The sequence below is a fragment of the Pseudomonas sp. 20P_3.2_Bac5 genome, assembly GCF_025466035.1.
Classification (GTDB): Bacteria; Pseudomonadota; Gammaproteobacteria; order Pseudomonadales; family Pseudomonadaceae; genus Aquipseudomonas.
The window spans coordinates 1-57,671 of sequence record NZ_JANLOA010000064.1; the positions used below are offsets into that span (position 1 = coordinate 1).

General features: G+C 63.8%; 42 protein-coding genes and 5 pseudogenes (1 of these 47 running past the window's edge). 23 read left to right on the forward strand and 24 right to left on the reverse strand.

Annotated elements, in window-relative coordinates:
* Positions 1 to 146: 146 nt before the first annotated feature.
* The 3 genes from NTD88_RS10850 to NTD88_RS10860 all read left to right on the forward strand — a co-directional run bounded on the left by NTD88_RS10850 (position 147) and on the right by NTD88_RS10860 (position 5,047).
* The gene (locus tag NTD88_RS10850; RefSeq protein ID WP_262155183.1) at positions 147 to 764 is read left to right on the forward strand and encodes a TetR/AcrR family transcriptional regulator; all 618 of its coding nucleotides are present in this window, start codon (positions 147 to 149) and stop codon (positions 762 to 764) included.
* Positions 765 to 845: 81 nt separating this feature from the next.
* Positions 846 to 1,964: an efflux RND transporter periplasmic adaptor subunit gene (locus NTD88_RS10855; RefSeq protein ID WP_262155182.1), complete on the forward strand. Its 1,119-nt coding sequence runs from the start codon at positions 846 to 848 to the stop codon at positions 1,962 to 1,964.
* Positions 1,961 to 5,047: an efflux RND transporter permease subunit gene (locus tag NTD88_RS10860; protein ID WP_262155181.1), complete on the forward strand. Its 3,087-nt coding sequence runs from the start codon at positions 1,961 to 1,963 to the stop codon at positions 5,045 to 5,047. Before NTD88_RS10855 ends, NTD88_RS10860 begins: the two co-directional genes overlap by 4 nt.
* Before the next feature lie 365 nt (positions 5,048 to 5,412).
* Here the strand turns inward: NTD88_RS10860 and NTD88_RS10865 are convergent, their stop codons facing one another.
* Positions 5,413 to 5,814 (reverse strand): hypothetical protein, encoded by a 402-nt coding sequence (locus NTD88_RS10865; RefSeq protein ID WP_262155180.1) that lies wholly within the window; start codon positions 5,812 to 5,814, stop codon positions 5,413 to 5,415.
* A gap of 182 nt (positions 5,815 to 5,996) precedes the next feature.
* Between NTD88_RS10865 and NTD88_RS10870 the strand changes: the two genes are divergently transcribed.
* On the forward strand, positions 5,997 to 6,902 hold the full coding sequence (locus NTD88_RS10870; RefSeq protein ID WP_095155292.1) for a LysR family transcriptional regulator: 906 nt from the start codon (positions 5,997 to 5,999) through the stop codon (positions 6,900 to 6,902).
* A 1-nt stretch (position 6,903) separates the two neighbouring features.
* Here NTD88_RS10870 and NTD88_RS10875 read toward each other — a convergent pair whose 3' ends face one another.
* Positions 6,904 to 7,212, reverse strand: coding sequence for a hypothetical protein (locus NTD88_RS10875; protein ID WP_095155291.1), 309 nt, complete (start codon positions 7,210 to 7,212; stop codon positions 6,904 to 6,906).
* 206 nt (positions 7,213 to 7,418) lie between these two features.
* Between NTD88_RS10875 and NTD88_RS10880 the strand changes: the two genes are divergently transcribed.
* Positions 7,419 to 8,399: a D-2-hydroxyacid dehydrogenase family protein gene (locus NTD88_RS10880; RefSeq protein ID WP_262155179.1), complete on the forward strand. Its 981-nt coding sequence runs from the start codon at positions 7,419 to 7,421 to the stop codon at positions 8,397 to 8,399.
* Here the strand turns inward: NTD88_RS10880 and NTD88_RS10885 are convergent.
* The 3 genes and pseudogenes from NTD88_RS10885 to NTD88_RS10895 form a co-directional block, all read right to left on the reverse strand.
* Complete coding sequence (locus tag NTD88_RS10885; RefSeq protein WP_262155178.1) at positions 8,387 to 9,280, reverse strand: LysR family transcriptional regulator; 894 nt, start codon at positions 9,278 to 9,280, stop codon at positions 8,387 to 8,389. The two genes, NTD88_RS10880 and NTD88_RS10885, sit on opposite strands and share 13 nt — an antisense overlap.
* A 74-nt stretch (positions 9,281 to 9,354) precedes the next feature.
* Positions 9,355 to 9,660, reverse strand: a pseudogene (locus tag NTD88_RS10890) (alpha/beta hydrolase); the annotation flags it as partial.
* A 124-nt stretch (positions 9,661 to 9,784) separates the two neighbouring features.
* Positions 9,785 to 10,978: a GAF domain-containing sensor histidine kinase gene (locus NTD88_RS10895; RefSeq protein WP_262155177.1), complete on the reverse strand. Its 1,194-nt coding sequence runs from the start codon at positions 10,976 to 10,978 to the stop codon at positions 9,785 to 9,787.
* 197 nt (positions 10,979 to 11,175) lie between these two features.
* Here NTD88_RS10895 and NTD88_RS10900 point away from each other — a divergent pair, with 197 nt between their 5' ends.
* On the forward strand, positions 11,176 to 12,270 hold the full coding sequence (locus NTD88_RS10900; RefSeq protein WP_262155176.1) for an NAD(P)-dependent alcohol dehydrogenase: 1,095 nt from the start codon (positions 11,176 to 11,178) through the stop codon (positions 12,268 to 12,270).
* Positions 12,271 to 12,321: 51 nt separating this feature from the next.
* On the opposite strand, the gene NTD88_RS10905 is transcribed toward NTD88_RS10900, so the two are convergent.
* The 4 genes from NTD88_RS10905 to NTD88_RS10920 form a co-directional block, all read right to left on the reverse strand.
* A complete protein-coding gene (locus NTD88_RS10905; RefSeq protein WP_262155175.1) occupies positions 12,322 to 14,766 on the reverse strand; it encodes a TonB-dependent siderophore receptor in 2,445 nt (814 codons plus the stop codon).
* Positions 14,767 to 14,865: 99 nt separating this feature from the next.
* Entirely contained in the window at positions 14,866 to 15,819 is a 954-nt protein-coding gene (locus tag NTD88_RS10910) for a FecR family protein (RefSeq protein ID WP_262155174.1), read from the reverse strand.
* A 3-nt stretch (positions 15,820 to 15,822) separates the two neighbouring features.
* Entirely contained in the window at positions 15,823 to 16,335 is a 513-nt protein-coding gene (locus NTD88_RS10915; protein WP_095155282.1) for an RNA polymerase sigma factor, read from the reverse strand.
* A gap of 166 nt (positions 16,336 to 16,501) precedes the next feature.
* Positions 16,502 to 16,663, reverse strand: coding sequence for a DUF2986 domain-containing protein (locus NTD88_RS10920; RefSeq protein ID WP_095155281.1), 162 nt, complete (start codon positions 16,661 to 16,663; stop codon positions 16,502 to 16,504).
* A 149-nt stretch (positions 16,664 to 16,812) separates the two neighbouring features.
* Between NTD88_RS10920 and NTD88_RS10925 the strand changes: the two genes are divergently transcribed.
* The 3 genes from NTD88_RS10925 to guaD all read left to right on the forward strand — a co-directional run bounded on the left by NTD88_RS10925 (position 16,813) and on the right by guaD (position 20,298).
* Positions 16,813 to 17,313, forward strand: coding sequence for a hypothetical protein (locus tag NTD88_RS10925; protein ID WP_262155173.1), 501 nt, complete (start codon positions 16,813 to 16,815; stop codon positions 17,311 to 17,313).
* 320 nt (positions 17,314 to 17,633) lie between these two features.
* Positions 17,634 to 18,917, forward strand: a complete 1,284-nt coding sequence (locus NTD88_RS10930) for an MFS transporter (RefSeq protein ID WP_262155172.1) — start codon at positions 17,634 to 17,636, stop codon at positions 18,915 to 18,917.
* 34 nt (positions 18,918 to 18,951) lie between these two features.
* The gene (guaD, locus tag NTD88_RS10935) at positions 18,952 to 20,298 is read left to right on the forward strand and encodes a guanine deaminase (protein WP_262155171.1); all 1,347 of its coding nucleotides are present in this window, start codon (positions 18,952 to 18,954) and stop codon (positions 20,296 to 20,298) included.
* A gap of 71 nt (positions 20,299 to 20,369) precedes the next feature.
* Here the strand turns inward: guaD and NTD88_RS10940 are convergent, their stop codons facing one another.
* The 9 genes from NTD88_RS10940 to NTD88_RS10980 form a co-directional block, all read right to left on the reverse strand.
* A complete protein-coding gene (locus NTD88_RS10940) occupies positions 20,370 to 22,883 on the reverse strand; it encodes a TonB-dependent siderophore receptor (RefSeq protein ID WP_262155170.1) in 2,514 nt (837 codons plus the stop codon).
* A 75-nt stretch (positions 22,884 to 22,958) separates the two neighbouring features.
* Positions 22,959 to 23,900 (reverse strand): FecR domain-containing protein, encoded by a 942-nt coding sequence (locus NTD88_RS10945; protein ID WP_262155169.1) that lies wholly within the window; start codon positions 23,898 to 23,900, stop codon positions 22,959 to 22,961.
* A complete protein-coding gene (locus NTD88_RS10950; RefSeq protein WP_095155275.1) occupies positions 23,900 to 24,403 on the reverse strand; it encodes a sigma-70 family RNA polymerase sigma factor in 504 nt (167 codons plus the stop codon). The genes NTD88_RS10945 and NTD88_RS10950 overlap by 1 nt, the downstream gene beginning before the upstream one ends.
* A gap of 113 nt (positions 24,404 to 24,516) precedes the next feature.
* Complete coding sequence (locus tag NTD88_RS10955) at positions 24,517 to 25,338, reverse strand: hypothetical protein (RefSeq protein WP_262155168.1); 822 nt, start codon at positions 25,336 to 25,338, stop codon at positions 24,517 to 24,519.
* Positions 25,339 to 25,418: 80 nt separating this feature from the next.
* Positions 25,419 to 26,255 (reverse strand): SDR family oxidoreductase, encoded by an 837-nt coding sequence (locus tag NTD88_RS10960; protein WP_262155167.1) that lies wholly within the window; start codon positions 26,253 to 26,255, stop codon positions 25,419 to 25,421.
* A 7-nt stretch (positions 26,256 to 26,262) separates the two neighbouring features.
* Positions 26,263 to 26,745: a cupin domain-containing protein gene (locus NTD88_RS10965; protein WP_262155166.1), complete on the reverse strand. Its 483-nt coding sequence runs from the start codon at positions 26,743 to 26,745 to the stop codon at positions 26,263 to 26,265.
* Positions 26,746 to 26,897: 152 nt separating this feature from the next.
* Positions 26,898 to 27,578, reverse strand: a complete 681-nt coding sequence (locus NTD88_RS10970; RefSeq protein WP_262155165.1) for a phytanoyl-CoA dioxygenase family protein — start codon at positions 27,576 to 27,578, stop codon at positions 26,898 to 26,900.
* 149 nt (positions 27,579 to 27,727) lie between these two features.
* Complete coding sequence (locus tag NTD88_RS10975) at positions 27,728 to 28,447, reverse strand: Crp/Fnr family transcriptional regulator (protein WP_262155164.1); 720 nt, start codon at positions 28,445 to 28,447, stop codon at positions 27,728 to 27,730.
* Positions 28,448 to 28,503: 56 nt separating this feature from the next.
* Positions 28,504 to 37,131, reverse strand: a complete 8,628-nt coding sequence (locus NTD88_RS10980) for a glycoside hydrolase family 94 protein (protein WP_262155185.1) — start codon at positions 37,129 to 37,131, stop codon at positions 28,504 to 28,506.
* Between the two features lie 174 nt (positions 37,132 to 37,305).
* Between NTD88_RS10980 and NTD88_RS10985 the strand changes: the two genes are divergently transcribed.
* The 7 genes and pseudogenes from NTD88_RS10985 to NTD88_RS29210 all read left to right on the forward strand — a co-directional run.
* Positions 37,306 to 38,127, forward strand: a complete 822-nt coding sequence (locus NTD88_RS10985) for a sensor histidine kinase (RefSeq protein ID WP_262155163.1) — start codon at positions 37,306 to 37,308, stop codon at positions 38,125 to 38,127.
* Between the two features lie 69 nt (positions 38,128 to 38,196).
* Complete coding sequence (locus tag NTD88_RS10990) at positions 38,197 to 38,430, forward strand: hypothetical protein (RefSeq protein ID WP_095155270.1); 234 nt, start codon at positions 38,197 to 38,199, stop codon at positions 38,428 to 38,430.
* A 297-nt stretch (positions 38,431 to 38,727) separates the two neighbouring features.
* Positions 38,728 to 40,404 carry a SulP family inorganic anion transporter gene (locus NTD88_RS10995; RefSeq protein ID WP_262155184.1) on the forward strand — a complete coding sequence of 559 codons (1,677 nt, stop codon included), beginning with the start codon at positions 38,728 to 38,730 and terminating at the stop codon, positions 40,402 to 40,404.
* Between the two features lie 234 nt (positions 40,405 to 40,638).
* Positions 40,639 to 41,490 carry a hypothetical protein gene (locus tag NTD88_RS11000; RefSeq protein WP_262155162.1) on the forward strand — a complete coding sequence of 284 codons (852 nt, stop codon included), beginning with the start codon at positions 40,639 to 40,641 and terminating at the stop codon, positions 41,488 to 41,490.
* Entirely contained in the window at positions 41,474 to 42,517 is a 1,044-nt protein-coding gene (locus NTD88_RS11005; protein ID WP_262155161.1) for a sensor domain-containing diguanylate cyclase, read from the forward strand. The genes NTD88_RS11000 and NTD88_RS11005 overlap by 17 nt, the downstream gene beginning before the upstream one ends.
* 29 nt (positions 42,518 to 42,546) lie before the next feature.
* Positions 42,547 to 43,254 (forward strand): annotated as a pseudogene (locus NTD88_RS29205) (PAS domain S-box protein); the annotation flags it as partial.
* 198 nt (positions 43,255 to 43,452) lie between these two features.
* Positions 43,453 to 43,812: pseudogene (locus NTD88_RS29210) on the forward strand (methyl-accepting chemotaxis protein); the annotation flags it as partial.
* A 113-nt stretch (positions 43,813 to 43,925) separates the two neighbouring features.
* On the opposite strand, the pseudogene NTD88_RS11015 reads toward NTD88_RS29210, so the two are convergent.
* Both NTD88_RS11015 and NTD88_RS11020 read right to left on the reverse strand, forming a co-directional pair.
* Positions 43,926 to 44,195: pseudogene (locus NTD88_RS11015) on the reverse strand (TonB-dependent siderophore receptor); the annotation flags it as partial.
* A gap of 16 nt (positions 44,196 to 44,211) precedes the next feature.
* A pseudogene (locus tag NTD88_RS11020) lies at positions 44,212 to 44,550 on the reverse strand (TonB-dependent receptor plug domain-containing protein); the annotation flags it as partial.
* A gap of 206 nt (positions 44,551 to 44,756) precedes the next feature.
* Between NTD88_RS11020 and NTD88_RS11025 the strand changes: the two are divergent.
* From NTD88_RS11025 to NTD88_RS11035, 3 genes are all read left to right on the forward strand, one after another.
* The gene (locus NTD88_RS11025; RefSeq protein ID WP_262155159.1) at positions 44,757 to 45,602 is read left to right on the forward strand and encodes an SDR family NAD(P)-dependent oxidoreductase; all 846 of its coding nucleotides are present in this window, start codon (positions 44,757 to 44,759) and stop codon (positions 45,600 to 45,602) included.
* A gap of 80 nt (positions 45,603 to 45,682) precedes the next feature.
* Positions 45,683 to 47,887, forward strand: a complete 2,205-nt coding sequence (locus NTD88_RS11030) for an OsmC domain/YcaO domain-containing protein (RefSeq protein WP_262155158.1) — start codon at positions 45,683 to 45,685, stop codon at positions 47,885 to 47,887.
* A 176-nt stretch (positions 47,888 to 48,063) separates the two neighbouring features.
* On the forward strand, positions 48,064 to 48,873 hold the full coding sequence (locus tag NTD88_RS11035; protein WP_262155157.1) for a substrate-binding periplasmic protein: 810 nt from the start codon (positions 48,064 to 48,066) through the stop codon (positions 48,871 to 48,873).
* On the opposite strand, the gene NTD88_RS11040 is transcribed toward NTD88_RS11035, so the two are convergent.
* On the reverse strand, positions 48,874 to 49,305 hold the full coding sequence (locus tag NTD88_RS11040) for a hypothetical protein (RefSeq protein WP_262155156.1): 432 nt from the start codon (positions 49,303 to 49,305) through the stop codon (positions 48,874 to 48,876).
* A gap of 191 nt (positions 49,306 to 49,496) precedes the next feature.
* On the opposite strand from NTD88_RS11040, the gene yfcF reads away from it, so the two are divergent.
* Both yfcF and NTD88_RS11050 read left to right on the forward strand, forming a co-directional pair.
* Positions 49,497 to 50,129, forward strand: a complete 633-nt coding sequence (gene yfcF, locus NTD88_RS11045) for a glutathione transferase (protein ID WP_262155155.1) — start codon at positions 49,497 to 49,499, stop codon at positions 50,127 to 50,129.
* Positions 50,130 to 50,209: 80 nt separating this feature from the next.
* Entirely contained in the window at positions 50,210 to 50,707 is a 498-nt protein-coding gene (locus tag NTD88_RS11050; RefSeq protein ID WP_095155260.1) for an AAA family ATPase, read from the forward strand.
* Between the two features lie 121 nt (positions 50,708 to 50,828).
* On the opposite strand, the gene NTD88_RS11055 is transcribed toward NTD88_RS11050, so the two are convergent.
* Genes NTD88_RS11055 through NTD88_RS11065 form a run of 3 tightly spaced genes read right to left on the reverse strand, consistent with a single transcriptional unit; the run spans position 50,829 to position 54,216 of the window.
* Entirely contained in the window at positions 50,829 to 51,848 is a 1,020-nt protein-coding gene (locus NTD88_RS11055) for an AraC family transcriptional regulator (RefSeq protein ID WP_262155154.1), read from the reverse strand.
* Entirely contained in the window at positions 51,845 to 52,765 is a 921-nt protein-coding gene (locus NTD88_RS11060; RefSeq protein ID WP_262155153.1) for a GGDEF domain-containing protein, read from the reverse strand. Before NTD88_RS11060 ends, NTD88_RS11055 begins: the two co-directional genes overlap by 4 nt.
* A gap of 53 nt (positions 52,766 to 52,818) precedes the next feature.
* Positions 52,819 to 54,216: a purple acid phosphatase family protein gene (locus NTD88_RS11065; RefSeq protein ID WP_262155152.1), complete on the reverse strand. Its 1,398-nt coding sequence runs from the start codon at positions 54,214 to 54,216 to the stop codon at positions 52,819 to 52,821.
* 383 nt (positions 54,217 to 54,599) lie between these two features.
* Between NTD88_RS11065 and NTD88_RS11070 the strand changes: the two genes are divergently transcribed.
* Positions 54,600 to 57,086, forward strand: coding sequence for a TonB-dependent receptor (locus NTD88_RS11070; protein WP_262155151.1), 2,487 nt, complete (start codon positions 54,600 to 54,602; stop codon positions 57,084 to 57,086).
* A gap of 61 nt (positions 57,087 to 57,147) precedes the next feature.
* On the forward strand, positions 57,148 to 57,671 hold the beginning of the coding sequence (locus tag NTD88_RS11075; protein ID WP_262155150.1) for a phytase. It continues 1,378 nt past the right edge of the window; 524 of the gene's 1,902 nt are visible here — the first part of the coding sequence; its start codon is at positions 57,148 to 57,150; its stop codon lies off the right edge, out of view.

A 57,671-nucleotide genomic window follows, 5' to 3' on the forward strand; every position in this document is an offset into this window, starting at 1 on the left:
GAGAGCGGTCGTTCGCGGTTGACCGATATCGACCCAAAGCTGCCCCTGGCGAAGGGCAGCTAGCAGCCATTAGCGAGCATTCTCGTGACTTGAAATGATTTTGGTCACACGTTGTCCCTAATGCCGACTGGCAGTAAGCTGCCAACATGAATAAATCACCGACCCCCGCTACTCCCGCTCGCGGCCCTGCCGATCATGAAGTGCGTGACCAGATCGTGGCCGCCGCTACCGAGCATTTCAGCCTGTACGGCTACGAGAAAACCACCGTCTCGGACTTGGCCAAGGCCATTGGTTTTTCCAAGGCCTATATCTATAAATTCTTTGAGTCCAAGCAGGCTATCGGCGAAATGATCTGCGCCAACTGCCTGAGCCAGATCGAGGCTGAGGTCAGGGCGGCTGTTGCTGCGGTCGATCAACCGCCAGAGCAGCTGCGTCGTCTGTTCAAGGCCATTGTTATCGCCAGCCTTCGCTTGTTCTCCGATGATCGCAAGCTTTACGAAATTGCCTCTTCAGCAGCCACCGAGCGCTGGCAGGCGACGCTGGCGTATGAAGAGCGTATCCGTGAGTTGATCAAAGCCATCCTGCAAGCCGGGCGACAAAACGGTGACTTCGAGCGCAAAACGCCGCTGGATGAAACCGTGATGGCGATCTACCTGGTTATGCGCCCGTTCCTCAATCCGCTGCTCTTGCAGCACGGCTTCGACTATATCGATGACGCGCCGACGCACCTCAGCGGGTTGGTGTTACGCAGCCTTTCGCCTTAACAAAATCACTTTTGTGACCATTGACTAAATTGGTCACTAGACTCAAAGTGTGAGCCCTGATCCTTTTGTGATGGGCTTCTTATGCTCCTGCGCTGCTTCGTTTTACCTGCCTTTATCTGCGTAACTCCCTTTGCGCTGGTTGCCTGCGGCGAACCCACGCCAGCCGATCCCCGCACCGCTGCGCCGCTGGTACGGGTTGTCACCGTTCAGCCGGGGCTGGTGGTGGGGCGTGCGTTTACAGGAACGGTGGCGGCGCGCGTCGAAAGTGACTTGGGGTTTCGCGTAGCGGGCAAGGTGCTTGAGCGCTTGGTGGACACCGGTCAAACCGTCAAGCGCGGGCAACCCCTGATGCGCCTCGATCCTGTCGATCTAAAACTGGCCGCCAATGCACAACGCCAAGCAGTGGCGGCGGTGCGAGCGCGGGCGCTGCAAACGGCAGACGATGAAGCGCGCTATCGCCGGCTGCGGGGAACCGGGGCGGTATCTGCATCGACCTACGACCAGTACAAGGCCGACGCCGACTCAGCCAAGGCCCAGCTCAGCGCCGCTCAGGCGCAAGCGGAAGTCGCGATAAATGCCACCACTTATGCCGAGTTGCTGGCGGATGCCGATGGCGTGGTGATGGACACGCTAGTGGAGCCGGGTCAGGTGGTTAACGCCGGGCAAGTGGTGGTGCGAGTGGCGCATGCCGGGCCGCGTGAAGCGGTTATCCAACTGCCAGAAACCCTGCGGCCGGCACTCGGGTCTGCGGCCCAGGCCACGCTGTTTGGTACACAGGGCGCTGGCGCGGCCACTCAGTTGCGGCAGCTCTCGGATGTGGCCGACCGGCAAACCCGCACGTTCGAAGCGCGCTATGTGCTGGAAGGGGAGCTGGCGAAGGCGCCCCTGGGCAGCACCATCACCTTGCGGATCGCGGACCCGCTTTCGCGGGTGCCAGAGGGCAGTCAGTACGTCCCCATAGGTGCCCTGTACGACGCGGGCAACGGGCCGGGGGTTTGGGTGGTAAGCGGCGAACCCGCCCGTGTGCGGTGGCAAGCGGTGGTGGTGCAGCACCTGGATGAAAGCGGTGCGAGCGTGAGTGGCCCGCTGAAAGCGGGCGAGGTTGTCGTCGCGCTGGGTGCGCACCTGCTGCGTGAGGGCCAGGAGGTTCGTGTCCCCGCTCAACGTGATGTTGCAGCCGTTGCGGGAGCTCGCCCATGAGCGACGGCCGTTTCAACCTGTCGGCGCTGGCGGTTCGCGAACATTCGGTCACGCTGTTTATGGTCTTGCTGATTTCGCTGGCCGGGCTAATTGCCTTCTTCAAATTGGGGCGTGCCGAAGACCCGGCGTTCACCGTCAAGGTGATGACCATTGTCACCGCCTGGCCTGGTGCAACCCCTCAAGAAATGCAGGACCAGGTCGCGGAGAAAATCGAGAAGCGCCTACAAGAGTTGCGCTGGTACGACCGCAGCGAAACCTACACGCGGCCTGGTCTGGCCTTCACGACGTTATCGCTGCTCGACACCACGCCGCCTTCGCAAGTGCTGGAGGAGTTTTACCAGGCGCGCAAAAAAGTGGCCGATGAAGCGAAGGAACTGCCGGCCGGTGTGATCGGGCCGATGGTCAACGACGAGTATTCGGATGTCACCTTTGCCTTGTTCGCGCTCAAAGCCAAAGGTGAGCCGCAGCGCGCACTGGTGCGCGATGCAGAGACCTTACGACAACGCCTGCTGCATGTGCCCGGGGTAAAAAAGGTCAACATCGTAGGCGAACAACCCGAGCGCATTTATGTGGAGTTTTCCCATGAACGCCTGGCTACCCTGGGCATCGGCCCGCAAGAGGTGTTCGCTGCGCTCAACGGGCAAAACGCGCTGACGCCGGCAGGCTCGGTGGAGACCAGAGGCTCACAGGTGTTTCTTCGCCTGGATGGCGCGTTCGACCAGTTAGAAAAGATCCGAGAAACCCCCATCGTGGCGCAGGGGCGCACGCTAAAACTGTCGGATGTCGCCACGGTCAGCCGTGGCTATGAAGACCCGGCGACTTTCTTGATCCGCAACGGTGGCGAACCGGCGCTGTTGCTGGGCATCGTTATGCGCGATGGCTGGAACGGGCTGGACCTGGGGAGGGCCTTGGACGGCGAGGTCGGTGCAATCAATGCCGAACTGCCCCTGGGCATGAGCCTGACCAAAGTGACCGATCAGGCGGTCAACATCAGTTCGGCGGTAGACGAGTTCATGGTCAAGTTCTTCGTCGCGCTACTGGTGGTCATGCTGGTGAGTTTTCTCAGCATGGGTTGGCGAGTCGGCGTGGTGGTTGCAGCCGCGGTGCCGCTGACCTTGGCGATTGTGTTTGTGGTGATGGCCGCGAGCGGGAAAAACTTCGACCGTATCACCTTGGGTTCGCTGATCCTGGCGCTGGGCCTGTTGGTGGATGACGCGATTATCGCCATCGAGATGATGGTGGTGAAAATGGAAGAGGGCTACAGCCGTATCGCCGCGTCGGCCTACGCCTGGAGCCATACGGCCGCGCCGATGCTGTCGGGTACGCTGGTCACGGCGGTCGGTTTTATGCCCAATGGTTTTGCCCGCTCCACGGCCGGCGAATACACCAGCAATATGTTCTGGATTGTTGGCATTGCCCTGATCGCTTCCTGGTTGGTTGCCGTAGTATTTACGCCGTATTTCGGCGTCAAGTTGCTGCCCGACATCAAGCAAGTGCAAGGTGGCCACAACACGCTTTACGACACCCCGCGCTACAACCGTTTCCGCCAGTTACTGACGCGTGTCATCGCGCACAAATGGCTGGTGGCCGGCGCCGTGATTGGCCTGTTTGTAGCGGCCATCGTGGGGATGGGGTTGGTGAAGAAACAGTTCTTCCCCATCTCGGATCGCCCTGAGGTATTGGTGGAAGTGCAGATGCCATATGGAACCTCGATTGCACAAACCAGTGCCGCGGCAGGACAGGTGGAAGCGTGGCTGGCAAAACAGGACGAGGCCAGGATTGTTACCACTTACATTGGCCAAGGGGCCCCGCGTTTTTACATGGCAATGAGCCCGGAACTGCCGGACCCCTCGTTCGCCAAGATAGTGGTTCGCACCGGCAACGAGACTGAGAGAGAGACACTCAAGCACCGGCTCCGTCAGGCCATATCCGAGGGGTTGGCGGGTGAGGCGCGTGTGCGGGTGACCCAATTGGTGTTCGGCCCATACTCGCCCTTTCCGGTGGCCTATCGCGTGAGCGGTCCAGACCCGGACACCCTGCGCCGCATTGCTGGCCAGGTGCAGCAAGTGCTGGATACCAGCCCACTGATGCGCACGGTCAACACCGACTGGGGCTCGCGTACGCCAACACTGCATTTCACCTTGCAGCAGGATCGGTTGCAGGCTGTGGGCTTGAGCTCCAGTGCCGTCGCACAACAACTGCAGTTCCTCTTGAGTGGCGTCCCCATCACGGCCGTGCGCGAGGACATTCGTACGGTGCAGGTCATGGCCCGCGCCGCCGGAGCTATCCGCTTTGATCCTGCCAGGATTATGGATTTCACCCTGGCGGGCGCCAACGGCGAGCGTATTCCGCTGTCGCAGGTGGGCGAGGTAGAAGTGCGCATGGAGGAGCCGGTGTTACGCAGGCGCGACCGTGTGCCAACCATCACCGTTCGCGGTGACATCGCTGAAGGTCTGCAGCCGCCGGATGTATCCGGGGCCATCACTCAGCAACTGCAACCCCTCGTAAAACAGCTACCGAGTGGCTATCGCATTCAGGAGGCGGGCGCCATTGAGGAGTCCGGCAAAGCGATGGTGGCGATGCTGCCGCTGTTTCCGATCATGCTCGCGCTCACCCTGGTGATCCTGATTCTGCAGGTGCGCTCAATCTCGTCGATGGTCATGGTTTTTCTCACCAGCCCACTCGGCTTGATTGGTGTGGTGCCCACGTTGCTGTTGTTCCAGCAGCCGTTTGGCATTAACGCACTGGTCGGGCTGATCGCGTTGTCGGGCATCTTGATGCGCAACACGCTGATCTTGATCGGACAAATCCACCATAACCAGCAGGCAGGTTTGGCGCCGTTCCAGGCGGTGGTCGAAGCCACTGTTCAGCGAGCGCGCCCGGTGATCCTGACTGCGCTCGCGGCGGTCCTGGCGTTTATTCCGCTGACTCATTCGGTGTTCTGGGGAACGCTCGCGTACACCCTGATTGGCGGCACCCTCGCAGGCACCGTGTTGACGCTGGTGTTTCTGCCAGCCATGTACGCCATCTGGTTCAGGATCAAACCCGATAGCCCCCGAGCCTTGAGCGCACAGCCCGCTTGAATGCCCAGCCCATCGAGAGAAACCGCAATGTTGAGTGTGATTGCAGTAAGTGGAGTTCAAAGATACCCCCGAAGCGCTGGCGGCAGCGTTATCGCCAGTACCAGGTGTACGTCGAAAAAGCACTCTGGCAATGCGCTCGCTGTGAGGACCCGGTGAGAGTGGCAAGACAGTTTCTGGTACTGGCGGTGGGAAGTGTGGACCCCGGTACCGCGGCTCATATCGACGAGACGCGTATCACGGCGGCGGTAGCGCTGATGTGCCTGGCGTATGAGTGAGCTGTTGTCGTTAGGCCGAAGCAGTTGTGGTCAGCGCTCGATTTTGCGCCACGACTTTCTTGTGGGTTTGTTAGGTACAGCCAGGTCGTATCAATCCTTTTCACCCGCCACATAAGACCGAGCCAACTCCAACGCCTCCACCTCCGTTGCAGCTACCACCTGCAGCACACCAAAAGCCTTGCTGAGCCCAGCCAATTGCGCCTGGGCGTCTTCACGCTTCTGCGCATCCGGCTCAACGCTGACCAGCACCCTGCACAGCGCCGCCAATTCATTGCGGTTTTGCTTGAGCCACAGCCCCCTGACCTTGCGGTCCTCATGGCTTTCCTGGTGTGAGCCTTCCGGGTAGATCACGGCGAATGGCGCGCCGGCGGCAAGCAGTTTGCCCATGTCCTCCAGCCATTGGGCTGCGTAGCCGGGCACGGCTGCTTGCGCAAGGAAGCGAATGACGGGATAGGTGTCGGCGGCATGCACTGACAAGGTGAGGTCGGACACGATCAGCTCCAGAACGGAAGGGTGCGGCATGGGTGAGGAGTCATCCTCATCTCGCGCCAATGAGCCGTAAATGCTTTCTCGTGCACTTCATCCGTGCGCACGCCGCACTGGTATTTGCATGCCGTTTGGTGCATTGGTATTGGCCTGACATTCCGTTTAACGCAACTGAGATGAGGCCCGCGATGGAGCACCCTGACCTGAACCTGCTGCTCGCGCTGGACATCCTGCTGGAGGAGGGCAGCGTGGTCGGCGCGGCCCGGCGCATGAACCTGAGCCCGCCGGCGATGAGCCGCACCCTCGGTCGTATCCGCGAGACCCTGGGCGATCCGGTGTTCGTGCAGGCGGGGCGCAAGCTGGTGCCGACGCCGCGGGCGCTGGCGTTGCGCGAGCAGGTGCGCGCGGCGGTCGAACAGGCCACGCAGGTGTTCAAGCCCACCGCCGATGTCGACCTGAAAACGCTGGAGCGGCGTTTCAATGTGCGTGCCAATGATGTCTTCGTCGGCCTTCATTCGGGCCGGCTGCTGGAGGCGATAGCGGCCGAGATGCCGCGCGCCATGCTGCGCTTCTCACCCGAGGAAGATGACGTGGACGACGAGGCACTGCGCAGTGGCCGCATCGATCTGTTTATCAGTGGGTCGCGCAAGCTCGGCCCGGAAATCCGCGTGCAGTCGTTGTTCACCACGACCTTCGTTGGCATCGCCCGCGAGAACCATCCGATTTTCGATGACGACATCACGGCTGAACGGCTCACGCGCTGGGATCATATCGGCGTCTCCCGGCGCGGCAAGACGGTTGGCCCGATCGATACTGCGCTGGAGGCTCAAGGGTTGCGGCGGCATGTGGCGCTGGTGGTGTCCACGCCGTTTACTGCCTTTTTCGCCTTGCAGGATTCCGACTTGCTGCTGCCATTGTCCGACCATCTGGCCCGCAGCGCGCTGGCGGCTGGCTTGCGTATCCGCCTGTTTGACCTGCCGATGCCGCTGGAAACCGTGTTGTTCACCCAGGCGTGGCACCCGCGCTTTCAGAACGACCCCGCGCACCAGTGGCTGCGGCGCAAGATTCGCGCGCTGTGCGAGGCCAGCGCTTGACTCAATCGGTGCTCTGCACGCACTCACCGTCCTCGACCAGCTCGAAATATTCGCCATTGCCGGTGCGCTCGGTCACACGCCCGGCGAACACTCGTCCGTCCGGCAGGGTCAGGCGAGCGCGGCTGGGGCCCTTGAGCACATCGAGGTACAGCGCTTTGGGCAACAGCACGGCGAGCGGGCGATCCTTGGTGCGGCGGCTCAGCACCAGATCGGCACCCAGGCGCTGGGCTTCCCGGCCAAGGCCGCCGGGCTCGCCGTAGGTCAGCGTGAGGTCAACCGGCCCGCGATACAGCACATCCGCGAAGCTCATGAGCGTTTCTCCGCCAGCACAGGCCCCGGCGTCAGACGCAGTTTCAGCAGCCGTTGGGTCATGTCGCGATCTCCTTTACTTCACCGTCGACGGTGTTGGCTAAATCAGTACCAAGGATTGTGCCATTGAGTCTAGCCATCACCTCTCGTTAACTTCCTGCATTCAGCTATCGTCTAACCCCACACAACCGGCAGGCTCCCATCACCATGCGCATTGTCATCCCCGACGACTACCAGAACGTGATCCGCACGCTCGACTGCTACAGCCTGCTGGCCGGGCATGAGGTCACGGTCTTTCATGAGCGACAACCGGCCTCGCTGGACGAACTGGCCGCACGCTTCGCCGAGGCGGACGCGCTGGTGCTCACCCGCGAGCGCACCCGTATCGATGCCGCGTTGCTGGACCGGCTGCCGAAACTGCGCTTGATCAGCCAGACCGGCAAGGTTGCCGGTCATCTCGACCTGGACGCCTGCACCGCGCGTGGCATCGTCGTGACCGAAGGGCGCGGCTCGCCGGTGGCGCCGGCGGAGCTGGCGTGGGCGCTGATCCTCAATGCGCGGCGTCAGCTTGTGCCGGCCATCGAGGGGTTCAGGCGCGGTCAATGGCAGGTCAATCTGGGCCAGGCGGTGGCGGGGCAGGTTCTCGGCATCTGGGGTTACGGCAAGATCGGCCAGCGGCTGGCGCGCTATGCCCAGGCGTTCGACCTGCCGGTGCTGGTGTGGGGCAGTGAGAGCAGCCGCGCCGCTGCCGAAGCCGATGGACATCGTGCTGCGGCGTCGCGCGAGGCGTTCTTCGCCGAGTCGGACATCATCAGCCTCAACCTGCGCCTGTCCGAGCGTACGCGCCATATTGTGACCCTCGACGACCTGTCGAAGATGAAGGCCGACGCCTTGCTGGTGAACATCAGCCGCGCCGAACTGATCGCCCCCGGCGCCTTGCTGCAGGCGCTCGATGCCGGGCGGCCGGGCTTTGCCGTCGTGGATGTGTATGAGGAAGAACCGGTGCTCGACCCGAGCCATCCACTGCTGCGCCACCCGCGTGCGCTGTGCACGCCGCACCTGGGTTACGTGGAGAAAAATGGTTACGCGCTGTACTTCGGTGACGCCTTCGACAATGTGCGGGCGTTCTTCGAGGGTCAGCCGAAGAACGTCGCGAACCCGCAGGCCCTGGCGATTCAGCGGCTGTAACGCAGTGCATCCACCACCACCCGGAACGCCGAGGAATGCTCGCGGCGGTTCGGGTAATAGAGGTGGTAGCCGGCGAACGGCTGGCACCAGTCATCGAGCACCCGTATCAGCGATCCATCGGCCACTTCCTTCGTCACCATGTCCTCCGGCAGGAAACCCAGCCCGCACCCGGCTATCGCGCCGCGCAGGATCGGCAGGCTGCTGTTGAACGTCCATTGGCCTTCGACGCGGACTTTCAGCTCGCGGCCGTCTTGCTCGAAGTCCCATTGCAACAGGCTGCCGTGAGTGGGCAGGCGCAGATTGATGCAGTTGTGGCCGGCAAGATCGCCCGGCACCAACGGTACCGGGCGGTTTTCGAAGTACTTCGGCGAGCCCACCACCGCCATGCGCAGCGACGGGCCGATCGGCACGGCAATCATGTCCCTGGCGACCTGTTCGCCCAGCCGGACCCCGGCGTCATAGCGCTGCGCGACGATGTCGGTGAGGGCATAGTCGACGGTGATTTCGACATGGATGTCCGGGTAGTCGGGAAGCACCTTGAGCAGCGCGGGCCAGAGGATGTTGTTCGCCGCATGTTCGGACGCTGAAATGCGCACGGTGCCGGCCGGGGTGTCGCGGTACTCGCTGACGACCGCCAGTTCCTGATCGATCTCCGCGAACAACGGTGCCATGGACAGGTACAGGCGCTGGCCGGCTTCGGTGGTCGAGACGCTGCGGGTGGTGCGGGTCAGCAGCCGCACCCCGAGCCGCGCTTCGAGGGCGCGAAGGGTGTGGCTCAGGGCCGACTGCGAAACCCCGAGCTGCGCCGCCGCGCGGGTGAAGCTGCCCTCGCGGGTAATCACCACGAAGGCTTGCAGGTCGTTGAGGTTGGGACGGTACATGGGTGAAAACCTCTCATGAGACGCCCGAGATTATCCGATGCAGCCCGGTCCCGCATGGCGAAGCTGAAGTGCGCTCAACGCGGATCAGACAGGGTTTTAGCGTAGAACGCCGTCAACTTGCCCATCGCCGCGTCCACATAGCGCGGCACCCAGTAGGTTTCGATATGGGTCGCGCCGTCGATCATGAACAGTTCCTTGTCCTGGGTGCCGGTCGCTTTGGCGAATGCGTCCCTGGTCATGTACAGGCTGTCCGCCTTGCTGCCGGCAATCATCAGCAAGGGCTGGTCGATCAGTTCGATCTGGTCGGTGGCATCGAAGCGCATCAGGTCGAGCAGGCTGCTGGTGGTGTACTTAAAGGTCGAGTTGGGGTGGGCGTGGGTCTAAGCGAGGAGGGGGATGGGGACTAGATGGATAAATCGGCAAGCACTTATGAAGATGATTCATTAGTGGGGTAACGCTCGGCGCCAAACAGGCGGCGGTCGTGGTTGACCGCCCTGTTTCAGGTCAGGTCCATTGCAGCTTCGCGGGGAATCTCGCGACGAAACAGGTGCCCGCTTCGGGCGTGGAGACAACGTTCAGGGTGCCGTTGTGGGCCGTCACAATCTGCGAGGCGATATACAGCCCCAAGCCCAGGCCTTCACCGTGTTGCCCTGCCTCCGAGCGGGTAAAGGGTTCAAACAGCAACGGCATCAGTTGCGCGGGGATGGGGGGGCCCTGGTTGGTCACGGAGATGACGATTTCATCGTTCAGCGCGTGGGCCTGGACGGTGACCGGCGTGGTGGTCGAGCCGTGAGTCACGGCATTGCCCAACAGGTTCGAGAGCACCTGGCTGATCCGCACCGGGTCGCAATAGACGCCGCTCGGCAGGTCCAGCGCAGGCAGGAAGGTGACGTTCGGGTGTGAGCTTTGATGCTCAGCCAGGGTCAGGCCAAGCGTGTGGCCGAGGTCATCGACCAGTTGCCGCTTGATCGGAATCCCGCCGCCCATCCGGCCGCGCGCCAGGTCCAGCACGTTTTCGATCAGCACGCCCATGCGCAGGGCGCTGTTGCGGATCGCCGACACCAGTTTGAGTGATCGTTTATCGGTGGTCTTGGTTTCCAGCAGGTCGGCGCTCATCCGGACGGCACTGAGCGGGGTGCGCAAGTCGTGACCGAGCACCGCGACGAACTGCTCTCGCAGCCGGCCTTGTTCATGGGCGCTCGCCAATGCGGCCTGAGTGGTGTGAAGGGTGTCGTGAGTGTCGAGGCTCATCGCGATCAATTGGGCGAAGAGGGTCAGCGTCTGGGCTATTGACGGTTCATCAAGGTGGGCGGGTACCGAGTCGATGGCGCACAGGGTGCCGAAGAAGTCGCCATTGGCCTTGACGATGGGAATCGAGATGTAGCTCTCGAGTCCGTAGGTTTTGGGGGTGTGGTGCAGGGAAAAAACCGGGTGCTGGCTGGCATGGCCAAAGATCACCGGCTTTCGGTGCTGGCGGATTTCGTGGCAGATGGTTGATTCAAGCACCAGTTCGTCACCTGGCTTCAAGCCGAACTCGATGGAATCATCGACGGCGCAGGTCACCCAGTTCTTTTCGGTCACCCGGGCCACGGCGGCGAAGCGCATCCCGGTGTAGTGCTTGACCATGCTCAGGATGACCGGCACCGCTTCGATAGCTTGAACGGCATTGATGTCTTGCGAAAACTCTGGGCTGGTCATGTTCGGGTCGTTCGAGTGAGTGCTTCGAGAGAGTAATCGTTAATCGGCAGGCGGGCCAATAACCGGCGCTCGGAAGTTCAAACGGCTGTTCTGAACGCGATCAATAGCCAACAACATTCCCCCTGATGTTTGCCAGACGGCGCTGGCTGGGCTTTGCTTGATGGCTCAGCACATTTCAGCAGTCAGGAGGATGAGAGATGGCCACGATGAGAGCAGCCGTTTTCGTAGCGCCCGGGCGAATCGAACTGGCGGATAAGCCGATCCCGGACGTTGGCCCCACCGATGCGCTGATTCGCATCACCACGACGACCATCTGCGGCACCGATGTGCATATTCTCAAGGGCGAGTACCCGATCGCCCGGGGTCTGACCGTCGGTCATGAGCCGGTGGGGGTGATCGAGAAACTCGGCAGCGCGGTCAAGGGCTACAAGGAAGGCCAGCGGGTGATCGCCGGGGCGATCTGCCCCAACTTCAATTCCTACGCCGCTCAGGACGGGGTTGCCTCGCAGGACGGCAGTTACCTACTGGACCGCGGCGCTTGCGAATGCCACGGCTACAAGGCCACGGCCGGCTGGCGCTTCGGCAACCTGATCGACGGCACCCAGGCCGAATACGTGCTGGTGCCGGATGCCGAGGGCAATCTGGCGCCGATTCCCGATGGCCTGACCGATGAACAGGTGTTGATGTGCCCCGACATCATGTCGACCGGCTTCAAGGGTGCGGAGAACGCCAATATCCGCATCGGCGACACCGTGGTCATCTTCGCGCAGGGGCCGATCGGCCTGTGCGCAACCGCCGGGGCGCGGCTGTTGGGCGCGTCGACCATCATCGCGGTCGATGGCAACGACCATCGCCTGGGCATTTCCCGGACCATGGGCGCCGACATCACGCTGAACTTCAACCAGTGCGATGTGGTGGAGGAGGTGATGAAGCTGACCCGTGGGCGCGGCGCCGATTCTTCCATCGAATGCCTGGGGCTGCCGTCGACGTTCGAGCAGGCCATGAAGGTGCTCAAGCCGGGCGGCACGCTTTCCAGCCTGGGCGTGTACTCCAGCGATGTGAAGATTCCGCTCGGGGCCTTTGCCGCTGGCCTGGGCGACCATCGGATCAATACGGCCCTGTGCCCGGGCGGCAAGGAGCGCATGCGCCGGCTGATGAGCGTGATCGCGTCGAACCGGGCGGATTTCGGCTCACTGGTGACCCACGATTACCCGCTGGGCGACATCGTCGCGGCCTATGACCTGTTCGCCCATCAGCGCGACGGCGTGCTCAAGATCGCGATCAGGCCGTAGCGAGGGAGCGGGGCGCCCGGCGGCGGGCGTCCCGTGTGTTGACGCCGCGCCTCAGAAGGTCGGCGTGTAGGTCAGGGTGAACATCACGTTGCGCGGGTCGCCGAAGTAGTTGTTGCCGGCCAGCGTCCCGTACGACGGAATCACGTAGTCCTTGTCGAACAGGTTGTTCAGGTTGGCCGCCACGCTGACCTGATCGCTGACCTTGTAGGCCACCCGCGCGCTCCAGATGGAGAAGCCGCTGGCTTCATAGGCGCGGTCGAAGCCGATGGTGCGGCTCTGGCTGTTGACGCCGCCGCCGATGCTGACGCGCTCCAGCTCACCCGGCAACTGGTAGTCGGCCCACACCCGCAGCATGTGCTTGGGGGTGAAGGTGCTGAACGTCTTGCCCTTGAGTTCCGGGTCGTCCATGAAGCGGGTGGTGTTGTAGGTGTAGCCGCTGGACAGTTGCAGGCCCGGCAGCACCTCGCCGTTCACTTCCAGTTCGATCCCCTGGCTGCGCACCTTGCCGCTGGCCATCGAGCAGTACCAGCCATCGCACTCGAAACCACTGTCCAGGTCGGCGACCGCACGGTTTTCATGCAGGTAGCGGAACACCGCCAGCGAGGTGTTCAGGCGGCCGTCCATCAACTCGCCCTTGATACCGATTTCATAGTTGGTGCCGGTGATCGGTTTCAGCGGCGCCTGATTGAGGCCACGCTCGCTCTGCGGAATGAACACGTCGGCGTAGCTGGCATAGGCCGACCACTGCTCGTTCAGGGCGTACACCAGGCCGGCGAACGGGGTGACCTTGCCGGTGCTCTGGGCGGTGGAATGCACCGGGTCGCCGTTGACCTCGCGCTGGAAATAGTTGTCCGCGTCGTAGCTCATTTCATACCAGCTCGCCCGGCTACCCAGCACCAGGGTCAGCGGCTCCAGCAGGTTGATCCGGTAGCTGGCGTAGATGCCTTTCTGGCGCACGTCGTATTCGCTGGTGGTCAGGTTGGCGCGGTCGGCGATGCCGTTGTAGGTCTGGTACGGGCGGTCATGGTCGACGTTGGTGATGTCCACGCCGGGGGTGAAGGCGCGGGCGTAGCCATCGTCGGTGGTGTATTTCGAATAGTTGGCCCCCAGCACCAGGCTCTGCTTGAAGCCCAGCCCCTCGAACTGGCCATCGACGTACATGTCCAGGCCCAGATTGTGGTTGCTGAAATCGGTGCCGTAGTCGGCATAGATCGGCAGCGGGGCCGCACCCACCGCGCCGGTGATGAACTGGTAAACCGCCTCGTTGGACTCGAACATGCCCAGGGCCGAGGCCTTGAAGCGCCAGGACTCGTTGAACCGATGCTCAAGATCGAGGTACACGGCGGTCTGCTCGCTGCTGGCGCGGTTCCAGTTGGCGCCGATGTACGTCGAACGGCCGACGTCCAGTCGGCTGCCATCGCGGTTGCGCGGCAGGCCGATCATGTACGGCTGGTAGTGGGTCTTCTTGTTGCTCGCGCCGACGCCCAGCGTGGTGTCGCTGCTGAGGTCGAAATCCAGGGCGGCGTAGACGGTCTGTTCCCAGTTCCACAGCGAGTCGGTGAAGGAGTTGCCCTTCTGGTAGTCGACCACCGCGCGGCCGCGGACCGTCCCTTCATCGTTGAGCGCGCTGCCGGCGTCGACCTGCATGCCGTAGCGGTCCCAGCTCCCGGCCTTGGTGGTCAGGGTCACGGTTGGCTCGGCCTGCGGGCGCTTGCGCACCATGTTGATCGCGCCGCCCGGATTGTTGGCGCCCTGCAGCAGGCTGGCGGCACCGCGCATGACTTCCATGCGGTCGTAGATCGACATGTTCTCGCTGATGTAGCTGCCCAGCGAATAGACGTTACGCGGCACCGGCACGCCGTCGTACTGGATGCTCTCGATGTCGAAGCCGCGGGAGAAAATGAACAGGCCGGAGCCGGGCGACTTGATTGCGCTCACGCCGGTGGTGTTTTCCAGCGCCTGCTTGAGGTTGACGATGTTCTGGTCGTCCATGCGCTTGCGCGTCAGCACGCTGACCGACTGCGGGATGTCCTTCAACTTCTGCGCGCTCTTGCCCAGGGTGACCGCGCCAGTGGTGTAGGAACCGCTGCCTTCGGTGGTGGTGCCCAGTTGCTCGGAATTGATGCGGGTCACGCCCAGTTCCATGGCCGAGCCCTCTTGCGTGGCTTCGGTGATCAGCAGGGTGTCACCGCTCAGCGCCGCGCTCAGGCCGCTGCCGGCGAGCAGGCGTTGCACGCCCTGGGCGACGCTGTAATGGCCGTTCAGGCCCGGGCTGTTGCGCCCGGCCAGCAATTCGCTGTTGACGATCAGGCGCAGGCCGCTCTGGTCGCTGAAGCGCGTCAGCGCCTGGCCGAGCGGGCCGGCCGGAATCGCAAAGGCGCGGGTCGCGCTTTGTGCGGCATCGGCCGCCAGTGTCTGGGTGCTCACGGCAAACGCCAGGCCGCAGGCCGTACTCATCGCCAGGCCGAGCGCGGCACGTTTGAAGGATTGTTGCATGTCTCTCCCCGCTGAAATCAGCTAATTAAAAATCACTCTCAAATGGGAAAGACGCTGAACATTTCAAACCTGACAGTGCCGGGTGAAAAATTTTTCGGGTTATCGCGTTTTGCGCTGCTCGTCCGCCTCCACCACCGTCAGCCACGGCAATTTGCGGATGCGGATCGGCAGCGACTGTTGCAGCAAGGCCAGTTGCGCGTCGAGGTCACGGGTTTCGAACAGGCCGGTGACCGGCAACTGGCGCAGCGCCGGATCGCGGATCCACAGCAGCCCTTTGTGATACCGCGACAGTTCGTCGAGCACCTCGCCCAACGGCTCGCCGTCGAAGATCAGCCGGTCGCGACGCCAGGCGGTCAGGCTGTCAGCATCCACCTCGAGCGGTTTCGACGTGCCATGGGCGTCATAGGTGAGGGCCTGGCCGGCCTGCACCACCGTTTGCGCGCCGGCGTTCGGGCGGGTAACGCCCACGCTGTGTTCGGTGACCACCAGGCGCACCCGCGAACCGTCACGGCGTACGTCGAAGCCGGTGCCGAGGGCGCGCAGCGTGCCGTCCGCGGCCTGTACTTCGAAGGGGCGCGAGGCGTCGGCCGCAACCTGCACGAACAGCTCGCCGGCGTACAGGCGCAGCGTGCGGCGGTTGCCTTCGATCTGGATGTCGACACGGGTTTGCGGGGCCAGGTGCAGCTGCGAGCCATCGCTCAACTGCAACTCGCGGCGCTCGCCCGCGCCGGTGCGCTGGTCGGCCAGCCAGCCGTCTTCGCGCACCTGCCATGCAGCGCCGCTGGCCAGGCCGAGCGCCAGCACCAGGCCCAGGACGGGACCGGCGCGGCGCCGAGGCGCCGGGCGTTGCAGCGCACTGCCCAGGCGTTCCCACAGCCGTTCGGCGGCAAGTGACGCGGCCTGATGCTGCTCGGAGCGTTCGCACCAGCGCTGGTAGTTTGCCCAATCGCCGTCGTCGGCCGTGCCGCTGTGCAGGTCCACCAGCCATTGCAGCGCTTCATCGGTCAGGCCGGGCAGGGGACAGTCGAGGTCTTTCGCGCGGATCGCGGCCATCGCTCAGTCCTCCAGCAGCTCAAGACTGCGGACGCAATGCCGCAACGCACGCATGATGTATTTGCTGACCATGCTCGGGGAAACCTCCAGGCGTTCGGCAATCGCCTGGTGGCTCAGGCCCTCGATGCGGTTGAGCAGCAGCGCGGTGCGGCAATTCTCCGGCAGTTCGCTCAGGGCCAGGTGCAGGCACTGCAATTGCTGGCGCAACTCGAACAGCCGTTCGGGGCCGGGACGCGGGTCGAGCAACTCGTCCTGCACCTCCGAGAGTTCAACGGGCGAGCCCTGGCGTTTACGCCCGCGGGCCAGGTCGATGATCAGGTTGCCGAGCACCCGGATCAGGAAGAAGCGCGGGTTCAGAATGCCGTCGGTTTGCTGTTGCTGGCCGAGGCCGGCGTAGCGCACGAAGGTGTCCTGGGTGAGGTCGGCCGCCAACTCGCGATCGCCCAGACGGCGATAGGCGATGTTCTGCAAGTCTCGGTGATAAAGGCGAAACAACCGGTCCAGATCGTCAGCCAAGGCGAACCTCACGTGTTCAGAAGCCGGCAGGGCCCGGCGGGAAAGCGCGAAGAATATAGTGATTAAGAATCGTTCGCAAATCTACCTGCGCCGGGAACTGCCGCCCCCGCCGTTCGGCGCAATACGGGGTTCGGGAGGGTCTGCAAGAGACTGGCGGGGCGGGTGCTCAGCTTTCGGGAGGAGGCGTGTCGTCCTGCGGGGATTGCGCGGCCAGTTTCAGTCGGTCAGCCTTGCTGATGTATTGAGGTTTGCTCTTGGGCGCCAGTTTGGCGCTGGCTTTTTTTGCATGCGCTTTTAAAAGCTGTTTGATCTTTTTACGACGGTTCATGTTTTTTCCACTTCATTCCTGGCAAGGCATGCCCGCCATGCTACCTGACAAGGACTGCGCCGTGGTTTTGGCAAACACACAGCGGCCCGAAGAGAGAAAAGAGATGGATGTATTCACGGTTTTTTCAGTTCCGCAATTAAGGAGTAGGTATGCCGAATGATCTCAGCCAGTCAGAGGCCGCCCAATGGTTTGCCTTGTTCGAGTTGGGAAATATTCCGCACGACAGCACGTTCTCCGTTGTGCTGAGCAACGAGCCTATCGAGTACTGGTTCTACAAGCGCAACAGTTTGCGGCCTGAAAGTGTGAAGCTCGAGCTGACCGTTCCTTCCTGGGGACACTGGCGTGTGCAACTTGAGCGTAATGACAACCTCTATCTGGCCCAGTGGCGCTCGAACGACGATATGCGCATTGATTCAGCCCAATTGCGTTATCGAAAACTCATAAAGTGGCCGCGCCTGGCGAGCATCATGGATTTTCCGCAGTGGGTCGAACGGCTGGAACAGAGCCTGGATGTGCGCTTTTTGCGCCACGCCAATATCGGTGCCCGCGGTGTTGAATCCTCGACGTTGGCGAATAACCCACACCTGCGCCATTGGTTGGCCCCTTGCGCCGAAACGTTTGGCTGGAACTGGAAAAAGCAGCCGCTTTGAACGTTGGAGTACCGTGCTCTGTTGCATGCGGAAGTTGCTTGAATTGTCGTGTGGCGAGATAGAAATTCATTTCCGTAGTGTGACCAGGTTCACAGTTGACCCCGCTGTTTGCACACTCGACTTCTTTGCCCATAGTGTTTCGAGAATAGCGTCCAGACTCAGAAATAATCACGTCGTGGCCGGCCATCTTTTTCCCTTACCTGAGTCCTAGCGTCCCGCCTGGATATGACTATGCTCAAGGTTCTTCGGCAACAGGGGCATCTGAAACAGGCGCCCGTCCACCGCGTGGCATATCGAGCTACATAAGAAGGGGAACGGAGATGGCAGAAATAACAGGAAGCTCAGCCTCTGAGACGCATGGCACAACAACGCTTGGCGGGGCGCGGGCATGGTGGGTGTGGTGTATCGCCGTTGCGTTCGTTATCTACTTGTTCAGCGTACAAACGGGTTATTCAATCGTTAACCCGGAGATCCAGCAAAGTCTGACACTTACCGTTACCCAGATCACCGCCATTGCCGCGACCTATACATGGGTGTTCGCCATTTGCCAGTTTTTCGGCGGGGCGTTGCTCGATCGTCTGGGCGCGCACAAGGTTTTACCGGTGTCGGTCGCGCTGGTGACCGTGGGTGTTTTCATCTTTGCCAACGCATCGTCCTATTCAATGCTGCTGTTGTCGCAGTTCGTCATGGCATTAGGTGCCTGCACGGGTTTTGTCGGGGCTGGCTACATTGGTGGGCAGTGGTTCGGCATGGCGAAGTTCGGCCTTATGTTCGGCCTGGTGCAATTCTGCGCGTCGCTGTCTTCGGCGTTTTCAGTCAATGCCCTGGAGTACGCATTAAGTGCCATGCAATGGCGCGCGTTATTCAACTATATCGGGGCGGGGGGCATTGTACTGACGGTGCTGGCCTTCATTTATTTGCGCAACCCTCAGCCCGTGCACAGTGAGGCTTCCGGTGGCGCCGGAAAGTTCGTGGGCTCGGTTGTAGCGGCGCTGTTGGACGTCGCGAGAATCCCTCACGTGTGGGTCAGCGCGCTTATCTGTTCGGCCCTGTTTGGCAGTTTGCTGGCGGCCGGCGTGGTGTGGGCGCCCAAACTGATGGTGACCCTGGGCGCCAGTCCGGCGACGGCTGCGTTCAGTTCATCGTTGCTGTGGCTGGGCCTGGCTGTCGGCTGCCTGATATTGCCGGCCATGTCCGACAAAATGAAAAAGCGTAAACCGCTCATTATTGGCGGCACCCTGGTGCAACTGCTGTGCGCACTGGCGCTGCTGTACGTGCCCGGTATCCCCGTGCCAATCGCGATGGGCTTGAACTTCATTTTCGGCGTCGCAAACGCGGCGCACATGATTACCTTCAGCTCGGCCAGCGATGTGGTGCCGCCGCAACTGATCGGCACCTCGGCAGCCTTCGTCAATGGCCTGGCCTTCATTGCGGGCGGTTTCATGATTTCCTCACCCGGCTCGCGGGTGGTGTCCGGCGAAGCCTCGGGGCTGCTGCCGCAGACCACGGCGTTGGCCCAGTATGCGGGCGAGCCGATCCTCATTGCGCTCGGTATCGCCCTGGTACTGTCGTTCGTTCTTCGCGAATCCTATCCCAAGGCCTGAGACATCGGGGCACCACTACATGGAGGGCACACGCATGGCTACCGTTTCAGCATTGCGAGGTGACGTTGTCACGTTCAAGGCAGACCCGTTTCTGAACTCGCCTGAAGACTGCATGGTGTACATACCCGACGCCGTGGTCGTGATCGAAGCCGGCAAGATCACTGACCTGGGGCCGGCCAGCGAGGTGCTCGCCCGGCTGCCGCAGGGCGTTACCCCGGTGCATTACCCTGACGCGATCATTTCGGCGGGCTTCATTGACACACACATCCATTACCCGCAAACGGAAATGATCGGCGCCTTCGGCGAGCAGTTGTTGGAGTGGCTGAACAAATACACCTTCGTGGCCGAACAGAACTTCGCCGCGCAAGCGCACGCCGAGCACGTGGCCGGGGTGTTCCTGCGCGAGCTGCTGCGCTGCGGCACGACCACGGCGGTGGTCTACTGCACGGTGCACCCGCAATCGGTGGATGCGTTTTTCGGTGAATCCCAGCGCTTCAACACCCGCATGATCGCCGGCAAGGTGCTGATGGACCGCAACGCCCCGCCAGCCCTGCTCGACACTGCCCAGCAGGGCTACGATGAAAGCACGCAACTGATCAAGCGCTGGCACAAGAAGGGCCGCCAGCACTACTGCATCACGCCGCGTTTCGCACCCACCAGTACGCAGGCGCAACTGGATGTATGCGGCACACTGGCGAGGGAACATCCCGATGCCTACATCCAGACCCACCTGTGCGAAAACCTCGATGAGATCAAATGGGTGCTGGAGCTGTTTCCAGAGCGCAAGAGTTACCTGGACGTCTACCAGAACGCGGGCATCGTGCGCGAGCGCTCGGTGTACGGGCATGGCGTACACCTGACCGAAGAGGATTTTTGTACCTGCCACCAGACGGGGGCGGCGCTTGCCCATTGCCCCACGTCAAACCTGTTCCTGGGCAGCGGCCTGTTCAAGTTGTTCGATGCGAAGAATCCGGCCCGGCCGGTGCGCGTCGGGCTGGGCACCGATGTGGGGGCGGGGACCAGCTTCAGCCAGCTCCAAACCCTGAACGAGGCCTACAAGGTTGCGCAACTCAACCAGACTCGCCTCAACGCCATTCAGGCTTTTTACCTGGCCACTCGCGGCAGCGCCGAGGCGCTGTACCTGGACAAGCAGATAGGCACCGTCGGCATAGGGTTTGAAGCCGACCTGGTGATACTCGACAAGAAAGCGACACCGCTCATGGCGTTTCGCAGCCAGTTCAGCAAGGACATCAACGAAACGTTGTTCCTCCTCATGATCCTGGGCGACGACCGCGCCGTACGGGCCACCTACGTGGCGGGGCAGAAGGTGTACGACCGGGACGAGAGCGGGGAACAGTTCCGCTATGCGGTGGCCGAGTAGGGTTGCCGAGTCCCCAACCCCCGCAAACCCTCTGACACCGCGTCAGAGGGTTTGCCGCCCGACCGTCAGCCTCAGAAGTCGGCCTTGAGCGTTACCGTGTAGTTGCGCGGATCACCGTAGTGGTTGGCCGCGTACAGCCAGCCGATGGTGGAGTAGTACTTCTTGTCGAACAGGTTGTTGCCGTTCAGGGCGACGCTGAAGTTCTTGTTGATCTGGTAGGCGAGGCGGGCGTTCCAGATGGCGTAGCCCGCCTGTTCGATGTCGCCGACGCCGTCAGTCCCGCCGAAGTTGGAGTGGTAGTTGCGGCTCTGGATGCTGGCGCCACCTCCGACGGTCCACTGGTCCAGATCATCCGGCAACGTGTAGTCAGCCCAGAACCGCAGCATATGGCGCGGGGTGTAGCTGTTGAAGGTCGCACCCGACGCGGAGGTGCCATCGCCCGGGTCGTTGAGGTACTCGGTGGTGGTGTAGGTATAACCCGCGAAGAGTTGCAGGCCGGCCAGCACTTCACCGCTGATTTCCGCATCGAAACCTTCAGCGCGCACCTTGCCGCCGGACACATAACAGTTGTCTTCGCCGTTCTGCCCGCACACGGAGTTGTAGTCGTACTGGGCGCGGTTTTTCTGATCGACGCGGAACACCGCGAAGCTGGTGTTGACGCGGCCGTCGAACAGTTCGCCTTTCAAACCTATCTCGTAGTTGGAGCCTTCAAGCGGTTTCAGCGCGGCGCTGTCTTCGCTCAGTTCCGTTTGCGGTTTGAAGATGTCGGCGTAGCTCACATAGGTCGACCACTGATCGTTCAGCGCGTAGATCAGCCCGCCATACGGCGTGAACTCGCCGCTTTCCCTGGCGTGGGCCGGGGTGGGTGAGCCGGTGTTGAAGCGGTGTAGTTCGTAGTCGTATTTGTAGTTGCTGGCCCGCCCGCCCAGGACCAGGGTCAGTGGCTCCGTCAGCTTGTAGCGCACCACGCCATAAACGCCGTTCTGGCTGATCTTGCCCCTGGACGTGCCGGCATACGTGGTGCCCAGCAATTGCTCCATGGTGGGTTTCTGTGGCGACACCGGATCGTAGAGGTTGATCGCGCCGAGGTTGAGCAGGCCGCCCTGCAGGTCATCGGTCTTCAGGTCGCTGGCGTTGGCGCCCATCACCACTTCGTGTTCGAGGTCGAAGGCGCGCCATTTGCCGGTGAGGTTGATGTCAGCGCCTTTGTTGACGTTTTCGAAGTCGTAGAGGTAGGCGCGCGAGCGCATGCCGTCGCCGGTGGCCGGGTCGACGGAACCGCGGCCGAAGCTGTAGAGGATGTAGTTGGTTTCGCGGATGTAACTGCCGGAGGCTTTCAGCCGCCAGTCTTCGTTGAAGTCATGGGTGATATCGGCGAAGTAGGTGGTCTGCTTGTTGTCCCATTTGTTCCAGTCGGCGCCGGTGAAGGTGGAACGCCCCGCGTTCACGGCACTGCCGTCCTTGTTGCGCGGCAGGCCGCTGAAAAACGGCACGGCATGCAGGTCTTCCACGCTCACACCGGCGGCGAGGGTGGTGGCGTCGCTGAGGTCGTATTCGAGGATGCCGTAGAGAACGTTCTTGCGGCTTTCGGCGGTGTCATAGAAGTAGTTCTGGTCTTCGTGGGCGGCCACAAAGCGGCCGCGCAACGCACCGTCGGCGCTGAGCGGGGCGCTGGCGTCGAGGGTCTGGCGATAGGTGTCCCAGGAGCCGGCGCTGGCGGTCACGGAGAGCGCGGCTTCGGCTTTCGGGCGTTTGCGCACCAGGTTGATGGCTGCGCCGGGGTTGCCGCTGCCTTGCAACAGGCCGTTGGCGCCACGCAGGACTTCGATGCGGTCATACAGCAGGGTGTCGGAGGTGAAGCTGCTGCCGATGGCGTAGTAGCGGCGATCGAGCGGGACGCCGTCGTACTGGATGGTCTCCACCTCGAAGCCGCGCGAGTAGATGTACTTGCCGCCGGACGGGCTCTGGAACGTGGTGACGCCAGTGGTTTTCTCCAGCACTTCATCCAGGGTGTCGAGGCGTTGGTCGTCCATGGCCTTGCGCGTCACCACGCTGACCGACTGCGGGATGTCCTTCAGGCGGTGCGCCGACTTGCCGATGGTGACCGCGCTGGACGTGTAGCTACCGGAGTTCTCGGTGGTCGCATCGATTTGCCGACCGGTGATGCTCAACGGCTCCAGGTTCAAGGCCCCGGCCGGTGTGTTCAGCGGCGCAGGTTCCAGGCCATAGACGCCGTCCCCACGGCGTATGACCTGCAAACCGGTGCCGGCAAGCACCCGCAGGAATCCCTCTTCGATACCGTAGCGTCCTTCCAGGCCCGGGCTGGACAGGCCACGGGCCAGTTCAGGGGTGTACTGCAAGGTGATCCCGCCTTCGCTGGCGAACCGGGCCAGCACCTGAGCCAGGCTGCCGGAACCGATGCTGTAGGCTTGCGGCGCCTGAATCGGCGCCGCCCAGGCATAGACCCCCAGCCCCTGCAAGGCGAGTGTCAGAGCGCTCAAGGCCAGCATCCGCCGATAGCGGGGCGCGCAGGGTTTATCGAGGGCTGGCACGGTCGGGCTGACCGGGGTGGAAGCGTGAATCATGGATAAGGTGTCCCTATGTATGTGGCAGTGTCATATCTAAGGACTGATGAGCGGTGGGAAACGGGCCAAACATTTTCAACGGGCGGTGACGGTGACCCAATAGCGCGTCCGGTACTCGACATGCACCGGGAGCGTGGCGGGTAGCGCGGCGAGGATCTGGTCGGTCTTTTCAAGCTGGAATGCCCCGCTGATCGGCAGCCGCGCAACCTCTGGGGCGCACCGCAGCCAACCGTGGCGGTAACGCCCCAGCTCATTGAGGAACTCACTCAAGGGCATCTCTTCTGCGATCAACCGGCCACGGGTCCACAGGCTGTCCTGCTCGCGAGCCGCCGCTACCGCCCCCGACCCCTGACGACTGAAATCGACCTGCTGGCCCGCCTCGATGACCTGCTGCAGTCCATGGGCCGGTGTCACCCGCACCGCGCCTTCGAACACGGCCAATTGCGTACTGCCGTCACGCTGGCGGACCAGAAAGCGCGTACCCAGGGCCTCCATCAGGCCCTCGTTGCTGGCAACGCGTAATGGTCGATGGCGAACACTGTGGGCATCGGCACCGCTGTCGACGAGGATCTCGCCGCGCAGCAGGCGGATCAGTCGTTGCTCCGGATCGAAGTTCACGTCCACGGCGCTGTTGGTGTTCAGGTCCAGAACGGTGCCGTCCGCCAGTTCCACCCGCCGGTGCTCGCCGACGGCGGTGGTGTGGGAAGCGGCTGGTACGACCTGTCGATAGCCCGCATAACCCAGCGGCGCGACGATGGCCAACACCAGCAGTTGTTTGAGCGTTTGCCGCCGCTCGCGGTTGAGCGTGCCCATCGCCAGGCGTTGTGGCAGCAGCCCCAATTGGGCTTGCACACGCTGCGCTTTCAGCCAGGCCCGTTCGTGCTCGGGGGCAGCGGCGCGCCAGCGCGCGCAGGCGTCGCGTTCTGCGGGGCTGGCATTCTCGTCGAGCATCAACATGTACCAACTGGCGGCTTGCCGGGCCACTTCCGGGCTGATGCGTGACCGGTTGGCGTGCATCAGAAATCGTCTTCGAACAGGATGCAGGCTTCGACTGCGCTAGCCATGTGGCGCTTGACCGTGCGCTCGCCGATGCCCAGGCGCTGGGCGACCTGCACGTAGGTCAGACCCTCCAGTTGAACCAGCAGAAACACCGAACGCACGATCGGTTTGAGGGTATCGAGCAGGGCATCCAGTTGCTGCAGGGTTTCCTGCAGCGAAAAACGTTCTTCTTCGGAAAGGTCGAAGGCCTCGGGCAGTTGCGCGAGCAATTCCAGGTAGGCCCGTTCCAGCGATTGCCGACGAAAATGGTCATACACCAGACGCCGGCCCACAGTGGTCAGGTAGGCCCGTGGCCGTTGCAGGCTCAGGCTGGCGCCGGCCTTTTGTTGCGCCTGGAGAATCCGCAGGAAGGTGTCCTGTGCCAGATCGGCAGCCTGCGCCGAGCAGCCCAATCGACGGTACAACCACTGCTTGAGCCAGCCATTGTGCTCGGTATAGACCTGACTCAGATCATCGTTCATCACGGGTAAACCCTCCGGTGCGATGCGCGCACCATAAATGATAACGATTATCAGATCAATTCGAGGCGCAAGGCCTGACGCGGCACCTCAGCGGGCCCCGCGTCGGGCGTCAGTTACGGGTGCAGCGCCGAGTTCGCCATCAACGTGAACAGCCGCAGGTTCCTCGCCATCGGGTTCTCGATCGAGGCCGGGAAGGTCTGGAGCAGCATCGCGTTGTTGAAGCGGTCGAGGCTGGTGGTGGGGATGTACTTGCCCATTTCCGGATGGTCGTTGGTGCGGAATCGCAGCGGCTCGTGGGCGTCGGGCAGGGTGTAGGTCAAGCGCTTCGCCGTCCCGGCCTGGTCCATGACCAGCGTCCTGGTGGCCGCGTCATAGCTGGCGTTGCCCGCCTCGTGGGTCAGCAGGATCTTGTTGGTTTTCGGGTTGTACCACATCAGATGGACTTGCCCGCCGTGCAGGTAAACGAATTGCACGGCATCGGTCTCGCGGTCCACGACGCCACGGCTCAGGTACAGGCCGTCCACGGGCGTGAACAGCTCGATTTCCAGCAGGTCGGTGGCGGCGCCGGGTTCCTGGCCGAATTTTGCGTACAGGTCGCCCATGATGGCCTTGATCGGCACCCACAGAGAGGTTTCCAGTGTCTCGGCATCCAGTTTGACGATGCCGTCATGGGCGGTGGACAGGTCGATCGAATACGTGAGGGATTCCCGTGGCGGAATCGACGAGCAGTTATCCCGGTGCTCGACGATGTAATCGTCCGCGCCTTCGTAACCACCCTGCGCCCAGGCCTGGGCGAGGGCCTTGGCCGATGTTTCGTCCAGGCAGTTCATGATGCCTTCGACCTGTTCGATCGCGTCGATCGTTGTCACTTTGGCGGCTGCGGCGTTCATCGAGAGTGCTGCGAGCACGCTCAGCAGCATCAGTTTTTGCTTCATTGCAGGTGATTCCTGGAGGGTCGATCGCTAGGTATCGGCCACGGCTCAGCGGCCTTTAACCGGCGCCGGCAACCGCCGAATCATCCCGCCGCCAGATCGCCGTACCAGTAAGCCGCGGTGACGCCGCCATCCATGAGGAAATCGCTGCCGGTGATGAATGTCCCCTCAGGCCCCATCAGCAGTGCCGCTACAGCCGCCACTTCATCTGGTGTGCCGCCGCGCCCGGCGGCGCTGAGGGCGATCATGCGCCGGTAGCCTTCGCCGCGCGGGCCGTTCAGTTCGTCCCGGGCCAGCGGGGTGAAGATGATGCCAGGGCTGATAGTGTTGACCCGTGCCCCGCGCTTGCCCCAGCGCACGGCTTCGGCCATCACCCGCAGCGAGTTGCCGCGTTTGGAGAGCTGATAGGCGTGCAACGGGTCGGTCACCGTGTCGGCCTGCAGCATCGGCAGTGCCAGCAGTTCCTCGACCGGTGTGGTCGCCAGCGCGGTGTTCTGTTCGGGCGTCAGGGCGGGCAGGCGATGGCCGGATTGCGAGGCGATCACGATTCCCGCGCCGCCCTCGGCGATCACATCGCCGAACAGCTCCAGCACCAGCGCGGTGCCGTACAGGTCGACGCGCAGGATGGTTGCCACCGGTGCTTGCGACGGTGAAACGCCGGCGGCGTGAATCACACCGGTGATCTCACCGAGGGCGCTCGCCAGTTGAACCAGGGCTTGCACCGACTCCCGCGAGGCTACATCGACCGCGGCGGTGGTCACCTCGAATCCGCCATCGAGCAACACCCCGGCTGCGGCGTCGGCGTTTTCCTGGCGCAGGTCGGCCAGCACGACGTGCCTGCCGGCGCTCACGCGGCGGGCAATTGCCAGACCGATCGAGCCGGCGCCGATAACGACTGTGACGGTGTTGGGCTTTTTCATGGACACCTCACTGCTCCCGGCGTTGGCCGTAATGGTCATCGCTGACCTGTTCCATCCACTCGACCACCTTGCCGTCGAGCACTTCGGCAATGGCGATATGGGTCATGGCGGTGGTCGCGGTCGCGCCGTGCCAGTGCTTGACGTTCGGCGGAATCCACACGGTGTCGCCGGGCCTGATGGCGCGTACGGGTTGGCCCAGTTGCTGGACCAGGCCGGTGCCTGCGGTCACGATCAAGGTCTGGCCCAGCGGGTGGGTGTGCCAGGCGGTACGGGCGCCGGGTTCGAAGGTTACGGTGGCGCCACTGACCCGGGCGTTATCCGTGCCCTTGAACGGCGCGTCGACGCGAACGGTGCCGGTGAAGTAATCGGCGGGCCCCTTGGCCGACGGCTGCGAGCCGTTGGGTGTGACGGTGAGCACGGGTTTTTCCTCGGCGCTGGCGTCGAGGGCGAGCAATGACAGCGATAACGCCGTGGCGGCGAGGCGTTTCATGACGATCCCCCTGGGCATCTGGATTGATGGGTGCGGTGTGCACTTCGTCAATCTATCAGCGGGGAATTGGCGTGATTAGCCGGAGGAATCAGATAGGAGTGATGAGGGTTGTTCATGAGTGGGGTGGGGCTCTTCAAACTGAGCGCCCGATCTCACACCCCAAAAAATCCAAAATCCCCAGGCTCAAAACGATCACTGGTATCCATCGTTACACCGCGCAGCGCCGCCGTCTCCTGATGCATCGGGTACAACGGCTCGGCGAAATAGTTGATCAGCAGCGAACGGCGATTGGCACCGCTTACGTTCAGGCTGCCGGCATGCACCAGGTCGACATCGAACACCAGAATGTCCCCCGCGCTGCCTGAAAGTTGCACGGCCCCGGATTCGTCAGCGAAATCGAAGGGCGCTTCTTCCGGCGCCGGGCGATGGCTGCCGGGGACGATACGGGTCGCGCCGTTGGCGGGGCTGTAGTCGTCGAGATAGACCATCGCCCCCACGGTGTCGCCGGGGCGCTGGGCCGAGAGGTCGCGGTGCAGCTTCTGCTGACCGCCACCGGCGAGCGGGGCGCGGCCTTCGACCTGGGCGAGGAAGAACCGCTCGCCGATCAACTCGCCCACCACCGCCAGCAACGCCGGCAGGCGGCACACTGCCTGAACCTGCGCGTCAGCGTCCAGTTGCGAATGGTGCCAGTCCGCGCCGCGTGGCACGGGCCACTGGTCCGAGGGTTTCACCCCGGCATCGAACACGGCACGCAGGTGCTCCAGCCAGTCGGCCGGGACCGCCTGGCGCAGCAGCAGAAAACCCTGGCGATGAAGGTGCTCGCGGTCAGTCATGATTTTTCGATTCCCTTTTCGGCAACGCGTCCCTGGCGAACGGCGGCAGCCAGACTAAAGCATCGGGCAGGCGTCAGCCATTGATCGAACGCAGTGTTGCGGCGCCCCCACGGCGGCGCGGGGCGGGCCGGTGCGCTTGAAAAGTCGCCTCAGGGCGGCGGCGAGTAGGGCAGCAGGCGCTCGGTTTCCTTTTTCACCACGGCGTAGCACTCGCAACTGAGTTGTTCCAGACGGGCCCGGTCGAGCACGGTGATATTGCCCCGGCTGTACTCGATAACGCCCAGCCGTTGCAGCTTGCCGGCCGCGTCGGTCACACCCTCGCGGCGGACGCCGAGCATGTTGGCGATCAACTCCTGGGTCATGCACAACTGATTGCCCGGCAGGCGATCCAGCGACAGCAACAGCCAGCGGCACAGTTGCTGGTCGATCGAGTGGTGGCGGTTGCAGACCGCGGTCTGCGCCATCTGGGTGATCAGCGCCTGGGTGTAGCGCAGCATCAGCATCAGCAGTTCGCCATGGCGGTTGAATTCATCCTTGAGCCGCTGTCCCGGCAGGCGATAGGCGTGCCCGGCGCTTTGCACGATGGCGCGGCTGGGGGTGCTTTCGCCGCCCATGAACAGGGCGATGCCGACCAGCCCTTCATTGCCCACCACCGAGATTTCCGCCGAGGCGCCGTTCTCCATGACATACAGCAGCGACACGATCGAGTCGGTGGGGAAGTAGACATGCCGCAGGGTGTCGCCGGACTCGTAGATCGCCTTGCCCAGCGGCAGTTTGACGTGCTCCAGGTGCGGCTGCAGGCGCTCGAACGTCGGATCGGACAGCGCGGCCAGCAGGTGATTGTGCCGGGGTTCAGGTACGGGGCGCATGTTCGGTACCTTTGGGCAGCGGATCGAGTCAACAAGCCTAGCTCATCGTGGCTTGCTCAAGGCACCGGCGCCGGGCACGGCTGGCAGCGGGCGATCACCTGATGCGCGACGCCGTCGTCGACCAGGCGCAGGGTCGGCCCGGCAACGGCCTGGCCGTCCAAGCTGAGGCTCAGTTCGGCATCAAGGCTGTTACGGACTTCGATCCGGTACGGTGTGTCGCCAAAGCGGTAATGCAGGGTGTAGCCGGGCCAGTCAGCGGGCAGCAGCGGGCGGATGCGCAGGGTGTCGCCGCAACGGTGCAGGCCCAGCAGGCTTTCCACGATCAGGCGGTACATCCAGCCCGCCGAGCCGCTGTACCAGCTCCAGCCACCGCGTCCGGCATGGGGCGTGACCGCGTAGACATCGGCGGCCATCACATAGGGTTCGACTTTGTAGGTATCGATCAGGGCCGCGCAGCCCTGGCGTACCGGGTTGATCAGGCGCATCAGTTCCCAGGCCTTGTCGCTGTCGCGCAATCGGGCGTAGGCCATGCTCGCCCAGATTGCCGCGTGGGTGTATTGCCCGCCGTTCTCGCGCACGCCGGGGACGTAGCCTTTGATGTAGCCGGGGTCCAGGTTGCCCTGGTCGAAGGGAGGGTCGAGCAGTTGCACGATGCCGATGTCGCGGCGCACCAGATAGCGGTCCAGCGCCGCCATGGCCGTACGGGCGCGCTCGGCCGGGGCGACGCCGGAGAGCACCGCCCAGCTTTGTGCCAGCGAGTCGATCCGGCATTCCTGGTTGCCCGCCGAGCCCAACACCTGGCCGTCGTCGAACCAGGCGCGGCGATACCAATTGCCGTCCCACGCGTGTTTTTCCAGATTCTCCGCCAGCGCCGTGGCCTGCCGCGCGCAATCCAGGGCGAATTCGCTGTCGCCCTGACGCTGGGCAAGACGCCCGAACGCCCGCAGCACTTCATGGCCGAAGAAGCCCAGCCAGACACTTTCGCCCAGCCCCTGCTCGCCGACCCGGTTCATGCCGTCGTTCCAGTCGCCGCTGCCCATCAGCGGCAGGCCATGGACGCCGCATTGCAAGGCGTGGCCGAGGGCGCGCCGGCAATGCTGGTACAGGCTCTCCACCAGCGGCGAACGGGCGGGCAGGTCGTAATAGGATTCTTCACCGGCGTGCAGCGCCCGGCCCTCGATATAGCCGACCGGCTCGTCCAGCACGCTGCTGTCACCGCTGACCTGCACATAACGGCAGGTCGCCAGCGGCAGCCACAGCAAGTCGTCCGAGCAGCGGGTGCGCACGCCGCGTTGCAATGGCGGATGCCACCAGTGCTGCACATCGCCTTCGGCGTACTGGTGCGCGGCGCAGGTCAGCAGGTGCTGGCGCGCCGCGGCCGGGGCGGCGTGGACCATCGCCATGCTGTCCTGCAACTGGTCGCGAAAACCGATGGCGCCACCGGACTGGTAAAAACCGCTGCGCGCCCAGAAGCGGCACGCGATCACCTGGTACATCAACCAGCCGTTGACCAGCACATCAAGCGCCGGCTCGGGGGTTTCGACCCGCACCGTCTCCAGGGTGCGCCGCCAATACGCCTGCACCTTGTCGAACTCGTCCATGGCCACGCGCAGGCCGCGGAACTGCGCCACGCAGCGACTGGCGGCCCTGGCGTCGCGTTCCGCGCCGAGGCGGAACACCACTTCGCGGCTTTCGCCCGCTTCCAGCAGCAGGCTGACCTGCAACGCCGCGCACGGGTCGAGGCCGCCGCCGGTGCGCCCCGACAAGCGCGCCTGGCGCAGCCCCGCGGGTGACTGGCAGTCGCCGTTGCGGCCGAGGAATTCGCTGCGGTCGCAGGTGATGCCGTGGAACGGCAGGTCGCAATCGAGAAAGGCGACATGCCCGGAAAACTCGATGGCGTGGGCGTTGCGGGCAAACAGCGCGCCGCTGGCCGGATCGGTTTCGCTGACCACGTGCATGGCCGACTTGCTGCGCAGGTCGCCCAGCACCCACTCGACGAAACAGGTCACCGTCAGCCGCCGTGTCCGGCGCGAATCATTGTGCAGTTTGAGCCGGCTGAACTTGACCGGCGCCTCCAGCGCGACATGCACCCACAGCTCGCTGCGCAAGCCGTCCTCGGCGTATTCGAAGACGCTGTAGCCGAAACCGTGACGCGTGCGATAACGGCCAGGGCCGGGGCACGGCAGCGGGGTGGACGACCAGCAGTGGCCGCTGTCCTCGTCACGCAGGTAGATGGCCTCGCCGCCGGGGTCGCTGACCGGGTCGTTGTGCCAGGGCGTGAGCCGGTATTCGTGGGCGTTTTCATGCCAGGTGTAGGCGCTGCCCGCTTCCGATAGCACGCTGCCGAAAGTGGGGTTGGCGAGGACGTTGACCCACGGCGCCGGCGTCGGCCGGCCCGGCACCAGAGGGATGATGTATTCGCGCCCGTCGGCACTGAAGCCGCCATAGGGGTTTTCCAGCAGCAGCGCCGGCCCGATCGCCAGCGCATGGGCGGCAGGTGCGGGCTTGGCGTACGCCGGATTCGGCTGGAAAGCCGCTGGCGCCGGTGCGGAGCGGCGGCGATGCAGTTGCTCGGCCAGGCTGCCCAGGTTGTCGTTGAGGACAAGACGCGCCACCGCCAGGGTCAAGGTGCGGTCCTCTTCGCCCAGTTGCTGCGCCGGACGCACGAAGATGCCGCCCGGACGATCGAGCAGCGCGGCCTCGCTGCCGGAGGTGACCACGCCCATGATCAGCTCCTGCAGTTGCTGGCGGTAGCCGGCCTCGTCCTCGTTCCAGATCACCAGGTCCAGGATCAGGCCCTTCTGCCGCCAATAGGCATGGGCCAGCACCAGTTGCTTGACCAACTGGATATTGGCCGGGTCGGCGATCTGCACCAGCACGATCGGCAGATCCCCTGACAGCCCCTGGCCCCACAACGCCGACTGGCTGCGCCGGTTGCTGGCGATCAGGGCGCTGCTGGCGCGGTGGCTGGCGTTGGGGTAGATCACCGACGCCGCCATCTGCTCGAACAACCGGGCATCGGCCAGCGAGCCGTTGAGCTGGCGCAGCAGCACCTGGCTGTGTGGCCAGGCGAGGTCGAAGACGCGGTCGGCGAGGTGGCGGTCGCGGTACTGGGTGATCTGTTGCAGGCAGGCGTCGCGGCTGTTGGCAACGCCAGTGACCAGATCCAGCGTCGCGGTCTGGCCGGGCGCCAGGGTGATCCGGCAGCGGATCGCGACAATCGGGTCGAGCACCGCGCCGGCGCTGTCGGACAGCGCTTCGACCTCGGCGTCCAGTGCCGCCGGGGCCGACAGGTTGCGGCCACGGCCGATGAAGCGGGCGCGGTCGGTTTCATAGGAGATGGCATCGATATCGACGCCGTGCACCGCCAGCACATGGCACATCCACGGCACGGCCTCCTGTTGCGAGCGCGGCCGCCGGTTGCAGACGATGGCCTGCAGCGGACGGATCAGTTCGGTCTGCACGAACAGTTTGCTGAAGGCCGGGTGCAGCGCGTCGCTGATGGCCGGCGCCAGCACCACTTCGGCGTAGCTGGTCAGCTCCAGGGTGCGCGGCGCCTCGCTGTGGTTGGTCAGGTGCAGGCGGCGCAGTTCGATATCGTCCTCGGGGGACACGGCGATTTCGGTGTGGCAGTCGAAGTCGTGCGCGCGCACGCGGAACTCGGCGCGGCCGTCGCTGAAGATCGCTTCCTGGTGTTTGGTGGTGTGCCGCGTCGGCTGATACGTGGTGGACCAGTACGCGCCGCTGTCGACGTCGCGCAGGTAGCAGAAGCTGCCCAGGCTGTCGCAAGTGGCGTCTTCGCGCCAGCGGGTGACGGCCAGCTCGTTGCAGCGGCTGTAGCCGCTGCCGGTGTTGCTGAGCATGACGTGGTAGCGGCCGTTGGAGAGCAACTGCACCGCCGGGTGACGACGGTTCGGCTCGCTGAACACCCGCAGGCGGGTTTCGGCGCTGTGGCCGGTGACATCCAGGCTCGGCGCCTGAACGCTGTGCAGGTACTGCGCCGCGGTTTTCGGCACACGCTCCTGCAACAGCAGCATGCTGGCCTGGAACTGCGGGTCGGAGGCGAAGCGCCGCTGCATCGGCTGGTCCAGCAACAGCGAGGTCAGGGCGAGGAAACTCATGCCCTGGTGGTGGGCCATGAATGAACGGATCACCACTGCGTCCTGCCCGGGCGGCAGGCGTGTCTCGGTGAAGTCCACGGCCTCGTATAGCCCGAAGCGTCCGCCCAGCCCTTGCGTGTGCAGCCGCTGCAGGTTGCGGCAGGCCGCCGCCGGCGCGACCATCAGCGCCAGCGCGCTGGCGTAGGGCGCCACCACACGCTCTTCGCCGAGGCCGCGCTTGAGGCCCAGCCCCGGTACGCCAAAGGCGCGGTATTGGTAGTTGAAATGGATGTCCAGCGCGTTGTACGCCGACTCCGACACTCCCCAGGGCAGGCCCGACAGGTTGCCGTGGTCGATCTGCCGGGTGACGGCGGCGTGGCAGGTCTGATCGAGCAGAGTGCCTTCGTAGCTGGGCATCACCAGCAGCGGCATCAGGTATTCGAACATCGAACCGGACCAGGACAGCAGCACCGGCACTCCGGCATTGCTGGTGAGCAGCCGGCCGAGGGCGAACCAGCAGGCTTGCGGCACCTGGCCCTGGGCGATGACCACGAAATGGGTCAGGCGCATTTCCGAGGCGAGCAGGTCGTAGAACGCGCTGTCGAGGCGGTGCTCATCGGCGTTGTAGCCGATGGCGAAGAGGTCACGCTGGCTGTCGTAAAGAAAACTGAAATCCATCTCGGCGAGGGCGGTGATGCGCCCGGCTAGGTGCTCGGCCTGGGCGATGCGCTGGCGAGCGATGGCTTGCGCCCGGGCCACCTCCGGCTGCTCGGCGTGCGGCCATTGTTCAGGCGGCAACTGGGCCAGTTGGCGCCAGCTCAGTGAGGACGCGGGCGGCGTGGCAGTGCCGGGGGGCAGTTGCAGGCGCGTCAGTTCGGCGGACAGGTCCAGCGCTTGTTGGTGCAGCGCGTGCAACCAGAATCCCGTGTCGTTGGTGTCGTCCGGGTACTGGCCGATCAGCGCTTGCAGGCGCTCGGCCAACAGCGGCAACAGGGTCGCCGCCGAGGCGTCCGCTTGCCCATGGACGGCCCGGACCTCATCGCGCAGGGCCCGGATTTCCTCCGTGCCACGCCCGGCGACGGTGAAGGCGTCGAGCAGGCTGTCGACACTGTCCAGCAGGCCGGCGGTCACGCGCTGGTCGTGCAGCGGCGCATCAGCCATCGCCAGCAGGCCGGGGCGCAAGGTCAGCAGCAGCCCGGCGAGGTTGCCGCTGTCCACCGCCGAGACATACAGCGGCGACAGCGGCAGCAGGGTCTGGGTGTCGTACCAGTTGTAGAAATGCCCTTTGTAGCGTTCAAGGCGGTCGAGGCTGTCGAACATCTGGCCCAGGCGCTCGAATAGGCGCTCCGCGCTGAGGTAGCCGAAATCATGGGCCGCGAGGTGCGAGAGCAGCGCCATGCCGATATTGGTCGGCGAGGTGCGGTGGGCGATGCTGGCGAAGGGCGGCTCCTGGATATTGTCAGGTGGCAGCCAGTTGTCCGCGGGGCCGACATGCTGGTCGAAGAACGCCCAGTTGGCACGGGCGAGTCGGTGCAGGAAGCGCAGGTCTTCGGCCTGTGGCGCGAACGCGGCGCGACTCTGCGGCCGGCTCAGCCACCAGGCCAGCGCCGGGCCGAGCAGCCAGGCCAGCAGCAGCGGCGAGGCGAGCAGCAGGGTGGCGGGCTGCGGCCATAGCGCAACCGCCAGCAGCAGCGCAATCGTCGGCGCAACCCACATCGCCTGGTACAGCGCCCAAAGCGTATTGACCCCGCTGCGTTCCTCCTCCCGCGAAGGGTTCCACTGCAACAAGCGGCGCTTGCTGACGAACAGCCGCCACAGGGTGCGGGTGATGGCATCGAGGCTGTTGCACGCCTCGAAGGGCAGCCAGGCCAAGGCCAGGCCGGCGCGGGCGAAGCCGCTGCCCGAGGTGCGCAGGGCCGCCAGCAGGTGCTGGCCGAGCGGCACATCGGTGGTTTTGTGGCGCAGGTCCAGCAGGCTGTCGAGCAGCGGCCGGGTCAGCGCCAGCCCGAGCACCGCGAGGGTCCAGGTCAGCGGTGCCGCGGCGGCCAGCCAACCCCACGCCAGCACGGTCAGCAGGGCGGCCGGTTCCAGGCTGCGGCGCAGGTTATCGACGATCTTCCAGCGCGACAGCGCGCTGAGCCGGCAGTGCGCCGGGTCGTCGCTGCCGGTGTGCATCCACGGCAGCAGCCAGGGCAGCAACTGCCAGTCGCCGCGTATCCAGCGGTGCCGCCGCTTGATGTCGGCGCTGTAGCGCGGCGGATAGGTCTCGAACAACTGCACATCGCTGAGCAGGCCGGCGTGGGCATAGCAGCCTTCGATCAGGTCATGGCTGAGCACGCGGTTGTCGGCGAAGCAGCCGTCCAGCGCCCGCTCGAAGGCGTCGAGGTCATAGATGCCTTTACCGATGAACGAGCCGCTGAGGAACAGGTCCTGATAGACGTCCGACACCGCCTGGGTATACGGATCGACCCCGGCGTCGCTGCCGAACAGCCGGGTATAGGCCGAGCGCGAGGCGCTGGGCAGGCTGATGCCGACGCGCGGTTGCAGGATCGCGTAGCCGGACTGGATGCGCCCGCTGGCTTCATCGAAGCGCGGGCGGTTCAGCGGGTGTTGCAGGGTGCCGACGAACTGCCGGGCGGCATCGCGGGGCAACTGGGTGTCGGTGTCCAGGGTGATGACATAGCGGACGTCGCGCAGGCGCTCCACGTCGCCGACGATGGCGATGAACCGTTCGCGTCCGTGGCCGCGCAGCAGGGCATTGAGGTCGGCGAGCTTGCCGCGTTTGCGCTCGTGGCCCATCCAGCGCTGCTCGGCGACGTTCCACTGCCGTGGGCGATGCAGCAGGAAGAAGCGTTCGCTGTCGGTGCCGGGGTGCTTGCGGTTCAGGGCCCGGATGCCGGCGCTGGCCAGGTCGAGCAGTTCGCTGTCCTCGGCCAGGGTCTGCTGGCGGGCGTCCATGAAGTCGCTGAGCAGGGCGAAGTGCAGGTGTTCATCGCGGTTGGCGAGAAAGCATACTTCGAGCCCCTCCAGCAATTCTTCGACATCGGCGGCCGTGGCCAGCAGGGTCGGCACCACCACCAGCGTGCGGGCGTCGGCGGGGATGCCGTGGGTGTAATCCAGGCGCGGCAGGAACGACGGTTTCACCGTCAGGGTCACCAGCCAGTTGATCAGGTCGAGGGCGAGGCGGCTGGTGGTCAGCAGGACCGGAATGGCCATCGCGACAACGACCGCCACCGGCCAGCCATCGACCTGAATGGCGCGTAGGAAATACCACCCCAGCAGGCACGAGAGCAGCGCGGCGGGAACCAGATAGAACGCCAACGGCGCCCGGTGCAGCAGACGCTGCCAGCGTTCGCCGATGGGCACCCAGGCGTGAATTCGCTGCTCCAGCAGCGGCCGGCCCGCGCCTGTCAGGTAATAGCCGACATGCGCGGAGGGCTCATCCGGCGCGGCCTGCGTCGATTGCGCAAGCTCGACCGCCAGCCGCGCCACGGTCGATTCGCTGGCGAGGCAGTGGCGCGCCAGCCGTTCGACGGCATGGCGGTAGTGATCGCGGCTGGCGAAGTCCATGGCCTGATAGACCGCCGCCGGGTCCTCGCCGAGGATCCGTTCGACCTGGCTCAGGTGCTCGACGAAATCCCGCCAGTCCGTGCTCGACAGCAGGCGCAGGCTGCCGATGCTGTTGCTGATCGACACCTGATCGATGGCCTGTTGCTGGGCATCGAGTTGCACCAGGCGCTCGATACTCAGCGCCGACTCGCCGAGCATCTGTTCGATCCAGGCCAGCGGCTGGGTCAATGTGGCGCTCTGGCCGTGCAGTCGCCGCGCCAGTTCGGCGACGAAGGCAGCGGTCATCGGCGGCGCCGAACGGGCCATGTCCGCCACCACCAGCACCACGCTCTTGGCATCGCGCTCGGCAATCTCGCCGAGGCGATCGGCCCAGAGGTTGGCCAGGTCGCGGTCGGCCCAGTTGGCCATGACCCGCGCCGCGACCCGGCGCAGGTTCTCGATCAGCGCCAGGCGCAGCATGATCGGGATCGCCCACAGCTCGCCGAGGGTCAGCGTGTGCACCTGCTGATAGGCCTCGACGAAGCGGCTCAGGCTGTGCGCGTCGACCCGGCCGTCACCGTGGGAGATGGTCTCCAGGGCGATGTCGTAGACCCGCGGCAGCCCCGCCGAAGGGCCGTTGTCCAGGCGCGGCAGTTGCAGGCTGTAGCCACTGGGCAGGTGGCGCTTGGCGATGCGGATATGCGCTTCGACCAGATAGAAGTTGTCGAGCAGCCACTGCACCGCCGGCATGGTCGGCCGCGAGCCGGGCAGAACGCCGGCGAGGGCGGCGCAACTGCTGGAAAGGGTCTGTTCGTTATCGGCCAGGCGGTCGAGCAGCGCATCGTCGGCGGGCAGTTGGCTCAGGCGGTGCTGGCGGGCGAGCCAGCTTCCGTGCTCGGCCATCTGTTCGGTGCTGTACAGCTCGGAACGCAGCAGGTTTTCGTAGGTGAACGAGCGGGGCGGCGAACGCCAGCGTCGGGCGAGCCCGGGCAAGCGTCGAAAAAAGGCGAGTGCGCGAAGCCAGGGGTTTTCCATGGTGTCCTTGCCGGTCGGATCGGTCAGACATCCAGTCTGCGGCGTCGGCAACCGGCGGGTCTGTTCGGTAGCGAACAGACCCGCCGCGCCGCTGCGCCCACCCTGCAAGCACATACGCTATCGCTGCGCCGCGAATCGCAGAGACCCCCATGTTGTCCGAGAGGGAGCTGAACCTTGAACCTCGTCGCGCCACCGTCCTATCGACCCCCACGTCACCAGCCCCCGCCGGGCCGGGTGTTTTTCATCAAGACCGTGGTTGAACACCGCGCCGTGTTCGCCGAACGAATGCTGGGCGTCGTCAGCCATGATTTGCGCACGCCGCTCCTGGCCATCAGCATGGCGGCCGAGTTGTTGGGCCGGCGGCAACAGTCTGCCGAGAGCCAGGAATTGCTCGAACACATCACCCATTGCGCGGCGCGAGCCCAGCGCCTGGTCGAAGACCTTCTGGACTTCACCGTGATCCGCTCGGGGCGGGGCCTGTCCATCCAGCACGCGGTGCTGGACCTGCGCGAAGCCGTGGCCGGCTGCCTGGAAGAACTGAGGCTGAGCTTTCCCCTGCGGCAACTGGCCTATGAACACCTCGGCGAAGGTTGCGCGGTGTTCGACAAGGACCGCCTCTATCAACTCATCGGCAACCTGGTCGGCAATGCTTTCGCCTATGGCGACCGCCATTGCGTGGTCACCGTCACCTCGCGCCTCGATGAAACCCAGGCGACGGTCAGCGTGCACAACCTGGGCGCGCCGATTCCCGCCAGCCAGCTCAAGCAACTGTTCGACCCCATGGTGCGTGGCCGCCAGCAACATCCGGCCATGCGCAATGCCGGGTTCGGGCTGTATATCGTCAGACAGATCGCGCGGGCCCATGGTGGCGAGGTGAGGGTCATTTCAACGGAGCGTGAAGGCACGACCTTTACCGTGACGTTTCCGCGCAGGGCGGCAACTTTCCCGCACAGCGTGCCGGGTAACTTAAATAAACTCGCCGATGGTCCGATATAAGATTCTATTTATAGGCCACGGCGCATACTTCGTTCAGCCCGGATACTTCCGGGCACTTGAGAGGTGATTATGTTCAGCGATGAAAAAGGCCGGGAAGAGGGCAGTTCCGATGTTGAACCCACGGAAGGCCAGGAATGGCTGCCGGCCGAGGAGGCTGATGAGGGCGAAGACGCTGAAAGCACCGAGCCTGCTGGCGCCGAGGACCGTGATGACTATATAGACGTAGAGCCGCAACAACCCGAGAAAGAGCGCCCGGATATATCCCGGGCGTCGAATGCCGAGCGTTATAGTCGCCAGCGTTAATTGCGGGATAAGTTGGACAGTGCCAGTCAGTTAAATCAATTACGGTTTTTCGCGAAAAAACGCGTTCGTCGATTTTGTAGGAGCGAGCTTGCTCGCGAAGAACCCCAATTTATTTAACTGACTGGCTTTGGGTTGTCCGGACATGGGTGACAGGCCGCCCGCTGAATATTAGGCTCGACGGCCCATCTCGCACGGAAGCCACCACCCCCCATGGACCAGCCACCTGCCGCAACACCCGCCCGGCCACGGCCGTTACCCCGCACGCCCGCGGCCCTTCGTTCCGGTTGGCGGCGCTGGATGCCGGGGCTGGAGATGCTGCGCAATTACCCGCTGGCCTGGCTGCCAAAAGACCTGCTCGCCGGGATCGTGCTGACCGCGATGCTGGTGCCGGTCGGTATCGCTTACGCCCAGGCTTCGGGGGTTCCGGGCATCTACGGGTTGTACGCGACCATCATTCCGCTGCTGGTCTACGCGCTGTTCGGGCCCAGCCGCTTCCTTGTGCTCGGCCCGGACTCGGCGCTGGTGGCGATCATCCTGGCGGTGGTCTTGCCGCTGTCCGCAGGTGATCCCGCGCGCGCCATCACCCTGGCCAGCGCCATGGCGCTGGTGTCCGGCCTGGTCTGCGCCGCTGCCGGTTTGCTGCGGTTGGGCTTTATCACCGAACTGCTGTCCAAGCCGATCCGCTACGGCTACATGAACGGCATCGCCTTCACCGTGCTGATCAGCCAGACCCCGAAACTCTTCGGCATCTCCCTCGACAGCGCCGGGCCGTTGCACGACATACCGGGCCTGTTCCAGGCGCTGTTCGCCGGCAAGGCCAACTGGCACGCCTTCGCCATCGGTGGCGGCAGCCTGGCGATCATCCTGCTGCTCAAGCGTTTCGAGCGGGTGCCGGGCATCCTCATCGCTGTGGTGCTCGCCACCCTGGCGGCGTGGGGGTTCGCGCTGGAAGCCGAGGGCGTGCAAGTGGTTGGGTCGCTGCCTCAGGGCTTGCCAGGTTTTTCCATTCCGCTGATCGGGTTGAACGAACTGACCACTGTATTGATTGGTGGCTTCGCCGTGGCGCTGGTGTCATTCGCCGACACCAGCGTGCTGTCGCGCACCTACGCCGCCCGGACCCGTTCGCCGGCCGACCCCAACCAGGAAATGATCGGCCTGGGCATGGCCAACCTCGCCACCAGCCTGTTCCAGGGCATTCCCGTCAGCAGCAGTTCATCGCGGACTCCGGTGGCCGAAGCCGCTGGCGCGCGCAGCCAACTCACCGGCGTGTTCGGCGCTCTTGGCGTGGGCCTGTTGTTGCTGTTTGCGCCCGACCTGCTGCGCCATCTGCCCGTCAGCGCCCTGGCTGCGGTAGTTATCGCCGCCGCCATTGGCCTGTTCGAATTCCGCGACCTGCGGCGCATCTACCGTATCCAGCAATGGGAGTTCTGGCTGTCGATCGTCTGCTTTGTCGGCGTGGTGGTGCTGGGGGCCGTGCCGGGGATCGGCCTGGCGGTGGTGATCGCCGTGATCGAGTTTCTCTGGGACGGCTGGCGCCCGCATTACGCGGTGCTCGGGCGGGTCGCCGGGATTCGCGGCTACCACGACATCAGCCGCTATCCCGATGCTCGCCTGGTACCGGGCCTGGTGCTGTTCCGCTGGGATGCGCCGCTGTTCTTCGCCAATGCCGAGCAGTTCCAGAGTTGCGTGCTGCAGGCCATCGAACAGTCACCGACACAGGTCCGCCGGATCGTCATCGCCGCGGAGCCGGTTACCAGCGTGGACGTCACCTCGGCGGACATGTTGATCGAGCTTGAGCAGTACTTGCGTTCTGCGGGCATTGAGCTGCGTTTTGCCGAAATGAAGGACCCGGTGAAGGACAAGCTGCGGCGCCTGGAAGTGCTGGCGCACATCGGCAGCGATGTGTTCCAGCCCACGGTGGGTGCGGCTGTGGATGTTTATCTGGAGGAGCATGGGGTGGACTGGACGCCCTAGGCTCTGTATGAAAAGCCTAGTTTTACGAAAAGTGAGTGTGCAGCGGTATCGGGTACAACTCGTGACAGATAATTATGACCGTATTAATCGTACTGATTTATCGGGGTGAATAATTAGTCTGGATGCGTCTGGAACATTTTTGGGGAGAAAGTGGGCCACTCGGAAAAGCATTTATACTCAAAACCTTATTGAACGATGGCTTTATGTAATCATCCGAGGGGTGTCTGAATATTGATGATAAAAACCGAGCTGCTGGAATACCTGGACAACACGATTTCCAGCATGGTCGAGGCCGATATCGATGACGCCATCGTTCTTCACCTGGAGCTGATCATTGAGAACTATCGGAGAAAACCCTTCTTTTACAAAGCGCTGTTGAAGTATGACCGGCTGATGGTTGTGTTATCGCTGTGTAGTTTTTATTACAGCGATAACCTGGTGCCGTTATCCAAAGTCAAGCAGTTCTGCGAGGCGAGGGGGTATTTGTCACGCAACAGCCTTGATTCTTATTTTTCGTTCTTCTTTATCTCCGGTTATATGAACGTGCAGGCTCACCCGGAGGATGCCCGTCAACGCACTTACGCACCGACTGAAATGGCCTCGTTCGAGGCAGCTCGACTGATCAAGAGTTACCTGCACCCTGCCATGTCGTTGGCGCCGGGCGCTGTTGAGCTTTTCAAAAAAACAGACGATGAAATCATCCGCTGCTTCTTCCGCGGCCTGCGCAGGTTGCTGGACGCCAACATCCTGCTCGACGCCCTGCAGCCTGAGGCGAAATGGATCATCAACAAGGATGGCGGCCATCTGCCGATGTTGGCGCTGTATGTCGATGCCTTGAAGTCTCGCTCGACGAGCAAGGGCTACAAGTCGTCGACCTATGCGCAATTGTCGGCCCGGTTGTGCGTTTCCAGCACTCATGTCATGCGCCTGGTCAGGGAAGGCGAGAGCAAGGGCTACTTCAAGACCTATGGCAACCTGGTGGAGCTGTGCCCGGGTTTCACCACGTTGGTCAGGCAAACCATGGCAATCAATTTTGCCGTTGCGAGGATCAGCATGGAGCTGGGTGAAGATGCCACGCAATCCTGATCTTCCTGCGCTTGCTGCGGACTGCCATACCAACCATGACCAGCGTATCCGCCTGTTGCTGCGCACCGGCGTGGTGGCCGCCGAGTTGCTGGCAATCGGCAGTTGGCTAGCGATCCACCTGATCTTGAACGAGCGTTTGGGCAGCGCTGCGCCCTGGGGTACGTTGTCTGGGCTGGTGGCCTTGTTTCTGCTCCATACCTTCACCGAATCCGATCGGGTCTGGCGGTATACGGGGCTGATGTTCCTGCTGGTTTTCGTGCTTGGTTACATGCGGCTCTTCGAGGAGTACCCGCTACTGCACGCCCAATACGCCTTGCCGTTCGCCGTGCTGACGGTGGTCGGTGCCTCCTTGCTGATCCGCGGGCCGCTGGACTATCTGGTGAGCGGCGTCCTGACCTGGGTGCTGATCTGGCCGGAAACGGGATTTGAAGGGCAGGGGACCGGCCTGTGGTACCTGGAGCTGTTCGTGGTGTTCTCGCTGTGCCTGGGTTGGGTCAACAACCGTAGTTACATCAAGGCCCTGCAAACCAGCCTGGATATCGAACGGCACTATCGCCGGCTCGCCGAGACCGATCACCTGACATCACTGCTCAACCGGCGTGCATTGATGGAGCGCTTCGAAGCGTTTGTCGCCTCCCGTCCTGGCGGTTTCTTTTTGATGATCGACATGGATGATTTCAAACGGATCAATGATCGTTACGGGCATGGTGTCGGGGATCAGGTGCTGTGTGCGCTGGCTGACTGCCTGCGCGCCGTCCCCGGCAGCTACTGCAGCGGCCGGCTCGGCGGTGAGGAGTTCGGGGTGGTCATCGATGCAGTCGACCCTGACCAGGCGCTGGCGTATGCCGAGCGCCTGCTCGAAGCGGTTCGCGGCTGTGACGCTGCACCGGCCATGTTCACCTTCAGCGCCGGGCTGGTGCCTTTTTTCAGGGATGAAGATCCGTCGGGCATCCTCACCCATGCCGACCGCAATCTGTACAAGGCCAAGCACGCTGGAAAAAACCGCGTGCAAGCCAGCTCCTCCTGATTTTCAAACCCGTTCGGACTGGAGGTACTGTGTTCAATCATCGTTGCGAGCAGGCGCTGCTCAAATGCAAAGAAGAACTCGAGGGTCTGCGGGATATGTTCGAGCAGTTCGAGCAGAGGCTGGTCTCGGCCCGTGTGGATGAATCGGGCGTGCTCATCGGGGTCAACGCCGCGTTTGCCGAGGCCCTGGGTTACTCGCCACAGGCCCTGGCCGGCAAGCGTTTGAGCGAGTTGCTCGAACCCGGCTGCGCAACCCTGGTCAGCGCGGAGCAGGAGCAGCCGCTGCGTTGCCGAAGTGCCAACGGCTTGCCCGTGGTCATGAACCTTTTCTGGGTACGTGAGCGCAATAGCGTGTTCCAGGGCTACGGAACGGTTGCACCCGGGTTACCGCGCCAGGACAAGGACGGCCTGGAGATGTTTCGCGCACTGACGCGCTCGACCGCGATCATTCAGTTCAAACTCGACGGCACGGTGCTGGATGCCAATGAGCAGTTTCTCAAGGCCATGGGCTACACACTGGCGCAGATCCAGGGGCGGCATCATCGTTTGTTCTGCCTGGCCGAAGACGCGGCGTCGCCGGAATACACGGAATTCTGGAAGTCACTCAATAAAGGCCGCTTCGTTGCCGGGCGTTTCCGCCGTCTCGACAGCCGCGGGCAGCTTGTCTGGCTGGAAGCTACCTACAATCCGATCGAGGATGTGCGTGGTCGCGTCTACAAAGTCGCCAAGTTTGCCAATCTCGTCACCGCCCAGGTGGAGAAGGCCAACCAGGTGAAGCAGGCGGCAGAACTCGCTTACCAGGTATCACTGAGCACCGGTCAGCGCGCAGATCAGGGGATGACGATCTTTGCCGAGTCGAACCAGGCCATAGAGAGCATTGCGCAGCAGATGGGGTCGGTTACCACCACCATGAAGGCGCTGGAGGCGCAGTCGCTGGTGATCGGCTCAATCGTGCAGACCATCGGCGCGATTGCATCCCAGACCAATCTGCTGGCGCTCAACGCCGCCATCGAAGCGGCCCGTGCGGGTGAACAGGGGCGCGGATTCGCGGTGGTCGCCGATGAAGTGCGCAAGCTTGCGGCACGGACTACCCAGGCCACCGGCGAGATCGTCGAGGTGGTCAAGCAGAACCGCGCGTTGGCCGATGATGCCCTGGACCAGATCCAGCGCAGCCACGACCATACGAGCAAGGTCCTGGATCTGGCCGGGCAGTCCAGTCTGGCCATGCTGGATATCCAGCAGCGGGCCAGGCAGGTGGTCGAAGCGATCAGCCGCGTGGCGACGGATCTGAATTGATTACCGCATCGTCCGGGCGCAGCCGGGGCGGGTGAGCCCCGGTGAAGAACGGCCCCCGATCCTGGATTCCGGCAAGGCGGGTATCGGCAGATCGGGAGCGCGTCATCGGGCCTCTAGAACACCGGCGTGTACTTGACACTGAACATCACATTACGCGGATCACCGAAGTTGTTGTTGCCGTCGAGCTGGTTGTAGCCGGCGGTGTAGTAGTGCTTGTCGAACAGGTTGTTGGCGTTCAGCGCCAGGCCGATTTCCGGCGTGAGCTGGTAGCCGACGCGAGCATTCCATACGGTGTAGCCCGGCACGTCGAAGGAGCGCTCGTAGCCCAGCGTATGGCTCTGGCTGGTGAAGCCAAGACCGGTGCTGACCCCGCTCCAGTCGCCGCTGAACGGGTAGTCGCGCGCCGCGCAGCACTTCCAGGCGGTCGAAGAAGATCAGGTCCTGGGTCGCCCAGTTGCCCAGCGCATAGGTGTTGCGCACGACCGGCACGCCGTCGTATTGCCAGTCATCGATCTGGAATCCCCGCGAGGTGAGGATCATGCCCTTGCCGACGCCCTGTACGCCGACCATGCCGGTGGTCATGTTGGCCGCGTCCTTGAGGTCGGTCAGGCCCTGGTCGTCCATTTGCTGGCGGGTCATCACGCTGATCGACTGGGGGATTTCCTTCAGGGCGTGGGTGCCTTTGCCGATGGTCACGGCGCGGGCGGCGTAGGAGTGCGAGCCTTCGGTGGTGGGGTCGTCCCAGCTTGCCGGACGGAGGAGATTGCACGGGTCGGTGTTTCCGATGTTAGTGTGAATCGTTCTCAATACTACCCGTGGGACGAGAGGCAGCGCAATTGGCTCTTCTCGTGGGGTGATGCGGTGCCTGCATCGGAAAAAGCTGCTTTGCACAAGCGGACGAATCTGTTTCTGTAGTCAGAAATCACCTACCAAAGGACTGGAACATGCTGTTCAAAGACAAGGTTGCCATCGTCACCGGCGCGGGCCAGGGGTTGGGACTCGCTTATGCCAGGGCGTTGCTCGAGCGCGGCGCCAAAGTGGTCATCAGTGACCTGGGCACCGATCGCACCGGCGCGGGCAGCGACGAAACGGTGGCCAGCGCCGCCGTGCGCGCCTTGCAGGCCGATGGCGCGCAGGTGCTGGCGCACGCGGGCCGCCTCGACGAGGAAGCGGGGTGCAAGGCGCTGGTGGAACTGGCCGTCGAGCACTTCGGCGCGTTGGATATTTTGATCCACAACGCCGGCTGGGTCGGCTACCAGCCCATCGAGGAGCAGGACGCGACGTTTCTCGAGCGCTCGCTGGGGATCAACGTCCACGCGCCGATCTGGCTGGCCAAGCACGCCTGGCCGCACCTCAAGCGCTCCGGCGCGGCGAGGGTGGTGCTGACCACCTCCGACCGCGCCATGTACGCGCAATACGCCCAGGTCGGGCTGACCGCCTACGCCGCCGGCAAGATGGCGCAGATCGGCATCATGAACGCGCTGAGCATGGAAGGCGGAGAGCACGGCATTCTGGTCAACGCCGTGTCGCCGGTGGCCAAGACGCGCATGTGGGGCATCAGCCAGCCCCCGGAAAACCTCAAGCCGGAATGGGTCACCCCGGGCGTGCTCTATCTGGCCAGCGCGCTGTGCCAGGACAGCGGCCTGATCCTGCGGGCCAGCAACGGCCAGTTCAGCGCCACGCGCTTTTGCGAGAACCCCGGCGTGAGCTACCCGACCGACCTGGCCCGGGTCAAATGCGCCAGTGTCGAGGAGGTCGCGGACCTCTGGGAGCGCATCAAGGAGCACTGATCCGACGATCCTCTCTGGCTTCCCGCGGAAAAAACCGGATACTGGCGACCATTTCGTTTAGCCCGTTCTGGTAATCCCGCATGGAAATCAAGGTCAACTTTCTCGACAACCTCCGACTCGAAGCCAAGTTCGATGACTTCACGGTGGTGGCCGACCAGCCCATCCGCTACAAGGGCGATGGCTCGGCCCCTGGACCGTTCGACTATTTCCTGGCGTCTTCGGCGCTGTGCGCGGCGTACTTCGTAAAGCTGTACTGCCAGACGCGGGATATCCCCACCGACAACATTCGGCTGTCGCAGAACAACATCGTCGACCCGGAAAACCGCTACAACCAGATCTTCAAGATTCAGGTCGAGCTGCCGGCGGACATTTCCGCCAAGGACCGCCAGGGCATCCTGCGTTCTATCGACCGCTGCACGGTGAAGAAGGTGGTGCAGACCGGCCCCGAGTTCATCATCGAGGAAGTCGACAACCTCGACGCCGATGCCCAGGCCCTGCTGATGCCGGCCGCGGCGGCGGGCAGCAGCACCCGCATCCTCGGCAAGGACCTGCCGCTGGAAGACACCATCGCCAATATGTCGGCCATCCTCGCCGAGCTGGGGATGAAGATCGAAATCGCCTCGTGGCGCAATATCGTGCCCAACGTCTGGTCGCTGCATATCCGCGATGCGCAATCGCCGATGTGCTTCACCAACGGCAAGGGTGCGACCAAGGAAGGTGCACTGGCCTCGGCGCTGGGCGAGTTCATCGAGCGGCTGAACTGCAACTTCTTCTACAACGACCAGTTCTGGGGCGAGGACATCGCCAACGCCGAATTCGTCCACTACCCGAACGAGCGCTGGTTCCAGCCGGGCCGCAAGGACGCGCTGCCGAAGGAAATCCTCGACGACTACACCCGCGCGATCTATAACCCGGACGGCGAGCTGCTGGGCACCCACCTCTACGACACCAACTCCGGCAACATCGAGCGCGGCATCTGCTCGCTGCCGTTCGTGCGCCAGTCCGACGGCGAAGTGGTGTACTTCCCGTCGAACCTGATCGAAAACCTCTACCTGAGCAACGGCATGAGCGCCGGCAACACCCTGGCCGAAGCGCAGGTGCAGTGCCTCTCGGAAATCTTCGAGCGCGCCGTGAAGCGGGAAATCCTCGAAGGCGAACTGGCCCTGCCGGATGTGCCGCAAGAGGTGTTGGCCAAGTACCCGGGCATCGTCGCCGGCATCCAGGGCCTGGAAGAGCAGGGCTTCCCGGTGCTGGTCAAGGACGCGTCGCTGGGCGGTGAATTCCCGGTGATGTGCGTGACCTTGATGAACCCGCGCACCGGCGGTGTGTTCGCCTCGTTCGGCGCCCACCCGAGCTTCGAAGTGGCGGTGGAACGCAGCCTCACCGAACTGCTCCAGGGCCGCAGCTTCGAGGGCCTGAACGACCTGCCGCAGCCGACCTTCGAAAGCCATGCGCTGATGGAACCGAACAACTTCGTCGAGCACTTCATCGACTCCAGCGGTGTGGTGTCGTGGCGTTTCTTCAGTGCCAAATCCGATTTCGAATTCGTCGAGTGGGACTTCTCCGGCCAGGGCGAAGACTCCAACGCCGACGAAGCCGCGACCCTGTTCGGCATCCTCGAAGGCATGGGCAAGGAAGCGTACATGGCCGTGTATGACGACCTCGGCGCCACCGCCTGCCGCATCCTGGTGCCGGGCTATTCGGAAATCTACCCGGTGGACGACCTGGTCTGGGACAACACCAACAAGGCGCTGTTTTTCCGCGAAGACATCCTCAACCTGCACCGCCTCGATGACGACGCGCTGGAAGCGTTGCTGGAGCGCCTGCTGGAATCCGAGCTGGACGAGTACACCGAGATCAAGACGCTGATCGGCGTCGAGTTCGACGACAACACCGTCTGGGGCCAGTTGACCATTCTCGAGCTGAAAATCCTCATCCAGGTCGCCTTGCGCAAGTTCGACGACGCCAAGGAGCTGGTGGAGATGTTCCTGCAGTTCAACGACAACACCGTCGAGCGCGGCCTGTTCTACCAAGCGCTGAACGTGGTGCTGGAAGTGGAACTGGACAACGAACTGGAACTGGGCGACTACGAAGTCAATTTCCGCCGCATGTTCGGCAACGAGCGGATGGATGCGGTGATCGCTTCGGTCGAGGGCAGCCTGCGCTTCCACGGCCTGACGCCGACCAGCATGAAGCTGGAAGGGCTGGACCGGCACCTGCGCCTGATCGACAGCTACAAAAAGCTGCACGCGGCGCGGGCCAAGGCGGCAGGCCTGGCGGGCTGAACCCTTCGCGGTGGCGAATTTTGCGGGCCACCCCAAGGCCCGCAAAAGGATGGATTAGCGAAACATTTGTTGCCGTATGACAATCCTTCATCGAACCACACTGCTACTCTGGCATCTGGCCATATCTGGCCCAGACTGTGAAAACCGCCGAATTTCACCTGTGCCGAGGGTCGTGAATGATCGAGCGTCGTTACCGCCGCTCCTTGTGGCTGTCGCTGGTGCTGTTGCTGATGTCCGCGGCCGCGATGGCCGCGGATCAGTGCCAGCACCTCACTGCCACGGGTAACCCCGAATATCCCCCCTATCTCTGGCGTGATCCCGACAATCCGGGGCAATTGATCGGCGCCAATGCCGACCTGCTCAAGCAGGTGGCCAGCGAACTGGGACTGGAAATAGAAGTCCGCTACACCGGCCCTTGGTCCCGCGCCCAGGAAGAAGTGCGCACGGGGCGTATCGACCTGCTGGCCGGCTATTTCCTCACCGATGCGCGTCAGCAAAGCATGGATTTCATCGAGCCCGCGTTCCTGCATACGCCGAGCGTGGTCTGGGTGCGCCGGCACGGCGGCTTTGCCTACAGCGGCTGGGAGGACCTGAAGGGCCGCAAGGGCGGGACGCTGGTCAGCAACAGCCATGGCCAGCAGTTCGACGACTACGCCAGGGACAATCTCAATCTCGAAGCGGTGCCCAGCGCCACCCAGGCTTTCCAGAAGCTGCTGCTAAAGCGCAACGACTACGTGATCTACGAGCAGTACCCCGGCATGGCGCTGAGGCGCACCCTGGGCATGGAAGACCAACTCAAGGTCCTCGACCCGCCCGTCTCCAGCGAAGGGCTGTACCTCGCGCTGTCCCATGACTCGCCCTGCAACCGCCCGGAACTGCGCGCGCGGCTGGCGCAGAAAATGCGCGAAATCGTTGCCGGACCGCTGCCGGAGCAGTGGGTGACGGAAAATCTGGAGCGCTGGAAGAGCCAGCAGGAACCCCGCTAGTTAACTGATCTGTCCCCACACCTGCACCAGCCCGATGGCATGCACCAGGCCGATGCCGGTGCAGAGGGCCGAACTGATAATGACGAAGCGCAGGCTGCGGCCATCGTTGAGCAGCACGAACGGCCCCACCAACCCGCGAAACAGATAAACCAGGGTGATGACGCACAGCGCCGGCCGCAGCAGCGGCAGCGCGCCGATCACCCCCGCGCCGGCCAGGGCGTAGACCGCCCAACTGGCCAGAACCAGGGCGATACCCAGGGTGACGATGGCCGGAAAGCGATAGCCTTTCTCGGCGGCGCGAACAAACCGCCGCCCCGCGCCGGCCAGGCGGTAACCGGCGGGCCCGGCGATGATCACCCCCAAATGGAGCATGGCGGCGAGCAGGCTGAGGGCTGCGGCGATGATGAGGGGCAGGTTGTGTTCGACGTCCATTCGCGCTGTTCCTTGTTGGGTTTGAGCACCGGTGTTGTCGGTCTGAAACGCTGATAAACGCGTTCGAGCCAGACAACGCGCGCACTGTACCGCCCTTGCATTCCAGCGAGGAATGCCCCCATGAATATCTTGAATTTTATTTTTGCCGGCGAACCCCCTAGCGTGAGCGCATCGCAGAAGGAGTTCCTGTCATGTCTCGCTCGCCGCTACAGCTCTTTGTTGACGCCCGCTTCACCAGTCCTTACGCCATGTCCGCCTATGTGACGCTGCGGGAGAAGGGCCTTGAGTTCGAAACGGCGCTGGTCGATCTCGACTGGTCCGAGAACCTCTCGGACGACTACACCCGCCTGTCGCTGACCCAGCGCGTGCCGACGCTGATCGACGAAGGCTTCGCCCTGTCCGAGTCCTCGGCCATCACCGAGTACCTGGAAGAGCGCCATCCGCAGATCGCGGTCTACCCGAAAGACACCGCGCAGCGGGCGAGGGCGCGGCAAGTCCAGGCGTGGCTGCGCAGCGATCTGCTGTCGATCCGCCAAGAGCGTTCGACGCTGGTGGTGTTCTATGGCGTCAAGGCCGGGCCGCTGTCGCCGGAGGGCGTCGCGGCGGCGAAGAAACTGATCAACGTGGCGGAAACCTTGCTGGCGGAAGGTGCCGAATACCTGTGCGGCGAGTGGTCGATTGCTGATGTCGAACTGGCGGTGATGCTCAACCGCCTGATCCTCAATGGCGACCCGGTGCCGGCTGGGCTCAAGGAGTACGCGGCGCGGCAGTGGCAGCGACCGAGCGTGCAGGAGTGGGTGCAGAAGGTGCGTCCGGCGTTGTAATGCCGGAACGAGGCCGGCCGGGTTTGCCCACCCGGCCGCCCTTGTGCATCATCACTGGCTCGACACAAGGAGCCGTGCCCATGTCCTCGACGCACCTTCACCTGCTGTGCGGCAAGATCGCCTCTGGCAAATCCACCCTCGCCAAACACCTCGTGGCAGAGCACAGCGCGCTGCTGATCAGCGAAGATCACTGGCTTTCGCGTTTGTATCCCGACGAGATCCGTTCGGTAACCGACTACCTCGACCGCGCCCGACGGATTCGCGCGGTACTGGGGCCGCTGGTCATCGACCTGTTGCGGACGGGGGTCACGGTGGTTCTGGATTTTCCCGCCAACACCGTCGCTGACCGCAGTTGGCTGCTGAGCCTGGCGCGGACAGCGGGCGTCCATCACACCTTGCACTACCTCGAACAGGACGACGCCACCTGCCGCACCCGCCTGCATGCGCGCAATGCGCATGGCGAGCACGACTTTGCAGCCACCGATGCCGAATTCGAGCTGATCACCCGGCATTTCCAGGCGCCTGCGGTGGGTGAGGGGCTTGATATTGTGGTTCATGGTCAGGAGGGGCTTGCATGATCGGCTGACCGGAGAAAACTTCACCTTCGAGGCCTGGCCTTACGAGTTGTCGGGGGGCGTGCTGTCCAGGGTTCTTCGTCGAGCAGTCCTGCAAGGGACGATGAGGCAGCCTGATCCGCCGTCACCCAAACCACCGCGCCAACCCACTCGGCGTCAATCCCGTCCAGCGCTTGAACGAGCGCCGGAAATTGGTGGTGTCGCTGAACCTCAGGTAGTTGCACACCTCTTCGTTGGTATAGCCCTTCATCTGGTACAGGTACAACGCCACATGCCGGCGCACCAGGTCCAGTTGCTGCTGGAAATGGGTGCCGTGCTTGTGCAGTTTGCGCTTGAGGGTGGTGGGGCTCATGCCGAACGCCGCCGCCACGCGATCAAGGTTGATCGGTTCGTGGATATGGCTGTGCAGGTGATCGTACAGCCGGTCGAGAAAGCTCGCGCCGCCCTCCAGCGCAGCCAGTTGCTCCAGGCAGGCTTGACGCGCCACCAGCCCCGGGGTGGTGGCGACGTCGGGCAGTGGCCGATGCAGGTATTCCCGCGGCAGTGACAACAAGGTCAGTTGCGCATCGAAACGCACCTCTTCCCCCAGGTACACCCAGTACTGCTCGATATGCCGCGGTTCGCTCCAGGCGCACTGGATGCGCCACGGCAAATGCTCGCCAGTCAGCCGTCGACTCATCGCCAGCACCGCGCTCAGGCAGGCTTCACCGAGAAACTGCGCCTGGTTGCCCGCACCGCAGCCGTCCTGCCAGTACAAGTGCAGGAAGTGTTCTTCCAGCAACAGGCGCGGGGTCAGCAACGGGCTGAGCAGGCTGTGGAATTCGCAGAGGTTTTCCAGCGCCTGGTACAGGTCGCGGGCGTGCAGCAGGGTCTGGCTGGCTTCGCCGTAATGACCGGGAAGCAGGCGCTGGCCGAACAGGAAGGCGCTGTCGTCGGCATCCAGCAGGCGCCGGGCGTTGTCGATCAGGGTCAGGAATTGCTCCTGGCTGAACTTCGCCCGGCCCTGGCTGATGTCCTCGTAGAACACTTCGCAACCGCGCAGCAGGCGGTGGCTGTCGATACCCCGGGACAGCGCCAGGTCGATCAGCGCCGCCGGCTGGAAGTGCCCGATGATAAAGCGCTGGTCACGCTCGTAGCCGCTCATGCCGCCCCCTTGCGCGGCGTCTGCCGCTTGGCTTTGGCAATGCCCAGGTTGACCCGTTTGAGCAGGCTTTCCACATCGTCTTCATAAGCCATGGCCACCGCCACACTGGCGCGCAGGTGCAGGCGCTCGCCGTGGCGGCGGGTTTTGTGGGCCAGGCTCGCCACCGCTTGTTGCAGCTCGTCGGCCAGCCAACGCGCCTGGGTTTCGCCGGTGTTGGGCATCACCACCACGAAGCGGTCGCCGGCCAGGCGGCACAGCACGTCTTGCTGGCGCAGGTTGAGCAGCAGCAGTTGCGCCAGCACTTGCAGCAGGTGATCGCCCTCGGCTTCGCCGTGGAGCAGGTTCACCGCGCTGAAATCGTCGATATCCAGCACCACCAGCGACAACGGTTGTTGCTCGCGGCTGGCCTGTTCCAGCGCCCGTTGCACATGCTGGCGCAGGTACTGGGCGCCGCCCAGCGGGGTGAGTTTGTCGAACAGCAAATGCTCGCGGAACAGCCCCTCGCGTTTGCTCATCTGCGCGTTGATCGCCTGTTGTTCCTGATGCAGGTGATAGATGCCGAAGGTCACCAGCACCAGGCCCACCGGCATCGGCGCGGTTTCCAGCCAGTTGTCCCAGACCGCGCCGGGAGCCAGGCGGATGAACTCGTCGAGCACGTCCATCCACCAGGAAAAACATACGCAAGCCATGCCCACGGCGAGCATGCGGGTGACCCGCCCGGCGGGGCGGCTGCGCATCAGCATCACCAGCCAGATCAGCCAGATCAGTCCCGAGCCGCCTTCGCCGATCACGTCCATCCAGTTGATCTGGTCCCACGGTTTTACCTCGCCGAAGGCCAGGTAAAGCTGCAGGCCGAGGTTGGCCGCGACGGCGAGGCCGACGAAGGTGAGGGTGTGCAGTTTCAGCAGTGATTTCATGAAGGTCTCCGGGCCGGGCCCGCCCAGCGTGCCCGACCGATATCACAACGCTGTTACAGACTCTTGTCCCGCGACTTGCACGGCAATTGGTCCGGGCCTTGTGCGCCGTTGCAGAAGCGCTCCGCCGGCAGTTGTCTGGCCGGCTCGCTCAGGCGGTTGCGGCCCTGCTTGTCGCGGGTCAGGTCGAAGGCGTCATACAGCCGCCCGCTGGCGGTGAAGCTGCGCACTTCCAGGCGCGAGGCGCCGACTTCGACGGTCTGGTAGAGCTGGGTTTCCTCGGCGCTGCGGTCGGGCTGCTGGCGCGCGCGGTCGTTGACGCCGTACATCTTCGAACCGGCCACCGAGACCATGTACACCGGCCCCTGCACCTTGCCGGCGGCGCGTGCCTGTTTCGCCGCGGCGCGACCGTTTTCGTTGCTCAGGCGGCTGTAGCAGTGGTCGTGGCCTTGCAGCACGAGGTCCACCGAATAGCGTTCGAACAGCGGTTTCCACGCGGCTTTCAGCGGTTCGGTGTCTTGCGGCCGGGCGCAGGTGAAGATCGGCTGATGGGTGACCACCACCTTCCAGCGCGCCTTGCTTTCCTTGAGGCGTTGCTCCAGCCACTGGCTCTGCTGGTCGAGGGTGTTCAGGTCGAGGGCGGCGGTGCCGTCGAGGACGATAAAGCGCACGCCCTGGTAGTCGGTGACATAGGTGGTGCTTTCCAGGCCGGCCACGCCGTTGTTCGGCAGGGCGAACTGTTTTGCCCAGTGCGGGCCGAGGGTGCGGCCTTCGCTGCCGTCGGGGTTGAGGCTGTCGAGGTACTCGTGGTTACCGGCGGCCACCACCTGCGGGACGCCGGCGTAGTGGAAGCCGCCGGCCTGGTTCCATTCGCCCCATTCATCGTCATGCACCAGGTCGTCGCGCTGCGAGGTGAGGTCGCCGGCATGCACCACCAGCGCCGGGCTGGCGGTGGCGTGCAGGGCCTGGCGGATGCTGCGCGAGGCGATGGACAGGATGTCGTTCTGGGTGTCGCCGAGGTAGATGAAGCGGAACGGCTTGAAGCCTTCGGCGGCGGTGCGGAACTGCAGCCACTCGCTCCAGCCCTCGGCGCCCTTGACCCGATAGGCATAGGCGCTGTCCGGTTGCAGGTCGCTCAGGCGAATCTGGTGGTAGAGCGCCGCGCCGTTCTCGGTGTCCAGCGCCTGGCTGTTGCCTTCCAGCAGGCGGGCGCGTTTCTCCAGTTGCGGGCCGTCCAGCGCCGGCGCCAGTTGCAACTGGCTGGCGTCCTGGCGGGTGTCGGTGCGGAAAGTCACGGCCATTTCCCGCGCCGGATTGGCGCCGGGAGTCAGCACGATCCGGTCGGCCAGGCCGCTGGCGGCATAGGGCGCGCCGGGGGAGTGGGGCAGCGGGTCGGCAACGGCATGGCCGAGGCAGGTGGCGAGGGCGAGGGCCAGCAGGCTCAAGCGGGACATGAAAGATCCTTGATCGATGGGTATTGGCGGCCAAGGAAACAAAGGCGAATGACGGTTGGGTTACAGGGGAGGGGGTCTATTTGGGTGGTGGCAGATGTGAAAAATATGTTGGTTTTTTGCGGGATCTGTTCGGGCCTCATCGCTGGCGAGCCAGCGCCCACAGGGTTCTGAGCATGCCCGTACCGTGAGGGAGCTGGCGTGCCATCGATGAAGCGCTATTCCCAAAGGAGGTCATTTCAGCCCAGAACACCGGCAAAATCCGGTAAAAAAGCCCCGATCCGACCGCCACGAAAATCTCTGTCACAGATCTGCCATACACCACCCCTAGCGTGCCCTGCAGTTTCCGCCGCGACGTGGCGGATGGACTTCAGGGGAGCGTTATCGTGGTCACCGTCAAACCCGCAGACAACCGTCGGCGATTCAAGATCAGCCTGTTGAGCCTGGCCATCGGCGCCAGCCTGCCAGCCTTCGCCGAAGACAAGGTCGAGCACGTCAATGTGGTCGGCCAGGCCGCCAGCATGGACCAGGCGCTCAAGGAGCAGAAAGCCTCCGACACCGTGCGCAGCGTGGTCCACGCCGACGCCGTCGGCCAGTTGCCCGATGACAACGCCGCCGAAGCCTTGCAGCGTATTCCCGGCCTGTCGGTGGAGCGCGACCAGGGCGAAGGGCGCTTCGTCAGCGTGCGTGGCATCGGCCCGGACCTCAACAGCGTGACCATCAACGGCACCCTGTTGCCGGCCCCGGAAGGCGATCGCCGCGCCGTGGCGCTGGACGTCCTGCCCACCGAGCTGGTGCAGTCGCTGTCGGTGGTCAAGACCCTGACCCCGGACATGGACGCCAACTCGCTCGGCGGCACCATCGAGGTGGAAAGCCTCTCGGCCTACGATCATCCGGGGCTGTTCTACACCCTCAGCGGCGAAGCCAGCCACGACAAGAACACCCGCCAGGACAGCCCGAAATTCTCCGGCGCCTTCAGCAACAAATTCAGCCTCGGCGACGGCATCGACAACTTCGGCGTGGCCGCGGCCTTCAGTTGGCAGCAGCGCGATTTCGGCTCGGACAACGTCGAAACCGGCGGCGCCTGGGACTTCGACGACGGCCAGCCACGCCTGGAAGAAGCCGAGCAGCGCGACTACCGCATCCGCCGCGAGCGCACCGGGGCCGGGCTCAACTTCGATTACCGGCCGGACGATTTCTCCAGCTATTACCTGCGCACCCTCTACAGCCGCTTCAAGGACACCGAGACGCGCAACGCCGCCGGCATCGAATTCGAAGACCCGCAACTGTCCGGCGAGCGCGGCGACGGCGAAGGCTGGCGGGCGCTGAAATCCCGCGAAGACACCCAGGAAATCCAGTCCTACGTGTTCGGCGGCGAACGCCTGATCGACGCCTGGACCCTCAGCGGCCAGGTCGGCTACAGCAAGTCCAGCGAGAACGATCCCGGTGGCATCGCCAGCGCCAAGTTCGAAGGCGACTTCGCCGACATCGGTTTCGATGGCACGCGCAAGCCGCGCCTGAGCACCGGCTCGGCCTTCTACGATCCGCAGGCGTTCAGCCTCGACAAGGTGGAGTGGGAGAAAGCCAACTCCAGCGACGAGGAAAAGAACATCCGCCTGGACCTGGCCCGCGACTACGAAGTGAGCGGCAACAGCGCCCAGGTCAAGTTCGGCGCCAAGGCCAGCCGCCGCGACAAGCGCAGCGACACCGACGTCTGGGTCTACGACGACTTCGACGACATCACCCTCGACGGCTTCCAGAGCGGCAAGGTCGATTACGCCCTCGGCAATTTCGGCAACGGCATCAGCGCGGGCGCGATCAAGGACCTGATCGGCGGCCTCGACCGCAACGCCTTCTACGACGAAGAAGAATCGCGCATCAACGATTTCCAGATGAGCGAAGACATCAACGCCGCCTACCTGATGAACACCCTCGATGTGGACGCCTGGCGCTTCATCGCCGGGGTTCGCTACGAAGGCACCGAGTTCGAGGCCAAGGGCACCGGCCTGCGCGACGGCGAATACAGCCCGACGCAAAGCCGCAAGCGCTACGACCACTGGCTGCCGGGGCTGCACGCCCGCTACCAGTTCACCCCGCAGACCCAGTTGCGCGCGGCCTGGACCCACAGCGTGGTGCGCCCGACCTTCGGCCAGTTGGCGCCGGGCTTCATGATCGATGACAGCGAAGGCGAGGCGAGCTTCGGCAACCCGGACCTCAAGCCGCTGGAGTCGATGAACCTCGACCTCGGCATCGAGCATTACCTGGGCCGCGCCGGCATGCTCTCGGCCTACGTGTTCTACAAGGACATCGACAACTTCGTCTACAACACCGACCTGGCCGGCAGCGGCGAGTGGGTCGACTTCGACGAAGCCAAGACCTACGCCAACGGCCAGAGCGCGAAACTCTACGGCCTCGAGCTGGCCTATTCGCAGAAATTCGACTGGCTGCCGGCGCCGTGGAACGGCCTGCTGCTGGGCGGCAACCTGACCCTGAGCAAGTCCCGCGCCGAGATCGACGGCCAGGGCCTGAGCCGGCGCATCGACCTGCCGAACCAGTCCGACACCGTCGGCAACCTGACCCTCGGCTGGGAAGACGAAAAACTCAGCCTGCGCCTCGCGGCCAACTACAAATCCAGCTTCCTGGCCGAAGTGGCCGCGGTGGATGACAAGGCCCATGACCTGTACGCCGACGACCAGTTGTTCGTCGACTTCAAGGCCGGCTACTTCCTCACCCCGGACCTGCAACTGACCTTCGAAGCGCAGAACATCACCGACGAGTCCTATTACACCTACACCGGACGCCGCTCGTTCAACTCCCAGTACGAAGAGTACGGCCCGACCTACAAGCTCGGCCTGACCCTGACCCACTTCTGACCGCTTCGCCCGCGCCGCTGCCCTGATGGGCAGTGGTGCGGGCTGCCCATGAGAACCGCACATGTTCAACGCACGACCCTACACCCTGTTGAGCGGCCTGTTGCTGACGATGGCCGTGGCCCAGGCCTCGGCGCAACCGGCACTGAGCCTCGGCGAGCGCCTGCCCGGCAGCCCGGAAAATGCCCGGCTGCTGGCCAACGATGTGTTCTGGCCCGGTGCCGACCGCCTTGTGGCCGGCAAGCACGGCCTGCAACTGCTGAAAGCCGACGGCCAGGTGCTGAGCCAACTGGACGGCCGCTTCAAGGGCCTCGACCAGCGCCTGGTCGACAACGGCCTGCTGGTCGCCAGCCTCGACACTAAACGCCAGCAGGCGCTGCTGGTCCGGCTTCAGCGCGACACGGGCTGGAGCACGCCGCTGTACCTGCCCAAGCGCGATTTCGCCATCGAGGGCCTGTGCCTGTACCGCGACAGCGCGCGCAACAGCTTTATCTTCCTGCTCGGTGCCGAGGGCGTCGGCGAGCAGTGGCTGGTGGCAAGCGCTGACCAGCCATTGGCCGCCGCGCAGCGCGTGCGGGGCTTGAGCCT

Excerpts from the sequence above, each read along its gene's own strand:
- NTD88_RS10850 (WP_262155183.1), top strand. The coding sequence starts at position 147 with ATGAATAAATCACCGACCCCCGCTACTCCCGCTCGCGGCCCTGCCGAT.
- NTD88_RS10855 (WP_262155182.1), top strand. The coding sequence starts at position 846 with ATGCTCCTGCGCTGCTTCGTTTTACCTGCCTTTATCTGCGTAACTCCC.
- NTD88_RS10860 (WP_262155181.1), top strand. The coding sequence starts at position 1,961 with ATGAGCGACGGCCGTTTCAACCTGTCGGCGCTGGCGGTTCGCGAACAT.
- NTD88_RS10870 (WP_095155292.1), top strand. The coding sequence starts at position 5,997 with ATGGAGCACCCTGACCTGAACCTGCTGCTCGCGCTGGACATCCTGCTG.
- NTD88_RS10875 (WP_095155291.1), bottom strand. The coding sequence starts at position 7,212 with ATGAGCTTCGCGGATGTGCTGTATCGCGGGCCGGTTGACCTCACGCTG.
- NTD88_RS10880 (WP_262155179.1), top strand. The coding sequence starts at position 7,419 with ATGCGCATTGTCATCCCCGACGACTACCAGAACGTGATCCGCACGCTC.
- NTD88_RS10885 (WP_262155178.1), bottom strand. The coding sequence starts at position 9,280 with ATGTACCGTCCCAACCTCAACGACCTGCAAGCCTTCGTGGTGATTACC.
- NTD88_RS10895 (WP_262155177.1), bottom strand. The coding sequence starts at position 10,978 with ATGACCAGCCCAGAGTTTTCGCAAGACATCAATGCCGTTCAAGCTATC.
- NTD88_RS10900 (WP_262155176.1), top strand. The coding sequence starts at position 11,176 with ATGGCCACGATGAGAGCAGCCGTTTTCGTAGCGCCCGGGCGAATCGAA.
- NTD88_RS10905 (WP_262155175.1), bottom strand. The coding sequence starts at position 14,766 with ATGCAACAATCCTTCAAACGTGCCGCGCTCGGCCTGGCGATGAGTACG.
- NTD88_RS10910 (WP_262155174.1), bottom strand. The coding sequence starts at position 15,819 with ATGGCCGCGATCCGCGCGAAAGACCTCGACTGTCCCCTGCCCGGCCTG.
- NTD88_RS10920 (WP_095155281.1), bottom strand. The coding sequence starts at position 16,663 with ATGAACCGTCGTAAAAAGATCAAACAGCTTTTAAAAGCGCATGCAAAA.
- NTD88_RS10925 (WP_262155173.1), top strand. The coding sequence starts at position 16,813 with ATGCCGAATGATCTCAGCCAGTCAGAGGCCGCCCAATGGTTTGCCTTG.
- NTD88_RS10930 (WP_262155172.1), top strand. The coding sequence starts at position 17,634 with ATGGCAGAAATAACAGGAAGCTCAGCCTCTGAGACGCATGGCACAACA.
- guaD (WP_262155171.1), top strand. The coding sequence starts at position 18,952 with ATGGCTACCGTTTCAGCATTGCGAGGTGACGTTGTCACGTTCAAGGCA.
- NTD88_RS10940 (WP_262155170.1), bottom strand. The coding sequence starts at position 22,883 with ATGATTCACGCTTCCACCCCGGTCAGCCCGACCGTGCCAGCCCTCGAT.
- NTD88_RS10945 (WP_262155169.1), bottom strand. The coding sequence starts at position 23,900 with ATGCACGCCAACCGGTCACGCATCAGCCCGGAAGTGGCCCGGCAAGCC.
- NTD88_RS10950 (WP_095155275.1), bottom strand. The coding sequence starts at position 24,403 with ATGAACGATGATCTGAGTCAGGTCTATACCGAGCACAATGGCTGGCTC.
- NTD88_RS10955 (WP_262155168.1), bottom strand. The coding sequence starts at position 25,338 with ATGAAGCAAAAACTGATGCTGCTGAGCGTGCTCGCAGCACTCTCGATG.
- NTD88_RS10960 (WP_262155167.1), bottom strand. The coding sequence starts at position 26,255 with ATGAAAAAGCCCAACACCGTCACAGTCGTTATCGGCGCCGGCTCGATC.
- NTD88_RS10965 (WP_262155166.1), bottom strand. The coding sequence starts at position 26,745 with ATGAAACGCCTCGCCGCCACGGCGTTATCGCTGTCATTGCTCGCCCTC.
- NTD88_RS10970 (WP_262155165.1), bottom strand. The coding sequence starts at position 27,578 with ATGACTGACCGCGAGCACCTTCATCGCCAGGGTTTTCTGCTGCTGCGC.
- NTD88_RS10975 (WP_262155164.1), bottom strand. The coding sequence starts at position 28,447 with ATGCGCCCCGTACCTGAACCCCGGCACAATCACCTGCTGGCCGCGCTG.
- NTD88_RS10980 (WP_262155185.1), bottom strand. The coding sequence starts at position 37,131 with ATGGAAAACCCCTGGCTTCGCGCACTCGCCTTTTTTCGACGCTTGCCC.
- NTD88_RS10990 (WP_095155270.1), top strand. The coding sequence starts at position 38,197 with ATGTTCAGCGATGAAAAAGGCCGGGAAGAGGGCAGTTCCGATGTTGAA.
- NTD88_RS10995 (WP_262155184.1), top strand. The coding sequence starts at position 38,728 with ATGCCGGGGCTGGAGATGCTGCGCAATTACCCGCTGGCCTGGCTGCCA.
- NTD88_RS11000 (WP_262155162.1), top strand. The coding sequence starts at position 40,639 with ATGATAAAAACCGAGCTGCTGGAATACCTGGACAACACGATTTCCAGC.
- NTD88_RS11005 (WP_262155161.1), top strand. The coding sequence starts at position 41,474 with ATGCCACGCAATCCTGATCTTCCTGCGCTTGCTGCGGACTGCCATACC.
- NTD88_RS11025 (WP_262155159.1), top strand. The coding sequence starts at position 44,757 with ATGCTGTTCAAAGACAAGGTTGCCATCGTCACCGGCGCGGGCCAGGGG.
- NTD88_RS11030 (WP_262155158.1), top strand. The coding sequence starts at position 45,683 with ATGGAAATCAAGGTCAACTTTCTCGACAACCTCCGACTCGAAGCCAAG.
- NTD88_RS11035 (WP_262155157.1), top strand. The coding sequence starts at position 48,064 with ATGATCGAGCGTCGTTACCGCCGCTCCTTGTGGCTGTCGCTGGTGCTG.
- NTD88_RS11040 (WP_262155156.1), bottom strand. The coding sequence starts at position 49,305 with ATGGACGTCGAACACAACCTGCCCCTCATCATCGCCGCAGCCCTCAGC.
- yfcF (WP_262155155.1), top strand. The coding sequence starts at position 49,497 with ATGTCTCGCTCGCCGCTACAGCTCTTTGTTGACGCCCGCTTCACCAGT.
- NTD88_RS11050 (WP_095155260.1), top strand. The coding sequence starts at position 50,210 with ATGTCCTCGACGCACCTTCACCTGCTGTGCGGCAAGATCGCCTCTGGC.
- NTD88_RS11055 (WP_262155154.1), bottom strand. The coding sequence starts at position 51,848 with ATGAGCGGCTACGAGCGTGACCAGCGCTTTATCATCGGGCACTTCCAG.
- NTD88_RS11060 (WP_262155153.1), bottom strand. The coding sequence starts at position 52,765 with ATGAAATCACTGCTGAAACTGCACACCCTCACCTTCGTCGGCCTCGCC.
- NTD88_RS11065 (WP_262155152.1), bottom strand. The coding sequence starts at position 54,216 with ATGTCCCGCTTGAGCCTGCTGGCCCTCGCCCTCGCCACCTGCCTCGGC.